This is a genomic window from Streptomyces sp. NBC_01750, assembly GCF_035918095.1.
Taxonomy (GTDB): Bacteria; Actinomycetota; Actinomycetes; order Streptomycetales; family Streptomycetaceae; genus Streptomyces.
The window spans coordinates 5,429,136-5,486,469 of record NZ_CP109137.1 but is presented as its reverse complement, the minus strand read 5'-3'; the positions used below and the strand labels follow the sequence as shown (position 1 = coordinate 5,486,469).

Sequence of the window (57,334 nt, the reverse complement as noted above, 5' to 3'; positions counted from 1 at the left end):
GCGGCGCCGCGCTTGGCGACGGTCGGGATGAAGGTGTCGGCGAGCCACTGCTCGTCGTTCACGACCTCGGCGGCGTTCTTGCCCGCCACCTCGGCGTGGAAGATGTCCGGGTACTGGGTCGCGGAGTGGTTGCCCCAGATGGTGAGGCGGCGGATCTCGGAGACCGGGGCGCCGGTCTTCTTCGCGAGCTGGGAGATCGCGCGGTTGTGGTCGAGGCGGGTCATCGCGGTGAAGCGCTCGGCCGGTACGTCCGGGGCTGCGGCCTGCGCGATGAGCGCGTTGGTGTTGGCCGGGTTGCCGACGACGAGGACCTTGATGTCGTCCGCGGCGTTGTCGTTGATGGCCTTGCCCTGCGGCTTGAAGATGCCGCCGTTGGCGGAGAGGAGGTCGCCGCGCTCCATGCCCTTCGTACGCGGACGGGCGCCGACCAGCAGGGCCACGTTGGCTCCGTCGAAGGCGACGTTCGGGTCGTCCGTGATCTCAATGCCGCTCAACAGCGGGAAGGCGCAGTCCTCAAGCTCCATCGCGGTGCCCTCGGCGGCCTTCAGGCCCTGCGGGATCTCGAGGAGCCGAAGGGCGACCGGCACATCCGCGCCGAGCAGGTGGCCGGAGGCGATGCGGAAGAGCAGCGCGTAGCCGATCTGGCCGGCCGCGCCGGTCACGGTGACATTCACGGGAGTGCGGGTCATGGCGATCTCCGTAAGACAGCTGGCGGTGGGGCCCTGCCCCTGGTGCTGGACACCCCTTCGCCCGTCTTCTGAATCTTGACGTGAAGAGACATCCAGCGTCAGGCTATCGGACCCGCGACCCCGCGATCCCCCGCCCCCTTGTGGCGCGGCTCACGCACGGCTCACAGCCGCTCACACGCAGGCTCAGGCGCCGCTGAAGCGCCCGCAGTCGCTGTGCAGTCCCGCGCGGCTCACCCCAGCGCTCACTGCTGCCCGGTGCAGCCCGTCGTCCCCGTCTTCAGCGTCGCGCACGCCTTCACCTCGGCCGGCGCCGCGGCCGCGGTCATGGGCGTGTAGGCGTCCTTGTCCCCGTTCACCAGGCCGTTCTGCGCGCCTTTGCCGCCCACGGTTATCTGCACCGTGTCGCCGGGGGCCGCCTGAGTGATGCGGGCCCAGGCCGCCTGGCAGGTCTTGCTGTACCGGACCTCGACCAGCGCCTTGCCGACGGTCGCGCTGGAGACGGTCTTGGCGAACTCTCCACCGCAGCCCATGGCCTCCGGGTCCTGGCCCGTGCAGTCGTCGCCGCTGCACTTCACACCGGCCGGCAGCGGCGGGCTGCTGGTAGTCGGCGTGGCCGACGGCGTCTTGGCCGCGCTCTTGCCGTCGCCGTCGCCGCCGAGGTCGGTCAGGAGCACGGCCGCGGCTATCACCAGCAGCGCGCCGACCACGCCGGCCAGGAACATGGTCACCCTGCGCTTTCCGCGTCCCTGGTCGGGGGATGCGGTGGGGCCGGAAGGTGCGCTCGGCGGTGACATCGGCGGGCCCTGGTGGCCGGGCGGTCCCTGGTGGCCGGGCGAGCCGTGATGGTCGGGGCCGGGCTGAACCGGTACCCGCGGACGGCGCTGCTCATCGGTCCTGAACGCCCCGGCCTCCGGGCCGGCCGGATCCGCCGGCGCGGCCGTCCGGCCGCCCGAGCGGCCGTTCGCGGTGCCCGCCGGGGCCGGGCCGAACTCCCCGAGCGCAGCCCGCGCCTGAGAGATCCGTATCGCTTCCATGGTCATGTCGTGGCGCATCTCGGAGCGGCTCCAGGCACGCTCCGCCAGCTCCCACATCGTGGTCAGATGGAGCGTGTTCGTACCGGTCACCTCCGCCAGCGCGACGATCGCCCCCTTGGGCGCGAGCAGCCGGCCGTTCAGATACCGCTCCCACGACGTCTTGCTGTACCCGGTGCGGTCCGCGACCGCGGCAAGGTTCAGCCCACTGCGGTCGACGAGCCGACGGAGCTGGCTGGTGAACTCCCGGACCTGCGGGTCCAGCTCCTCCGGTAGTGCCTTCCAACGAGGCATTGCCTCCCCCTTGTCCCCCGAACGTGCCTGATATGCCCCGCGCTGTCCCGGCCCCCCGCCGTGCCCTTCGGGCGTCCGTGTTCCGGACTACCCAGTGGGATGCGCAGAGCCAGGATGTCAGTTCCTGTTTTTGGTGTGCACGGGAGCACTCGGTGCGGTTGGCGCGCCCCCCTGCACGCCCCGCCCCGGATGCCGCTTCAGTCTCGCATCCGTAGCCCAACGATCGCACCGTGGCGGAATGGTCACTTCCATGCCACAGGCGCCAGGCGTCCCTTGAAACGCGGTTGGCGCGTCCATGACTCTTGACGCACGACGGCGCCCGTCCTCCCTCGGGGGAGAGGACGGGCGCCGTCGGTGTTCGGTGCCGGCTGCCCGGGGCTCGGCCGGACCTGAGGGCTCAGCCGGACGTCATCCTCTTCCGCAGGTTGGCGTCGAGAGCGTCCAGGAACTGCTCCGTGGTCAGCCACGGGGTGTCCTTGGAGATGAGCAGCGCCAGGTCCTTGGTCATCTGGCCGCTCTCGACCGTGTCGACACAGACCTGCTCGAGCGTCTCGGCGAACCTGATGACCTCGGGGGTGCCGTCCAGCTTGCCGCGGTGGGCGAGACCACGGGTCCAGGCGAAGATCGAGGCGATCGGGTTGGTCGAGGTCGCCTTGCCCTGCTGGTGCCGGCGGTAGTGGCGGGTGACCGTGCCGTGCGCCGCCTCGGCCTCGATGGTCCTGCCGTCGGGCGACATCAGAACCGAGGTCATCAGGCCGAGCGAGCCGAAGCCCTGCGCGACGATGTCGGACTGGACGTCGCCGTCGTAGTTCTTGCAGGCCCAGACATAGCCGCCCTCCCACTTGAGCGCCGCGGCGACCATGTCGTCGATCAGGCGGTGCTCGTAGGTGAGGCCCTTGGCGTCGAACTCGGCCTTGAACTCGGCGTCGAAGATCTCCTGGAAGATGTCCTTGAAACGGCCGTCGTACTTCTTGAGGATCGTGTTCTTCGTGGACATGTAGACCGGGTACTCACGGGCCAGGCCGTACCGGAACGAGGCGCGCGCGAAGTCGCGGATCGACTCGTCGTGGTTGTACATGCCGAGGGCGACACCGGGGCCCGGGAACTCGTGGACCTCCAGCTCGATCGGCTCGGAGCCGTCCTTCGGAGTGAACGTCATGGTGAGGGTGCCCGGGCCCGGAACCTTCAGGTCGGTGGCACGGTACTGGTCGCCGAAGGCGTGACGGCCGACGACGATCGGCTTGGTCCAGCCAGGGACGAGCCGCGGCACGTTCTCCATGATGATCGGCTCACGGAAGATGACGCCGCCGAGGATGTTGCGGATGGTGCCGTTCGGCGAGCGGTACATCGCCTTGAGGTTGAACTCCTCGACCCGCTGCTCGTCCGGCGTGATCGTGGCGCACTTGACGCCGACGCCGTACTTCTCGATGGCGTTGGCGGCGTCGACGGTCACCTGGTCGTTGGTGGCGTCGCGGTGCTCGATGCCCAGGTCGAAGTACTTCAGCTCGACATCGAGGTACGGCAGGATCAGCTTGTCCTTGATGAAGGACCAGATGATGCGGGTCATCTCGTCGCCGTCGAGCTCGACGACGGGGTTGGCTACCTTGATCTTGGCCATGAGGTGGAACGTCCCTCTCACGCGCATCGGCTGGGGTCGGCGATGCCCGCGATGTCGCGTCTGGGGCCCCGCCGATTTATCTCGTCATCAAGATACTCGAACGTCGCGACTAACGGACGGTGAAGTGGACGGCGTCCTCGAGGAACGGGACGTCGAGCCACGGCTTCGGCTGGGCCACGAGCGCGAGCAGCACGATCAGGGTGCCGAGCAGTCCGTACGTGACCATGTCCGTGAAGCGCGAGCGCACCGCGAGCATGCCGACGGAGGGCAGGGTGCGGCGCATCACGGCGCCGGTGATCAGCGCCACGCCGATCAGGATGGTCCCCACCCGGAAGGCGTCGGCGAAGCCGTCGCTGCCGACGATCACCAGGCCGAGACCGGCGAGGGCCAGGACGGTGAGCAGGGGCCACTGCCGGGCGGGCGCGGAAGCGTCCCCGGGCGCCGCCCGTCCGCCGCCCTCGGGCCGTGCGGTGTCGCGGGTGAGGGAGGGGGGCCGGCGGGAGGGCTTCTTGCCGGCGTCGGGGCGGACCCCCTGGTCGGCGGCCCCTGTCGCGGACGCGGTGTCGGCGACCGGGCCGGTGGTGTCAGGGCCGGAGGTGTCAGGGCCGCTCGACTCCGGGCCGCTCGTGTCCGGGCCGGCATGGCGGGGGTGGACGGCATTGGCGATCACGGCGGCGGCAGCGGCGTCCGGGGCCTCCGGCTTCGGGGAGGCGGCGTCGATGTCCGGACGGGGTCCGCTGTCCGCGGCGGCAGCGTCGGCCGCCGGCTGTGGGCCGGCGCCGTCGGCGTCCGGCCGGGACGTCCCGTCCTCTGCTGAGGACGCCCTCCTGAGGGCGGCCGCCGTATCCACCTCGTCCCCACGCATCCCTGCCCCGTTCGGGTTCGCGCCGGCGCCCCACGGCTCCGCCGCGTCGGCTCCGTCGTTCGTGCGTACGCCCATGGGCTCAGCCTTCCCGGTCAGCCCGCGACGGCGACCGCGGCGCGCTCCGCCGCCTCGACAACGTTGACCAGCAGCTGCGCGCGGGTCATCGGGCCGACGCCGCCCGGGTTCGGGGCGACCCAGCCGGCCACCTCGGCGACGCCCGGGTGGACGTCTCCGACGATCTTGCCGTTCTCGTCGCGGCTGACACCGACGTCGAGTACCGCCGCACCCGGCTTGACGTCTTCCGGCTTGACCAGGTGCGGGACGCCGGCCGCGGCCACGATGATGTCCGCCTGCCGCAGATGCGCGGACAGATCGCGCGTACCGGTGTGGCACTGCGTCACCGTCGCGTTCTCGGACTTACGGGTCAGCACCAGCGGCATCGGCCGCCCGATGGTGATCCCGCGGCCCACGACCACCACATTCGCGCCGTTGATCTCGACGCCGTGATGCCGGAGCAACTGGACGATGCCGTACGGAGTGCACGGCAGCGGGCCCTCCACACCGAGCACCAGCTTGCCGAGGCTCATCGGGTGCAGCCCGTCCGCGTCCTTGGCCGGGTCCATCAGCTCCAGGACGCGGTTGGCGTCGATGCCCTTGGGAAGCGGCAGCTGGACGATGTAGCCCGTGCACTCGGGGTTGTCGTTGAGTTCCCGGACGACCGCCTCGATCTCTTCCTGCGTGGCGGTGTCGGGCAGTTCGCGCTGGATCGAGGCGATGCCGACCTGCGCGCAGTCGCGGTGCTTGCCGTTGACGTACCAGCGGCTGCCCGGGTCGTCCCCGACAAGCAGGGTCCCGAGACCGGGGGTGATGCCCCTCTCCTTGAGCGCCGCCACGCGGGCGGTCAGGTCGGACTTGATCGCGGCTGCGGTGGCCTTGCCATCGAGAATCTGGGCGGTCATGGACCCATCCTCGCGGATGGACCCGCCACTGTTCCAATTCGGTCCTGATCGCTCCGCCGCTGCGGCCCGCATCACACCGGCGCCCCACCCCCCGGCCGACGCGACCGGGAGATTGCACTTGCACAACACATACGAATACCGACTGGACAAAAAGTCGATGTTAAGACCACGATGTGCCGCGCAGTACCGCGGCAGTGTTGGGGGGCAAACCGCATATTTCGTTACGTTCCTCCGCTCGGACCGCATCGTCCCCGCACTTTTCAACGGAGGAATCCCGTAATGAGCTTCGGCGACCCGAACAATCCCTACGGCCAGCAGCAGGGCGGTCAGCCGGGCTACGGCTATCCCCAGGGTCAGCAGCCTCAGGGCCAGCCCGGTTACGGCTACCCCCAGGCACCGCCGGTCCAGCCGTACGGCGCCGGCGGCTTCGCGGCCGGTCCGACGGAGATGCCGGGCGGCGTGAAGGCGGCCCGCGTGATGCTCTTCATCATCGCCGGCTTCCAGGTGATCGGCGCGATCTTCGCGGCGATGGGCGCCGTCGGCCTCAACAAGGCGAAGGACGACCCCGCGCTGCGGGACGACGTCCAGTTCCAGCAGATCGCCGACATGTCGGTCGGTGCGGTGTGGGCCATCGCCTTCCTCATCCTGGCGTGGGGAATCCTCGCGATCGTGCTCGGCGTCAAGTTCAGCAGCGGCGGCAACGGCATCCGTATCACCGCACTGGTCTTCGGCGTCATCACGGCGATCCTGGGCATCTACCCGTTCGTCCTCGTCGGTCTGGTGCACACCGTCCTCGCCATCCTGATCGCCGTCTTCGTCGGCAAGTCCGATGGCAGCGCCTGGTTCACCCGTCAGCGCGCCTGAGCCACCTGCTGACCAGCTGTACGGCAAAGGCCGCGTCCCCACTTCGGGACGCGGCCTTTTACGTCGGCTGCTCAGTGGACGTCGGCTGCTCAGTGGAAGAAGTGCCGCGTCCCCGTGAAGTACATCGTCACTCCCGCCTTCTTCGCGGCCTCGACGACCTGCTCGTCACGGACCGAACCGCCCGGCTGCACCACTGCCTTGATGCCCGCGGCGGTCAGGATCTCCAGGCCGTCCGGGAACGGGAAGAACGCGTCGGACGCGGCGTACGAACCCTCCGCGCGCTCGGCGCCGGCCCGTTCCACCGCGAGCTTCGCGGAGTCGACTCGGTTGACCTGGCCCATGCCGACACCGACCGACGCGCGGTCCTTGGCCAGCAGGATCGCGTTGGACTTGACCGCGCGGCAGGCCCGCCACGCGAAGGAGAGCTCGGCCAGCTCGTCCGCCGACAGCGCCTCACCCGTCGCCAGCGTCCAGTTCGCCGGGTCGTCGCCGTCCGCCTGCAGGCGGTCCTTGATCTGCAGCAGCGCGCCGCCCTCGATGGGCCGGAGTTCGACGGGGGCCGCCGGGGAGCCCGTGCAACGCAGCACGCGAATGTTCTTCTTGCGGGCCAGCACCTCGACGGCGCCGTCCTCGTACGCCGGAGCCACGATGACCTCGGTGAAGATCTCGGCGACCTGCTCGGCAAGCGCGACGGTGACCGGCCGGTTGACGGCGATGACCCCGCCGAACGCCGACAGCGGGTCGCAGGCGTGCGCCTTGCGGTGCGCTTCGGCGACATCCACGCCGACCGCGATGCCGCACGGGTTGGCGTGCTTGATGATCGCGACACAGGGCTCGTCGTGGTCGTACGCCGCGCGCCGGGCCGCCTCCGTGTCGACGTAGTTGTTGTACGACATCTCCTTGCCGTGCAGCTGTTCCGCGTCGGCGAGGCCACCATTGCCGTTGGAGTACAGCGCCGCGGCCTGGTGCGGGTTCTCGCCGTAGCGAAGCACGTTCGTGCGCTCGAAGGTCGCGCCCAGGAAGTCGGGGAGGACCGAATCGTCGGCGGGCGCGTAGGAGGAGGCGAACCAGGAGGCGACGGCCACGTCGTACGCGGCGGTGTGCTGGAAGGCCTCGGCGGCGAGCCGCTTGCGGGCGGTCAGATCGAAGCCGCCCTCCTTGACCGCATCGAGGACATCCGCGTACCGCGCGGGGCTGGTCACGACCGCGACGGAGGGGTGGTTCTTGGCGGCGGCGCGGACCATCGACGGGCCGCCGATGTCGATCTGCTCGACACACTCGTCGGGAGAGGCGCCCGAGGCGACGGTCTCCCGGAACGGGTAGAGGTTGACGACCACGAGGCCGAATGGCTCCACGCCGAGCTCGGCAAGCTGTTCGCGGTGCGACTCGAGCCGCAGGTCGGCGAGGATCCCGGCGTGCACGCGCGGGTGCAGGGTCTTGACCCGGCCGTCCAGGCACTCGGGGAAGCCGGTGAGCTCCTCGACCTTGGTGACCGGCACTCCGGCCGCGGCGATCTTCGCGGCGGTCGAGCCGGTGGAAACCAGCTCCACACCCGCCTCGTGCAGCCCACGGGCGAGCTCCTCCAGACCCGTCTTGTCATAAACACTGACCAGCGCTCGCCGGATGGCCCGCTTCGCAGCCTCAACAGTCACGGGAAAACTACCTTTCGTCCCTCAATGCGGTAGCCGTTACGGGCCAGACGCCCCACGACCTCGACGAGCAGCCGTCGCTCGATTTCCTTGATCCGCTCATGGAGAGCGGCTTCATCGTCCTCGTCCCGCACCTCGACCACGCCCTGCGCGATGATCGGGCCGGTGTCGACGCCGTCGTCGACGAAGTGGACGGTGCACCCGGTGACCTTCGAGCCGTACGCGAGCGCGTCGCGCACTCCGTGGGCTCCGGGAAAGCTGGGCAGCAGGGCGGGATGCGTATTGACACAGCGGCCACCGAAGCGGGCGAGGAATTCCTTCCCCACGATCTTCATGAAGCCGGCCGAGATGACGAGATCCGGTTCGAACGCCGCGGTTGCCTCGGTGAGTGCGGTGTCCCACGCGTCGCGCGTCCCGTAGTCCTTGACCCGGCACACAAAGGTCGGCAGCCCGGCGCGCTCGGCGCGCTCCAGACCGGCGATCCCGCCCCGGTCGGCACCGACGGCGACGATGCGGGCGCCGAAGCCCTGCGGATCGTCGGCGATCGCATCGAGCAGGGCCTGGAGATTCGTTCCGGAGCCGGAGACCAGGACCACGAGGCGGGCCGGTCGGGCGGAGGGGGGCGGGGAGGCCACGGCGGGTCTCTTTCTCGCGTTGCTGTACGTCTTTGTGTGGTCGTACAAACGAATCGCGCTCCCGGATACGGGGAACTCTACGAAGGGGCCGACCGTCAGCAACGATACCGGCACACAGAACGGCCCCCACGGGACGGGGGCGTGGCCGGGAGGTAGCGTCAGGGGACAGGCCCCGTCCCTTGACGGGGAAGACGACACAAGACCCCATGTGCGCTGGGTCTGAGGGGAAGACATTCACCAGATGCCGGACCGACGCCGCCGTAAGGACCTCCTGTTGCCGCGGGAGCGCCAGTCCACGGATGACAACAATCCCTTCGCGCCGCCGCCGGAGGGCAGGCCGGACCAGCCCTGGCAGCCGCGGCGGCCGGCGAACGACGGCTCGTCCGACGGCTCGTCCGACGATTCCTCCTCGTCCTCCTCCGATTCGCCGGACGACCGTGGCGACGATTCCGACCGTTCCGGCTGGGGCAGCCGGTGGAGCAGCCGCCAGCCCGGCCGCTCTTCGGGCGGCGGCTTCGGCGGCCGCCCGAGCGGCCAGAACGGCCAGAACGGCCAGGGCGGCGGCCAGCAGGGCCCTGACGGCGGCTCCCCCGGCGGCCTGAAGTGGGACCCGACGGACCCGGCCCAGCGCCGCGCGCGCTATGCCCTGCTGTCCGGCATGTGGGCGTTCTTCTTCGCGCTGTTCGACCTCCCGGAGATCGCGCTGCTGCTCGGCGCGCTGGCGCTGTACTGGAGCATCAGCTCCCTGCGCGCCAAGCCCCAGCGCCGCGCGCCGGACGCCATGACATCTCCTGGACCTTCTGCGCCGGCACCATCCGCGACTCCGGGCAAACCGCAGATCACGGCGGCGGTGAGCGGTCTGGTGATGGCGAGCATCGCGCTGGTGCTCGTCGCGGCGTCGTTCACGGCACAGCTGGTCTACCGCGACTACTACACCTGCGTGAACGACGCGCTGACCAAGTCGGGCCAACTGGCCTGCAACGATCTCCTTCCGGACCCGCTCCGCGGAGTGATCGGCATCCAGGAGTAGCGGCCGCCGACCGCGCGGTTTCTTTGGCCCCTGCCCCCTGTCGGGGGTGGGGGCCACGCGTGTGCCCGCCTTGTCGCGCTGCGGCGCCAATGCCGCCGCGGCCGGGCACTCCTGCCCCCAGCCTCCGGAAGGGGGCAGGGCTGGGGACGCCGTGCTACGGCTCCCCGGGCTTCTCAGACTCCCCCGGTTCCCCCGGCTTCTCCGTTGCGCCCGGCTTCTCCGGCTTCTCGGGCTGCTCCGGCTGCTCCGTTGCACCCCGCTCCGGCTGCTCCGTTGCACCCCGCTCCGGCTTATCCGGCGGCTCCGTTGCGGCTGGTGGCACATCCCCCGGTGCGGCCGGCGGCTCCGGCATCCGCATCGGCGGGAACTCCGCCAGCAGACCCCCCGACGCCTCCTTCAGCGCCGCCCGCCGCGCCTCCCGCTCGCCCCTCTCACTCCACGAGCCCGTCGGCAGGACGTCGTACGCCTCCAAGGCCGGGTCCTCGGGCTCCGTCGGCTCGAGGACCTCCGCGGCAGGCATCACCTCCGCCGGAACCGCAACCGAGACCGGAGCGGAAGCGGGAGCGGGAACCGAAACCGGCGCATCCGCCTCGCCCCGTCGCCCCCGCAACCGCCACGCCCGCAGCCCCAGCGCCACCGGCACTCCGATCCCCGCCGACCAGAGCAGCGCCGCCGGGCCCGTGAGCCACCACACCGGGCCGAACTCCACCAGTGCCCGCGTACCCATCGAGCCGCCCGACGCCGCCGTCAGGATCGCTGTGCAGGCCGCGCATCCAGTCGCCCCGAGCAGTGCCGTCAGCGCGGTCTCGCGGCAGCCCCACACCTCCTCCCGTTCCGCGTACCGCAGCGCCGCCGCCCTCCCCGTGAACCACGCGATGACCGCCCCCGCGGCGACCGGCACCACCACCGCCGCCCAGTTCAGCGGCGTGCCAGGCCCCTTCGACGGGACCGCGGCGAGCAGCGGGAAGTACGGCAGCGCGGGATCCCCGGCCAGCGCCAGTGGCATCGCCGTCGCGCCCGTACCGAGTGCGAAACCGGGACCGAGGCCGTATGCCGCGCCCCAGACCGCCGCGTTCGGGACCAGCGCGAGCCCCAGCAGCAGCACCGCCAGTCGGCCCGACCACTCCTCCGCGAGGCGCAGATACGAGTCCTGCGTGGCGTCCGCGTGCCACACCAGCGATGCCGCGACCAGCAGCGCGCCGCCGCCCAGCAAGGTCAGCGATCCGGCCGCCGCGGACCGCAGCGCGACGGCCACCCGGGGGCGGGCGAGTTCCAGCCGTACCCGTTCCGGCAGCCCTGCGGGCAGCGGCCGGAGCGGCCGTCCGCTCGCCGTCCACACGCCGGCCACCGCCGACAGCACAGTCACCACAGGCAGATGGAACAGCGCGCTCAGCGGGTCAGCCGCCAGCGGACCGCCCGCCGCGTACAGCACCGCCCCCGCGCCGACCAGCAGATATCCCGCGGTCACCGCGCACAGCGCACCCCGCGCGGACGGTCGCGGGCGTCCCCTGTCCTGGTCGAGCGCGTCCCGAGCCGCCCGGTGTGTGAGCCAGACCGGCAGCACGACCAGGAACAGCGGCACCACACCCACCGGCGCCGGGCTCCCGGACAGCGTGCCGGACCGTACGAGCTCCGTGCCATGTGCCAGCAGCCACAGCCCGGCCGCGACATGCAGCGCCCCTGCCGGACCGCTGTCCGGGTACGGGGAGCTGACCCACAGCACCATCACGAGAACGGCGAGCGCGCCGAGCCCGAGCCCCGCCGCGGTCGCGCCGCGCACGAAGGACGCGGCGAGCGCTTCCAGCCGGCCGCCTTGCACGGCAGCGGGGGTCTGCGGCAGCGACGGGCTGTGATCGGTCATCGGGGTCACGCGGCCATGCTGCCAACGACACGCGCTTCAACCGCGTAACAGGCGAATAGCCGCTGTGTCGCTCAATATACGTTTATGTACTTTTTCCGCCGAGTGCAGCACTGCGGAGAGCCCCTGATGACTGAGCGCACCCCACGTTCCACTTCCGCCGCCCCACTGCCCACCCCCGAGGAACGGCGCACGCTGCGCGAGGCGAAGTCCCTGAGCGAGGAGCAGGTCGCCGTGGCCGTCGGCGTGAGAAGCGCGACGATCAGGTCCTGGGAGGCCGGCCGCACCAGCCCGCGGGGGCGCAGGCGCGAGGTGTACGCAGAGCTGCTGGCACCCCCTGGCGCGGAGCCCGAGGAATGGTCCGCCACGACGACGGCCCCCGGGGCAGAACCCGCCTCTCAGGCCCCGGACCTCACCGAGCGGACCGGCGCCGGCACCCGGCCGGTGCCCGTCGGCCATCGCGCGGCCGAGGCGCAGCCGGTGCTGCCGCCCCGCCCCGAGGCGCACATCCCGGTACCGGCGCTCACCGCCGAAGCCCTGTCCTGGGACCCGGCCCGGGACGGCGGCGACGGAGCCGGCACCACCCTCAGCTCGGCACCCGCCGCGGGCGACGCCCCCCAGCAGGGCCCGCCGCCGCCCCCGCCACCGCCGCGCGTCGAGCTCACCCCCGCCGAAGCATTCGACGCGCTGTACTCGTACGTCGCCCCCGCTCTCGTACGCCAGACCTACCTGCTCACCGGTCGGCGCCGGCTCTCCCACGAGTCGGTCGAGCGCGCGTTCCACCTCGCCTGGCAGCACTGGCCCGAGGTCGCGTGCGACGGGGACCCCGCGGGCTGGGTGCGGGCCGTCGCGTACGAGTACGCCATGTCGCCCTGGCACCGGCTCCTGCGCACCCACAGCCGACCCGATTGCCGGCCGCCCACCGAGCCGGGCCGTCGCGCCCTGCTCGACGCGCTGCTGGAGCTGCCGCCGCCGTACCGCCGCACGCTGCTGCTCTACGACGGACTGGGCCTCGGCCTGCCGGAAACCGCGGCCGAGACCGAGGCCAGCACCCCGGCCACGGCAAGCCGGGTGCTTCACGCACGGGCGGCCATCGCCGAGCTGCTCCCGGAGCTCAGCAAGGGGTCGGTGCTTCACGAGCGGCTCACCGATCTCGCCCGCGAAGGGCTGGTACCGCAGATGCCTCCCGCCGATACCGTGCGGACGGGCAGTGAGCGCCGGGCCCGGTTCTGGACGCGGGCGGCCATCGCCGTGACCACGCTGATCGTGAGCGCCACGGCTTTCACCCTGGTCACCGCGCCGACACGGTACGAGCCGCCGATCGCTCCCGGCCGGCAGGTCGACGGCGTACCGGGGCGCGGCGGACCGCAGCCGCTGTCCCACCTGGACACGGAGCTGCGCAAGAAGCTCCGCTCCGCGCTCGCGAACGGTCCCGGTCGACTCGCACCCCAGACCCGATAGCCGCCGGTACGCGAGTGGGCCCGCACCTCACCAGGAGGAGCGGGCCCACTCGTACGTACTGCGCACTGCTGTGCGTACTGCGTTGTCGCGAAGGTCAGCCGGCGAGGATCGCGCGTGCCAGCTTGGCCGTCTCGGTCGGCGTCTTGCCGACCTTGACGCCCGCGGCCTCGAGGGCCTCCTTCTTCGCCTGCGCGGTGCCGGAGGAGCCGGAGACGATGGCGCCGGCGTGGCCCATGGTCTTGCCCTCGGGCGCCGTGAAGCCCGCGACGTAGCCGACGACCGGCTTGGTCACGTTCTTGGCGATGTAGTCGGCCGCACGCTCCTCGGCGTCGCCGCCGATCTCGCCGATCATGACGATCAGGTCGGTCTCGGGGTCGGCCTCGAACGCCGCGAGGGCGTCGATGTGCGTCGTGCCGATGACCGGGTCGCCACCGATGCCGACGGCCGAGGAGAAGCCGATGTCACGGAGCTCGTACATCATCTGGTAGGTCAGCGTGCCCGACTTGGACACGAGACCGATGCGGCCCGGCTTGGTGATGTCGCCCGGGATGATGCCGGCGTTGGACTGGCCGGGGGTGATCAGGCCGGGGCAGTTCGGACCGATGATCCGGGTCTTGTTGCCCTTCGAGCCGGCGTACGCCCAGAAGGCGGCCGAGTCGTGGACAGCGATGCCCTCGGTGATGACGACCGCGAGACCGATCTCCGCGTCGATCGCCTCGACGACGGCGGCCTTGGCGAAGGCCGGCGGCACGAAGACGACGGAGACGTTTGCGCCGGTCTTCTCCATCGCCTCGGCGACGGAGCCGAAGACGGGCACATCGGTGCCGTCGAAGTCGACGGACGTGCCGGCCTTGCGCGGGTTCACACCGCCGACAATGTTGGTGCCGTCAGCGAGCATGAGCTTGGTGTGCTTCATGCCGGTGGCGCCGGTCATGCCCTGGACGATGACCTTGCTGTCCTTGGTGAGGAAGATAGCCATGGTGTTGGAGTCCCTCGTCCCTTACTTCGCAGCCGCGAGCTCAGCGGCCTTGTCGGCCGCGCCGTCCATGGTGTCCACGCGCTGCACGAGCGGGTGGTTGGCGTCGGACAGGATCTTGCGACCCAGCTCCGCGTTGTTGCCGTCGAGGCGCACGACCAGCGGCTTGTTGACTTCCTCGCCCTTGGACTTGAGCAGTGCCAGGGCCTGGACGATGCCATTGGCGACCTCGTCGCACGCGGTGATGCCACCGAAGACGTTGACGAAGACGGACTTCACGTCCGGGTCGCCGAGAATGATCTCGAGGCCGTTCGCCATGACCTCGGCCGAGGCACCGCCACCGATGTCGAGGAAGTTGGCGGGCTTCACACCGCCGTGCGCCTCACCGGCGTACGCGACGACGTCGAGGGTCGACATGACCAGGCCCGCGCCGTTGCCGATGATGCCGACCTCGCCGTCGAGCTTGACGTAGTTGAGGTTCTTGGCCTTGGCCGCAGCCTCGAGCGGGTTGGCTGCGTCCTTGTCCTCGAGCGCCTCGTGATCGGGCTGGCGGAAGTCGGCGTTCTCGTCGAGAGACACCTTGCCGTCCAGCGCGATGATGCGGCCGTCGGCGACCTTCGCGAGCGGGTTGACCTCGACGAGGAGCGCGTCCTCGGCGACGAAGGTGTCCCACAGCGTCACCAGAACCTCGGCGACCTGCTCGGCAACCTCGGCCGGGAACTGCGCCTGGGCGACGATCTCGCGGGCCTTCTCGATCGTCACGCCGTCCACGGCGTTGACCGGAACCTTCGCGAGGGCCTCGGGGGTCTTCTCCGCGACCTCCTCGATGTCCATGCCGCCCTGGACGGACGCCATGGCGAGGAAGGTGCGGTTGGTACGGTCGAGGAGGTACGAAACGTAGTACTCCTCGGCAATCTCGGGGGCAGTCTCGGCGATCATCACCTTGTGGACCGTGTGGTCCTTGATGTCCATGCCGAGAATGTCCGTCGCACGGGCGACAGCCTCGTCCGGGGTGGCCGCCAGCTTCACGCCGCCGGCCTTGCCGCGGCCGCCGACCTTCACCTGCGCCTTGACGACCGACTTGCCACCCAGCTTCTCGGTGGCCTCGCGCGCCGCCTCAGGCGTGTCAATGACTTCACCGGCCAGCACCGGTACACCGTGCTTGGCGAAGAGGTCCCTCGCCTGGTACTCGAACAGGTCCACGCGCGTCCGTCCCTTTTCAGTGGTCTCGCGGTTCGTTTTCTGCGTGGGCGTGCCGCGAAGGGCAACGTGACTGCGCTGTCACTGAGGGAGGCGTACACGGTGTCCGAGTACGCGGCATGTCCGTCTCGCAGGTTATCCCCGTGGGCCCGAGGTCCCTAAATCGCAGATCACACCTGAGCGGTGATACCTGTCACAGAGCGCACGCGCGGCCGCGTCGGACGTGGACACGGGGGCGGACACGGGTCATCTTGCCGCTGGGTACGGGCGGCAGGATTGCGGCTGCGAACGGGACCGGGCGGCCCCCACCCCAATGAGGACCGCCCGGGAACATCGGACCCGCCTGTCAGATGCCCTTCGTCACACGTGTCGCTTGTCTGTGTCGCCCGGCTTGGGTCAGATGCCCTGCGTCAGGTGCGACACATAGCCCGGGGTGGTCGAGGAAGCCACGCCCCGGACGCCGGAGACGGCGTTGCCGGCGAGCGGCGTCGAGCCGACCGTGCCGTACACGTGCTGCGCGAACGGCTGGACCTCGGAGGCGACTCCACCGGCGAACGGCGTGGCATCGGCCACGACGCCCTGCGCCAGGGTGCCGGTGCTGCCGCCGATGCCGTGCACGACCGGCTGGGCGTGGTCGACGACGGTTTCGACGAGCGGCCGGACCGCACCGACGACCCCGCCCGCGAAGGGCTGGACCTCGGAGGCGACACCACCGGCGAGGGGCTGGACCTCGCCCACGACGCCACCTGCGAACGGCGTCACGTCACCGACCACGCCCTGGGCGAAACCGTCGACGTCGCCGACCGCCTGACCGGCGACCGGGAGCACACCGCTCACGGCACGGTAGGCGATGGGCGGCAGGGTGTCCTGCGCGGCGGCGGCGGCGAGCGGAGTGGCGGCGGCGACGGCGCCCTGGGCCTCGTAGTGGACCTGGGACGGGGCCTGCTCGGCGAGCTGCGGCGCGAAGTCGGCGAGCGGACCGAAGAGGTAGTCGATCTCGCCCTGGACGTCGGCCGCGTCGGGTGTGGCCGGGACCTGGTACGCCGGGAGCCCGGCCTCGGCGTAGTGGCGGGCCTGGGCAGCGGTGCCGGTAGCCGTGCCCCTGGCCTGAGCGGTCCTGCCGGCTGCGGTGCCCTTGGCGTCGGCGGCGGCGTCCTTGGCGCCCTGGACGGTGGCGGCGTCCTTGGCATCCTTGACCACGTCGACGGCCTTGACGTCCTCGACGGCGTCGGCCGCCTCGTCGGGCGTGGAGTGCGGAACGGAGACGTGCACCTCGTCGGCGCTGGCCGCGGCGGTCCCGAGAGCCCACATGCCGGTGGCCGTGGCAGCGACGGCTATGGATCGGCGGATGTTCTTATGCATGCTTACGTCAAATCCTTCGAATTCGTTCGGCTGTCCGGAACTATCCGGTTGGCGGGCAGACCTGTCCCGCCCCCGCGCGGCAGGTCTTGAGCGGGGGAAAGGACTGCCCTAGCCGGGGAATTCGAGGATGTCGCGCGGTCGTTCGCGGGTCGGCGTTTCGGCTGCGACCCAGCCCGCGCCCGGTACGAGCGCGAACGGCGTGCCGTAGACGCTCGTGGCCGCGTGCTGGTCTCCCGTACGCGGTGTGTGACTCTCGCCGGACTGCTGCAGGACGCCGTGGGTGGAGTCGCAGGGCTTGCCGGGGACTTGAGCCGGCGCGGGTGCCGTTGCGGGCCCCTCGTACCGGACTTCGGCCTGTCTGAGACCAGAGGCACCGTCGTACCCGCCGACCGGACCGGCCGTGGTGGCTGTTGCGCCGGACCACCGGGCAGGGACGGCGAACTCCGCGAGGTTGTCGGCCGTGAAGCGGTCCGCGGAGTCTCCCACGGGCCTGTCGGCGGGGTACTGCGGCGTGAGGCCCTGGTCCGCGTCGTCGCCCGGAGGCGGCAGCGGCACAGGGAGGAACCCGTTCAGTGTCTCGCTGAGAGCCCCGGTCAGCGGCCGGGCCACCGGCAGTACGACGCCCCGCACAGTGTCCGCGACCGGCTTCACCACTCGGCGAACGGTCTGGACGGGCTGCGCGGCCCGGCCGGGTCGGCCCGGACGCACGGATTGCACGGACTTCGCGGCGTCGACCGTGTCGGCGGGGCGGGCGTCGGCGGAGTCCGCCGCCACGCGCCGCAGTTCCCGCGCCGGGGCCGGCCGGGTCGGCGGCGCGACGCTCACCTTGGTCTCGGCCGACACCGTCGATTCCGGCATACCCGCCGACTCCGACGCGTGCGCCTGGCCGCCGTAGAGACACCCGAGGGCCATAAGTCCCCCGAGGAACAGCACCACTTGCAGCGCACGCCGCTCGCCCGCCGCCCGGCGCAGTGCGCACAGGACGGCAGCGGAACGAGCGGCTGCGACGGTCACAGTGAGAGGAACCTTCTCGGTCGGCGGAAGTGGACCTTCCGCGGGGGATCGGGACGATGCTCGCACGAGCCTCCCGGGGGGACGCAAGCCCCCTGTTACTGATGAGTCACCATGTCCGATATGGGCAATGGTCTCTTCTCGATCGCGGCGGCCATCACATCCGGGAAAAGATCCGGCGTACAGGCGAACGCCGGTGCGCCCAGGGCCGCCAGCGCCGCCGCGTGCTCGTGGTCGTACGCCGGCGTCCCCTCGTCCGAGAGCGCCAGCAGTGCGACGAATTGCACACCGGACGCCTTCATCGCCGCGACCCGCTTCAGCATCTCGTCCCGTATACCGCCCTCGTAGAGGTCGCTGATGAGCACGACAACGGTGTCGGCGGGGCGGGTGATCTGCGACTGACAGTACGCGAGCGCTCTGTTGATGTCGGTGCCGCCGCCGAGTTGAGTGCCGAAGAGGACGTCCACCGGGTCGTCGAGCTGGTCGGTGAGGTCGACGACGGCGGTGTCGAAGACGACGAGACGCGTGGCGATGGAGCGCATGGATGCGAGGACCGCGCCGAAGACGGAGGCATAGACGACGGACGCCGCCATGGAGCCCGACTGGTCGATGCAGAGCACCACGTCCTTCTTGACCGACTGGGACGCGCGTCCGTATCCGATGAGCCGCTCGGGGACGACGGTGTTGAACTCCGGAAGGTAGTTCTTGAGATTGGCCCGGATGGTCCGGTCCCAGTCGATGTCCCGGTGGCGCGGGCGGCTGATCCTCGCGGACCGGTCGAGTGCGCCGGTGAGGGTGGACCTGGTGCGCGTCGCGAGCCGCTTCTCGAGATCGTCGACGACCTTGCGTACGACGGCCCTGGCCGTCTCCTTGGTCGTCTCGGGCATCGCCTTGTTGAGGGAGAGCAGGGTGCCGACGAGATGGACGTCCGCCTCCACGGCCTCCAGCATCTCCGGCTCAAGCAGCAGCGTGGACAGCCCGAGCCGGTCGATCGCGTCACGCTGCATGACCTGGACGACGGAGCTCGGGAAGTAGGTGCGGATGTCGCCGAGCCAGCGCGCGACGGACGGTGCGGACGCCCCGAGCCCGGCCGAGCGGTTGCCGGTGCGGTTGCCGGCCTTGTCCTTGCCGGTGCCGTAGAGGGCGTTCAGGGCGCCGTCCATCGCCGCGTCGGTGCCGCTGAGCGCGCAGCCGGTTCCGTCGGCGGCGTCGCCGCCCAGCACGAGCCGCCACCGCCGCAGCCGCTCGCCCCCGGTTCCACTCGCGCTCGCGGCAGCGCTCTCGCCGGCGGTCTCGTTCTCTGTCGCCGTGCTCATCGGGCCACCCCCGCGAGGTCGTTGTCGTCGATTCCGAGGAGCAGGTGCAGCACCGGCAGCACCGCGTCCGCCCGCTGCCCGTCGAGGCCGGCGCCGAAACCGGGCATCGTGGACTCGGCGTGTGCGGGACCGGACGCCGCCGCGGGTCCGCGCCGGACCAGCTCGCCCAGGGTGCGGCGCACGCCCGGTTCGTAGGCGGAGAAGGTGCGGCGCAGCAGCGGCAGCACGTCGGTGAACGCGTCCGCGGGCACGCCGCTCAGCCAGGCGTCCACGAGTGCGAGCAGGCGCTCGTCGTGGACCAGGAGCATTCCGCCGCCGGAAGCACCGCCGACGAAACCCTCGATCCAGGCGGCCGCGTCGGCGGGCGGTGTGCCGACCGACAGCGCGAGGCCCATGAGCCGTGCGGCCTCGTCCTCCTCGAGCCGTCCGTCGTCCAGCAGCAGCCGTGCCGCCCTGCCGCGTATGACTCCGGGCACGGTGTCGCGGGCCGCGAGCCGATGCAGGACCGATCCCCAGCGTTCGATCAGCTCACGGCCCTTCGGCAGCAGCCCGATCGCGGTGTGCACGCCGTCCAGATGGCCCCGCATCCCGGCCGCGCCGTCCGCGTCGAGTCCGGTGCAAGCGGGGGGCAGGCCGACGCAGATCCGCTCGGCAATACCGGCCGCGACCTCACCGAGCGCGACCGTGTCGGTCGACCGCACGTCCCCGTACCGCAGCGAGCGGGCAAGGGCCGGCAGTGCCTGGGCGAGATGACCGACGTCCGCGTCGAGTGCGGCGCGGTCGGCCAGCGCCCGCATCACCACGGGCAGCGCGTCGGGCAGTTCGGCCAGCAGGCACTGTTCGGCGAGCGCGGTGACCTCGGCGAGGGCGGTGGCGGACACCGCCCTCGACTCGGCCTTGGCCGTGGCGGCGGAGAGCACGGTCGTGCCCCACACTCCGGCCTCCGCCACCTTGACGAAGAGCTCCGGCTCCCAGCGCAGCCGCCAGCTCTCCCGGAATGTGCCGGTGCTCCCCCGCCCTGTGACGGGCTCGCCCCAGCCGATGGAGAGCAGCCGAAGCCGGTGCAGCAGCCGGCTCTTCGCCGCGTCTGTCTCCTTGCGCAGGTCCAGCTCCAGCTCCCGCTCGAGCGCCTCCGGTTTGATCCGCAGGCTTCGCTGAAGCCGGGTCAGGTCACGCTGCAGCGGCACGGCGGGCGCGGCGTCCGGCACCTCGCCGAGCACATCCCCGACGACGAGCCGGTCCCGGATGAGGTCGAGCGGCACGTCGGAGCCCTCGCACATCACGGCCCGTATCGCGTCGGTCGTCTCGGTAAGCCCGGCGAGGGGCCGGCCTCGCATGGCGGCGAGAGTCTCGGCGAGCCGTACGGCCTCGATGACATGGGCGGAGGAGACCAGCCTGTCCTCGTCACGCAGCAGCCCGGCGACCTTGGTCATCCAGCGCTCGATGGGCCGGTCGGCCACGCCGAAGAGATGCCCGTACCAACCGGGCGAGTCGATGCCGGCGCCGTATCCGCTGTGCCGGGCGAGCCTGCGGTAGGTCCAGGGCACCCAGGTCATCTCGGTCTTGACCTTGGGCAGCCCCTTGAGAAGGGCCTTGTCGGCCGCGAGGGTGGTCTTCTCCTCGAGCGCGGGCACATGCCAGGCGCCGCAGACGACGGCGACCTCGTCTCCGAACTCCTTCCGCGCGGCCCGGAGTTGGATCCGCATATGTGCCTCGCGGGCGAGATCACGGTCGTGTCCGCCGTGCCCGTACGTCTCGCGCAGCGCGGCCATGGCGTCCCCGAGTGCGGCGAAGGGCGCGCGGGCGTCCGCCGCGTGGGCTGCCGTACCGCGATGCTCGATGACGTCTTCCCACCACCGCTCGGGATCGTCGTATCCGGCCGTCTCGGCAAGCACGGCGATGGGATCGATCCGCAGCCCACTGGGGTCGGGCGCACCGCGCTCGTGCTCGGGCCCGACCGTGTGCGGCCCCGCGCCGTCGCCACCCTGCGCACCGGGCGTCCCCCCGTCGGGCGCCAGGGTTCCTGCGGGCCCGGCCGCTCCCGGTGTTGCCTCCGGACCCCCGGCGGCCCCCGCACCGCCGCCCTCGGGCGGCTGGCCCGAAAGCGGTGCGACCCCGCTCGGTCCGACCGGCCCCGGGCCTCCGGGGTCGACGCTGTCCGCCCCCGCTCCGGGTGCACCAGCCCCGGCACCGCCACCCTCGGGCGGCTCGGCCCCGGCAGGTGGACCTGGCTCGCCGTCGGCGGTTTCCGGGCTCGCCGACTCCTCCTCCGCCGCCGGCGCCAGCGAATGCGCCGCGGGGAGGTCGATGAACCGGACCGGAACCCCGCGTCCGAGCGCCCAGCGGAGCGCCACCCACTCCGGGGAGAACTCGGCCAGCGGCCAGAACGCCGCCCGCCCCGGGTCGTCCACCGCGTGCGCGAGAAGGGCGACCGGCGGGCGCATCTGCTCGTCCGCGGCGAGCGCCAGCAGCGCGTCGCCCTCCGGCGGTCCCTCGATCAGCACGACCGCGGGCGACGCCGCCTCCAGCGCGGCCCGCACCGCCCGTGCCGAGCCCGGCCCGTGGTGGCGGACGCCAAGCAGCAGGGGGCCGGTCATACGCTCACCTCGCGGCAGGCGCGGTAGAAGTCCTTCCACCCGTCGCGCTCTCGGACCACCGTCTCCAGGTACTCCTGCCAGATGACCCGGTCCGCCGCCGGGTCGCGTACGACCGCGCCGAGGATGCCGGCCGCCACATCACCAGGGCGCAGCACGCCGTCCCCGAAGTGCGCGGCGAGCGCGAGACCGCCCGTGACCACGGAGATCGCCTCAGCCGTGGAGAGCGTCCCCGAGGGCGACTTGAGCTTGGTGCGACCGTCTGCCGAGACCCCGTCCCGCAACTCCCGGAAGACGGTGACCACACGGCGGATCTCCTCCAGTCCCTCCGGCGCGGCCGGCAGATCGAGCGAGCGCCCCAGCTGGTCGACGCGGCGCGACACGATGTCGACCTCGGCCTCCGGTGTGGCGGGCAGCGGCAGCACGACGGTGTTGAACCGGCGGCGCAGCGCGCTGGAGAGGTCGTTGACCCCGCGGTCGCGGTCATTGGCGGTGGCGATGAGATTGAACCCGCGGACCGCCTGCACCTCCTGCCCCAGCTCAGGGATGGGCAGCGTCTTCTCGGAAAGGATCGTGATCAGAGTGTCCTGCACGTCCGCGGGGATACGGGTGAGCTCCTCGACCCGAGCGGTCATGCCCTCTGACATCGCGCGCATGACGGGGCTCGGCACCAGCGCGTCCCGGCTTGGGCCGTGGGCGAGCAGCTGCGCGTAGTTCCAGCCGTAGCGAATCGCCTCTTCCGGCGTGCCCGCCGTGCCCTGCACGAGCAGGGTCGAGTCGCCGCTGACGGCCGCGGCGAGATGTTCGGAGACCCAGGTCTTGGCGGTGCCCGGCACGCCGAGGAGCAGCAGTGCCCGGTCGGTGGCCAGAGTGGTGACGGCCACCTCGACGATCCGGCGCGGCCCCACGTACTTGGGTGTGATCACCGTGCCGTCGGGCAGCGTGCCGCCGAGCAGATAGGTGGCTACGGCCCACGGCGACAGCCGCCATCTGGCCGGCCGCGGCCGGTCGTCGGCCGCGGCGAGCGTCTTGAGCTCGTCGGCGAAAGCATCCTCGGCGTGCGGCCGCAGGGCCTCGGCGCCGGTGGCTGCGCCGGTTTCGGACACGGTCATGGATCCCCCTCCAGATCGGTTCCAGATCGTTCGACCCGATGTGAGTTCCACCGTGCACCATGCCACTGACAATCGACCGTTTCCGCAGGTCGGAGCCGATTGTCAGTGGTGGCCCGTAGCGTCGTTCCCATGAATCAGCAGGGGGTGCGCTGGACGTCGGAACAGGTGCTGGCTCTGGCTCCTGACGACGCGTCACGCAGAGCGGGAAACAAACTCGGCGCGGCCGGGCCGTGGTCCGGTGCGGGGAGCAGCGGCTCGGGGGGCGTCTGGGGCCTGTGCAAGGGCAGCGGCAGCAAGCCGTACCAGACGGTTGTCGACACCACGGGCCCCGCCTACAAGTGCAGTTGCCCGAGCCGGAAGTTCCCGTGCAAGCACGCGCTGGGGCTGCTGCTGCTCTGGGCGGCGGACGAGGAGGCGGTACGGGACTCCACGACCCCGGACTGGGCCGAGGAGTGGCTGGAAGGGCGCCGAAAACGCGCCACGGACAAGGAACAGAGCGAAGCGGGCACGGGACAGTCCGCGAAGTCCGCCGACCCGGAGGCGGCCAGGCGCCGGGCCGAACGCCGGGCGGGGCGGATCACCGCGGGAGCGACGGAGCTGGAGCGGCGGCTGGCGGATCTGCTGCGCGGCGGCCTGGCCGCGGCCGAGCAGTCGGGGTACGGGCTGTGGGAGGAGACCGCGGCCCGCATGGTCGACGCGCAGGCACCGGGCCTGGCCGCGCGGGTGCGGGAGTTGGGCACGATCCCGGGCTCCGGGCCGGGCTGGCCGGTGCGGCTGCTGGAGGAGTGCGCGCTGATCCATCTGCTGGACGCGGCCTGGCTGGGCATCGAGCGGCTGCCGGAGCCGCTGGCAGCAACGGTCCGCACCCGGGTCGGCCTCACCTCGCCGGCCGCGGGCCCGCCGGTCCGGGACCGCTGGCTGATCCTGGCCCAGTACGACTCCTCGGACGGCAAAATCACCACCCGCCGCATCTGGCTGTACGGGTGGGAATCCGGGCGCGCGGCGCTGCTGCTCTCCTTCGGCGCGGCAGGCCGGTCCCCGCAGCAGGCGCTTCCGGTGGGGCTGACGATCGACGCGGAGCTCACTCCGTACGCGGGCGCGGGGCAGCTGCGGGCGGACCTGGGCGAGCAGTTCGGCGCCCCCGTCGCGATCGCGTCACCTCCGCCGGGAGGGTGTACCGCGGCGGCCCTCGATGCGTACGGGCGGGCGCTGCGGGACGATCCCTGGCTGGACTCCTGGCCGGTGACTCTGAGCGGAGTCATACCCGTCCCCACGAGCCCAGGGTGGCAACTGGCGGACGGCGACGGCGGGACCGCGCTGCCCATCGCGCCCGCCGCGCTCGCCCGCTCCGGGCTGCTGAAGCTCGTGGCGCTCTCCGGCGGCGGGCCGGTCACCGTCTTCGGCGAGTGCGGCCACCAGGGCTTCTCGCCGCTCGCCGCCTGGTCCGAGGACGGGTCGGAGACGGTCCCGCTCATCTGAACGTACGGAGGACCCATGACTGGCACCACCAGCACCTCACTCTGGGAAGAGCTCGTCACCTCGGCTCTTCTCGGCACCGACCGCCGTACGCCGCCGGCCGAAGTCCTGACACCGGGCAAGCACGCGCCAGCCGGGCTGCTGGACGCCGCGGCCGTGCAGACCGTACGGCGCAGGGCGGGACTGCTGCCCGCACCCGCCGCCGCTCTACCTGAGCCCGCGCCGCACGACGCGCGGCCGCGGCTGCCCCCGCCCGCCCGGCGCCGGCTCGCCCAGCTGCTGGCAGACCGGTCCGCCCCGTCCGCCGGGGGGCGGCGCGGTACGGCGCCGGATCTGACCGAACTGCTCCCCCAGTGGCTGGCCGCGGCCAACGATCACAAGTACCAGGCGCCGGCGTCCGTGCTGCCCGCACTGCTGGACGCGGCCCGTGCGCGTACGGATCTGCGCCCGCAGGCTCTCACCTTCGCCGGGCCGCGCGGGCTGTGGCTCGCCCGGCTCAACCCGGAGTGGAAGTTCGCGCTGCGCGGCGCGTCCGGCGGCCCCACGCTGGACACGGATGACGCGGAGGCCGTCCGACGCCTCTGGGAGGAAGGGCTGTTCGCCGAGCGGGTCGCGCTGCTGGCCGCCGTACGGGCGCACGACGCGGACAAGGCGCTGGCGCTGCTGGCGGCGACCTGGTCCACGGAGCGTGCCGAGGACCGGCTGATGTTCCTGGACTCATTGCGTACGGGACTGTCCGACGCGGACGAGGCGTTCCTGGAAAAGGCCCTCTCCGACCGCAGCCGCAATGTCCGCGCCACGGCGGCCGAGTTGCTCTCGGCACTGCCGCATTCCGCGCTCGCCGGGCGGATGGCGGCGCGGGCGGCTTCGTGCATAAGCCTGGACCGCAGTGGTGACGGAGCCGACGCGGCGATCGTGGTGGAGGCGCCGCACGAGTGCGATGCCGATATGCAGCGCGACGGCGTGGTGCCGAATCCGCCGTCGGGACGGGGCGAACGATCCTGGTGGCTGGGCCAGTTGGTCGAGGCGGCGCCCATGGCGACCTGGCCGGTGCGGCTCGGCGGGCGCACGGCCGACGAGCTCGTCGCGCTGCCCGTCGCCGACGACTGGGGGGACGAGCTGCACGCGGCGTGGTGCAGGGCGGCGGTGCGGCAGCGGGACGCGGAGTGGTCCCGGGCCCTCCTCGGCCCACCGGGCACCCCACCGGAGACCGGGCCCGGCACGACGTCGCTCGCCGAGCGGGCGAAGCTGCTCGCGGCGCTGCCGGCCGGTGAACGGGCGGGCTGGGTCGCGGAATTCATCGCTGCGCACGGGCTGTCGGAGGCGTTCCAGCTGCTGGGGGTCTGCCAGGTGCCGTGGTCGGAGCCGCTGGGCCGTTCGGTGGTCGATGCGCTCGACATCGCGCGGGACGCGGGGAGCTACCCGTGGAGCTTCAGCGGAGTGATGGGCCTGGCCGAGCGCTGCCTGGCGCCGGAGGAGGCCGGCCGCCTGGAGATCCTCACGGCCACGCCCGACGAGCCGGAGGGAGCGTCACCGGGCGCGGGCGGTTACTGGTCGGAGGCGTTCCAGCGCCTGGTCTCGACGCTGCGGCTGCGCGCGACGATGGGGGCGGAGCTGCGGGGTCCGGCGGAATAGGGGCCGGGGCAGGGATACGGGACCAGCGGGGCGCGGGCCGGGCCACGGGCACCTGGGCCGCTGGGCCGCTGGGCCGCTGGGCATGCTCGGAGGTGCGGGGCCATGGGCACGGGCCGGAGGTAGCTGCGCCAGACCGCGCGGCTGACACCCCGTGCCCCGCCATGCGGCAGCTTTACGCCGCTCCGGTGAGGCGGTCGCTGGCCAAGCAGGCCTCGGGCGCCGGAGACCGCACCCGGCAAGACCCGGCCCGGGCAACACGCCTCGCCTTCACCTGCAAGGAGCCGGATGACCCGGGCCCGGGCAATAGGGGTCCGCACCCGGCAACAGTCACCCGCGTCGGTCACGCTTCCGCAGGCTGGCGGACATTCGCGTTGACCCAGTCGACGATCGACGCCGTCGTCGCTCCCGGCGTGAAGATCTCCGCGACGCCCTTCTCCTTCAGCGGAGCAATGTCCGCCTCCGGGATGATGCCGCCGCCGAACACCTTGATGTCCTCCGCCTCGCGCTCCTTCAACAGCTCGATCACCTTCGCGAACAGCGTGTTGTGCGCCCCGGACAGGATGGACAGGCCGATCGCGTCGGCGTCCTCCTGGATCGCCGTGTCCACGATCTGCTCAGGGGTCTGGTGGAGCCCGGTGTAGATGACCTCCATACCGGCGTCGCGCAGGGCCCGCGCGATCACCTTGGCCCCGCGATCGTGGCCGTCGAGACCCGGCTTGGCCACCACCACGCGGATTGGACCAGTCACACCCATCACTGCCTCCACATACCGACTGCGCCGCCACGGGCACGGGTCCCGTACCGACCAAGGTCCGGGCAAGTGAACGAACGTTATCTCCAGCATCCCGCAACCCGCCGTTTCACGGTGGATAGCGAGGGGGAAATCACACATGGGACATGTTCGCTATGCGTCGTACCCGCATCACGCGGCACACAAGCCGCGCGGGGAGGTCGCACGGGGAGCCGCTACAGGGTCGTCGCAGCACCGCGCCGTCAGCCGCACGGCGCGGTGCTGCGACCCCTTCGACACCGGCCCGGCACGGGCACAGAGCCGTACAAGAGCCTGAGCGGCGCCCCATGAGGGCACAACGGGGGACGGAGCCGTCTCCAGCGTGCCATTCGGGAGGTCGGCCATGAAGGTCTTGCCCTTTCCGCTGTGTCTGCGCTCCGTGCGACACCTAAGGATCTCGGCCGCGCTGCTGCGGGCCACCGCCCTCGAGCTGGCGATCCTCGCCGGGCATCTGCTCCTCTACCCTTCCGGCCTCACCCCGGAGCGCCGCACCCCCGACCGCCCCGCCTCCGACCACCCCGGACCGAGTAGCGCCGAGCTTCCGCCCCACACCGCGACCCTGCCGACCGGCACGGGCCTGTCGCACCCGCCCGCCGTCCTGCTCCACGGTTTCGTCGACAACCGCTCCGTCTTCGTCCTGCTCCGCCGCTCCCTCGCCCGGCACGGCTGGCGCCATCTCGAGTGCCTCAACTACTCCCCTCTGACGTGCGACATCCGCGCCGCCGCCGATCTGCTCGGCCGGCACATAGAGGAGATCTGCGCACGTACGGGACACCGCGAGGTCGATATCGTCGGGCACAGCCTCGGCGGCCTGATCGCCCGCTACTACGTGCAGTGCCTCGGCGGTGACCAGCGGGTACGCACCCTGGTCACGCTCGGCACTCCGCACTCGGGCACCACCGTCGCCCCGCTCGCGAGCGCGCATCCCATAGTTCGCCAGATGCGTCCGGGATCCGCCGTGCTCGAGGAGCTGCGCGCGCCCGCACCAGGTTGCCGTACCCGGTTCGTCAGCTTCTGGAGCGACCTCGACCAGGTGATGGTCCCGGTCGAGACGGCCTGCATCGACCACCCGGACCTCATCGCGCAGAACGTGCGCGTCAGCGGAATCGGGCATCTCGCCCTTCCCGTCCACTCCGCCGTCGCGACCGGAATCCGCCAGGCGCTCGAATCGAGCGAGTCGGCGGCAGGCACTTCGGGAGCCGCCTCCGTCGCCTGATTCGGCGCCCGATTCAGCGTCCGGCCGGACAGCCAATGTCGAACACTTTTCGAACGTAGGGCCAAAGCTGTGCCCGCAGTCCCCCGAAAGACGGCCGAATGCCCGTTTCCTGATTGCCTAAAACCTGCCGAAGATTGTCGCCGTCGCATACCGCCGGGTACAGTCGCGCCACTGCTTTCCCTCTGGGGCTCCCCCGCTCTCCCGGGCCCCGGAAACCAGGTCCTGCTGCCGAGGCGAGAGAGAAGTTGGTGAACGACCAGCACGCCCACGCCGGGTACGTCGGATACGACGAGTACTCCACTGGCAGCTTCGACGCCGATCCCCTCTTCGGCGCCCTTCCGGGCAGTTACGAGGCGGGCCACAGCGGTCAGCACGACAGCAGCCAATGGAACACCGGGTCTCATCAGACCGCCGGCTACGACGTCTACGCCACGCAGCAGGCACAACAGCCTCAGCAGACGCAGCAATTCCCGCAGTACGACATGACGGGTCAGTACGACACCACCGGCCAGTACGACACCACGGGCCAATGGGGTACGGCCGGGCAGCACGACACCACCGGCCAGTACGAAACCACCGGTCAGTACGACACGGCGGGTGAGTACGACGCCACCGGCCAGTGGGACGCCGGCGCCTGGAACCAGACCGCGCAGACCGGTCAGTACGAGACCGCCGCGGCCACCTTCGCTTACGACGCGACCGGACAGTGGGCGGCGCCCGCCTTCGATACCGGCTCGTACGACGCCACCGCCTGGAACACGGGCGCGGAGGCCCACGTACCACAACAGTTCACGCCGGAGCAGGAGTTCAGCCCGGCGCCCGAGTTCACGGTCGACGCCGGATACGAGACCGGCTACGACAGCCCGGCCGAGTACCAGCCGGACCTCCAGGCCGAGTACCAGCCGGACCTCCAGGCCGAGGCCCACTTCCAGCCGGAGCCTCAGCACGGCACCGCCGACGAGGCCGACACCGGCATCGACGCCGAGTTCGAGTTCGAGACGGAGTTCGACACCGAGGCCGAGCCCGCAGCCGAACTCGACCCCGAGGGCGAGTTCGAGCCGGAAGCCCTCACCCCCGTCGCACCCGTCACGCCCCGCCCGGTCCGCCGTTCCGGCGGAAGCCGAGGCCGCCGCCGTACCCCCGCCAAGCGCTCGGCGCTCCTCACTGTCGCCGTGCCCTCCGCCTGCGTCATGGGCGTCGCCGGTATCGCTGCCGCCTCCGTCGGCGGCCTCGCCGGCAGCGACAGCGACACCAAGGACACGACCAGTCTGGCGGCCGCCGATCCGGCCTCAGTGAAGCCCGTCGCCGCCAACAACAAGATGGACACGCAGCTCGCCGCTCTCAGCGCCGACGCCCGCGACTTCGGCGACCGTGCGTCGCGCACCCAGGAACGCCTCGATCTCAAGGCGCGCCAGGAGGCGGAGAAGAAGAAGCGCGAGGACGAGGCCAAGCGCCGCGAGGCCATGCGCCCCAAGTTCGTACTGCCGGTGGAACGTCAGGGCCTGAGCGCGTACTACGGCCAGGCCGGCGTCAACTGGATGTCCGTGCACACCGGCATCGACTTCCCGGTGTCGTACGGCACCGAGGTGATGGCCGCGACCGACGGCACCGTTCGTACGCAGTGGAACAGCGCCTACGGCAACATGGCCATCGTCACCGCACCCGACGGCACCGAGACCTGGTACTGCCACCTCAGCAGCACCAAGATCCGCTCCGGATCAGTCAAGGCCGGTGACGTCATCGCATACTCGGGCAACTCCGGCAACTCCACCGGACCGCACCTCCACTTCGAGGTCCGGCCGGGCGGCGGCTCGGCGATCGACCCGCTGCCGTGGCTTCGCAGCCACGGCCTCGACCCGACGTAACAACAGCGCGACGTAGCAAAAGCGCGGCGTAACGAGGGAGCGACGCAACAACAGCGCGGCGTAACGCCAGTGCGTCGTAACGGCGACTCAGCCGAAGCGACCACCGACGTAACGCCGAAGCCGGCTACAGCTTCTCGACCGGCGCGTACCGCAGAAGCAGCCGCTTCGGCTTGGTGTCCCCGAAGTCGATCGTCGCCTGTGCGTCCGCGCCCGAGCCCCTCACCTCCACCACGGTCCCCAGACCGAACTGGTCGTGCGTGACCCTGTCGCCGACCACCAGCGCGATCACCGGCTTGTCGCTCGTACGCCGCGTGGCGAATCCCGAAGCACCGCCGCCCGACCGCGAGCGCGACGACGACAGCGACGAGGCGATGCCGGACGTCGGACCGGCGGCCGCGGCCATCGGGCCCGTCCGCTTCCACTCCAGGTGGCGGCCCGGGATCTCCTCCAGGAACCGCGACGGCGGGTTGTACGAGGGCTGACCCCACGCACTGCGCATCGACGACCGTGTCAGATAGAGACGCTCGCGGGCGCGCGTAATTCCGACGTACGCCAGCCGCCGCTCCTCCTCCAGCTCCTTCGCCTGGCCGAGGGCGCGCATGTGCGGGAAGACGCCGTCCTCCATGCCGGTCAGGAACACCACCGGGAATTCGAGGCCCTTGGCAGTGTGCAGCGTCATCAGCGTGATGACACCGGCCCCCTCCTCGTCCTCGTCCGGGATCTGGTCGGAGTCGGCGACGAGAGCCACCTTCTCCAAGAACTCGGCGAGTGTGCCCGCGCCGTCCTCCTCGCCGCGCTCCTGCTCGAACTCGAGCGCCACGGCGGCCAGTTCCTGAAGGTTCTCGATACGGGTCTCGTCCTGCGGGTCGGTGGACGCCTGCAGTTCGGCGAGATATCCGGTCCGCTCGAGGACCGCCTCCAGCACCACCGCCGGACCCGCGCCCGAGTCGACAACCGTACGCAGCTCCTCCATGAGCACGTTGAAGCGCTTGACGGCGTTGGCGGAGCGGGCCGCCATGCCGTACGCCTCGTCCACGCGGCGCAGCGCCTGCGGGAAAGTGATCTTCTCGCGCAGCGCGAGCGCGTCGATCATCGCCTCCGCGCGGTCGCCGATACCCCGCTTGGGGACATTGATGATCCGGCGCAGCGGAACATTGTCCTCGGGGTTGGCGAGGACCCGCAGATACGCGAGGACGTCCCGGACCTCCTTGCGCTCGTAGAAGCGCACTCCGCCGACGACCTTGTACGGCAGCCCGACCCGGATGAAGATCTCCTCGAAGACACGGGACTGGGCGTTCGTACGGTAGAAGACGGCGACGTCGCCGGCCTTCGCGTCGCCCGCGTCCGTCAGCCTGTCGATCTCGTCGGCAACGAACTGCGCCTCGTCGTGCTCGGTGTCCGCGACATAGCCGGTGATCTGCGCGCCGGCGCCGGCGTTCGTCCACAGGTTCTTGGGCCGGCGGCTTTCGTTCCGCTCGATGACGGCGTTGGCGGCGGAGAGGATCGTCTGCGTCGAGCGGTAGTTCTGTTCGAGCAGGATCGTCGTCGCGTCGGGGTAGTCCTCCTCGAACTGGAGGATGTTACGGATGGTCGCGCCGCGGAAGGCGTAGATCGACTGGTCGGCGTCGCCGACGACGCAGAGCTCGGCCGGCGGCAGGTCCTCGTGACCCGTCCCCACCAGCTCGCGTACGAGCGTGTACTGAGCGTGATTGGTGTCCTGGTACTCGTCCACCATCACGTGCCGGAAGCGCCGCTGGTAGTGCTCGGCGACATCAGGGAAGGCCTGGAGGAGGTGGACGGTGGTCATGATGATGTCGTCGAAGTCCAGGGCATTGGCCTCGCGCAGCCTTGCCTGGTACATGCGGTAGGCCTCGGCGAGCGTCTTCTCAAAACCTCCCCCAGCGCCTCCGTCCTGGGAGGTACCCCCAGCAGCCTGGTCGGCGAAGGTCTCCTCGTCGATCAGCTCGTTCTTCAGGTTCGAGATCTTCGCGCTGAAGGACTTCGGCGGGAACTTCTTCGGGTCGAGGTCCAGATCGCGGCAGACCAGTGCCATCAGGCGCTTGGAGTCGGCGGCGTCGTAGATCGAGAACGACGAGGTGAAGCCGAGCCTCTTGGACTCCCGGCGCAGGATGCGGACGCACGCGCTGTGGAAGGTCATGACCCACATGGCGTTGGCGCGCGGGCCGACGAGCTGCTCGACGCGTTCCTTCATCTCGCCGGCGGCCTTGTTGGTGAAGGTGATCGCCAGTATCTGGCCGGGGTGCACACTGCGGGTCCCCAGCAGATGTGCGATCCGGTGGGTCAGCACCCGGGTCTTGCCGGACCCCGCCCCTGCCACGATGAGCAGCGGCGACCCGGTGTGCACGACGGCGGCACGCTGCTGCTCGTTCAGCCCCTCGAGCAGGGCGGCAGGATCCACGACGGTGCGCGGGGCGCCGTCGCGGTAGTACGGGTCCCGGGCCGGAGGCACGTCGAACGCACCCTGGAAGAGATCGTCCGGGATCTCCTCCGGGGCCGAGTCCTCGGGCGGTGGCGGGTGCTGCTCCGCGCTGGGCTGGAGGTCCGCCAGGAAGCTGTCGTCAAAGAGGCTGCTCATCGCTCTACGAGTCTAGGCCGCCGCAGTGACAGCCCGCGGCCGCATCGGGATACGACTCCGGCGGCGATCTGGGCAGCGACTTCGCGGCAACACCGGCGACACAGCGCGACCGGGCCACTCCGCTGCGATGTCGCACGGCGCCGGCCCCTGGGCGACTCCCCACTCAGTCGCCAAGGTCACGAAAATGTATCGGACATATCGAACATCAACCTTCACAGCAGCCACACGAGTTGGCTACCGTGCTCGATCAGGCGGCCCGTACCCCCCTGGCGACTCACGCCGAATCGGGCGGCCTGCGCCGAATTCGGACTTCCTTCACGGGAGTTCGGAACCGGGGACCCACCATGCACAACCGGGGTGAATCGGACCTGTCTTTCTCGGTCCGTAGGGCGATCTTCCGTTCCGCCCGAACCCGACAGCTAACCCGGTAGGCGGTCCACGGAAGAAGGAGATGCCGGCCTTGGCGTCGCATCGCAAACCGCGTGCCCGTACCGGAATTGCCGGAATGGCAGGTCTACGCGCCAACTCCCCCGCCGTCGGGTTCACGACGGCTGCCCTCGCCTCCGTCACCCTGTTGTCGACGCAGAGCGCCAACGCCGCGCCCGCCGAGCCGAAGCCCTCCGTCGAAGAGGTGCAGAAGAAGGTCGACGACCTGTACCGGCAGGCCGGAAGCGCGACCGAGAAGTACAACAAGGCCAAGGAATCCACCGACGAGAAGCGGCGCGAGGTCGACCAGCTGCTCGACGACGCCGCGAAGCGCACCGACAAGCTGAACGAGTCCCGGCGCACCCTGGGCAACTACGCGGCCGCGCAGTACCGGACGGGCGCGGTCACCCCGACCGCGGCGCTGCTGCTCGCGGACAGCCCCCAGGCGTACTTCGACCAGACCCAGCTGATGGACCGGATGACCGACCGTCAGCGCACCGTCATCGACGACTACGAGACCCAGCGGGCCGCGGCGGCCAAGCAGCGGGCGGAGGCGACGAAGAGCCTCGAGTCGCTCACGGACTCCCAGCAGGCGCTGCGCACCAGCAAGCGGGAAGTCCAGGCGAAGCTGAGCGAGGCGCGTTCGCTGCTGTCGAAGCTCACCGCCGAGGAGAAGGCGCGGCTCGCGGCGATCGAGCGCGAGAAGGAGGAAGCGGCCCGCCGCAAGGCCGAGGCCAAGGCCAAGGAGGAGGCGCAGGCCCGCGCCGACGCGGAGGCGGAACGAAAGCGCCAGGAGCAGGAGCAGCAGCCGGGCACGGGTACGGGCGCAAGCGCGGGCACGGGATCCGGCACCGCCGACAGCAGGTACGCGGCCAAGGCCGACAAGGTCCTGTCGTTCGCCCGTTCGCAGCTGGGCAAGCCGTATGTCTGGGGCGCGACGGGCCCGAGCTCGTACGACTGCTCGGGACTGACCCAGGCCGCCTGGAAGGCGGCCGGCGTGGATCTGCCGCGCACCACCTGGGACCAGGTGAAGGTCGGCACGCGGGTCGCGACGAAGGATCTGCTCCCGGGTGACCTGGTCTTCTTCTACGACGACATCAGCCACGTCGGCATCTACATCGGCGACGGCAAGATGATCCACGCGCCCAAGCCCGGCGCGAACGTCCGCGAGGAGTCGATCTACTACATGCCGATCTACGGCAGCGTGCGTCCGGCATAGCGGACCAAGTGGAACGCCCGGGCCCGACCGCGCCCGGGCGTTGTCACGTACGGAAAGCGCCGCTCTCACATCGGGAGCGATGCTCTCACATCAGAAGCGGCGCTCTCACGTCCAGAGCGTGGCGATGAAGATGTTCACGACCGTCAGTCCGCCCACCGCCCCGAACATCGCCTTGTCCACCCTCTCCTCGTCCCGCTTCACATACACCAGGCCCAGGATCACGATCAGCACCGCCATCTTGATGCCGATCTTGAGGTTGTTCACCGGCTGGTCGTCGGCCTGGTTCAGGCCCACCAGCACCACGCCCGTGACCAGCATCGTCAGCGCGCCGTGCAGCATCGCCGGGATGAAGCGCGCCTCTCCCGCGCCCATCGCCTTCATCTGAGTGAGGAAGCCGCCGAGCAGCGACGCGATGCCGATGATGTGAAGGGCGACAAAGACATTGATGAGTACGTCCATGAGGCGGAGCCTAACCGTCCCCATACCACCACCCGCCGGGCAGGTAGGCCTCGTTCGCCTCATCGGTCACACCGGTAGGGGAATGCGGTCCGGCACCATGAGCAGGGCTCTCACAAGGCGCACGCTCGTGTCCACCTTTGGCCAATATCGGTCCTTACGCCTCTTCGCCGTGACCGCCACGTTTAGCGTCCTCCCTCAGGTGACCGACTTTCCACCGCTGCCGAGCTCCCGGGCGGCCGCCGGTCACCACCGCCGAGGGATCCGGCGGCGGGCCGCTCCCCCTGTGCGGTCCGCCGTCGGACTCCGACTCGGACCGGCAGGGAACGGAAGGACGTGGACGCCGTCGTGGCAGCGCACCGGAAACCCAGGCAGCATCCCCTCACCGGGCCCGCCGCCCGTACCGCCGCCACCCTCGCGCTCGCCGGCGCAGCGACCGCCACCGCACTGGAAGGCACCGGGCAGGCCGAGCCCCAGTTGAGCCCCGCACAGGTCAAGGCCAAGGTCGACAGGCTGTACCAGGAGGCGGAGGCAGCCACCGAGAAGTACAACGGGGCCAAGGAGCGTGCTGCCGAGGCGCGCGGGTCACTCGACGCGCTGCGCGACGAGGCAGTGCGCAGGACCGAGCGGCTCAACACCTCGCGGAATGCACTCGGTTCGATCGCCACCGCCCAGTACCGCGCCGGCGGTATCGACCCCGGTCTGCAGCTCGCGCTCACTTCCGACCCCGACCAGTATCTGGAGCGCGCCGCCCTCGCCGAGCGGGTCGGCGAGCGGCATGCGGACGCGATCTCCGGCGTACACCGACAGCTGGTGGAGATCGCACAGTTGAAGGCACGGGCGGGCGAGCGGATGAGTGCCCTCAGGGCCCGGCAGACCGAGTTGGCGGAGCACAAGGCGACCGTCCAGGAGAAGCTGGCCGCCGCGGAGCGTCTGCTGAACCGGATGACAGCCGAGCAGCGCACGGCGTACGACTCCTCCTACGGCGGCGTGGATGGTGCGACGGATACCCGCGCCGACCGCTCCGCCGGCCCCCGCGGCTCGCTCCGGGCCCCCAATCCCCGTGCCGCGCAAGCCGTTGCGTACGCGTACGGAGCACTGGGCAAACCCTACGTCTGGGGTGCGACGGGCCCGAATGCGTACGACTGCTCCGGTCTGACGCAGTCCGCCTGGCGCTCCGCCGGCGTCTCGCTGCCCCGCACCACCTACACCCAGATCAGCACCGGCGAACGCGTGTCCCGCTCTCAACTAGCCCCTGGCGACCTGGTGTTCTTCTACTCCGGTGTCTCACATGTCGGCCTCTACATCGGCGGCGGACAGATGATCCACGCACCCCGTCCAGGCGCCCCCGTCCGTATCGCGCCCATCGACCAGATGCCCTTCGCGGGTGCGACCCGCCCCGCGTAGCCACCGCACGGCCCAGCCACCACACGGACCACGCCTCCACACACACCGCAATGCGCTCGAAATCCGCTTGCCCGGCCGCGCACGGGAGTGACACCATCCCCGGCGTCCCAAGATCCCGATCGCGGCAGGAGCCCTCGTGGACCTCGACGTCCAGAACTACGTACGCACGCTCACGCTCCGCTCGCCCGATCACGTCCGCGTCGGCCCCTTCACGGTGCGCTACAACCCCGACTGGGCCATCCCGCCGGCCAATTACGCCATCCCGGACCACGGCGCGGAGCCGACCACCGAAGAGGTCAACGCACTGATCGCCGTTTTCCGCGAGCGCGACCGACAGCCGCGCCTGGAGTTCCTGCCGTCGTGCGCGCCCGAGGTCGAGCCGGCCCTGCTCGCGGCCGGATTCAGGGTCGAGCACCGCGCGCCACTGCTGGCCTGCACGCCCGGAACCCTCATAGCTCCGCCGCCGGTCGACAGGATCAGCCTCTGCCAGCCCTCCGACGAAGCCGGGTACACCGCCGCGGCGGGCGTGCAGCATCTCGCGTACGGCGAGACGGGCGGCCCCACCGAGGGGGAAATCGCCTGGCTGCGCGGGGCCGCCGAGGGCGGCGGAGTCGCCGGCCTCGCCACGGACGACAAGGACGGCACACCGGTCGCCACGGGCGGCTGCTCCGTCCCGGTCGACGGGCTGAGCGAGCTGTGCGGCCTGGCGGTCGCCTCCTCGCACCGCCGCCGCGGCATCGGCGCGGCCCTGTCCGCGTATCTGACGGCCACCGCCTTCGACCGCGGCTGCAGCGTTGTGTGGCTGGAGCCGGGCGACGCGGACATCGAGCGGATCTATGCGGGGATCGGCTACCGGCGGGTCGGCAACAAGACCGACATGTCACTCCAGTAGGCGATCGCTGTCACTCCAGCAAGCCGCCACAGTCACTCCGGAGGTCGCTGCAGTCGCTCCGGAGGTCACCGTGCTCAGGAGGTCACCGCTGCCGCTCCAGAGGCCACACTGTCACTCCAGCAGCCCACCACCGGCGGCTGCCGCCTGGCCGTCGGCGGACCTCTGACCGTCCTGGGCCTCGTGGGACACCCCGCCAACGCTGGGCCCTCCCCCGTCCGCAGGCGTCCCGCCGTCCACGCCGCCCTGGTGCTGCGGCTGCATCTGCCGCGTCAGCCACTTGAACGCGTAAGGCAGCTCCCTGCTCCACACCTCCGGCAGATGCCCGCCCCACGTCTGCCGTACTTCCACCAGCGTCGGCGCCTTGGACGCACGCCTCAGGGCGAGCCCCGGCTCGTAGCCGTCCGCGCCCTCGCCCATCGCCAGCAGCGACACACGTGGCGGCGTCCTCGCCGACTTCAGGATGTTCAGGACGTCGTTCTCGCGCCGCAGCTTCGGGTCGGCGCCCGTCAGCGAGCCGCGCTCGACGGCCGGATCGTTGTACCCGGAGAAGCTGACGGCCGCGCTGAAGCGGTCGGGGTGGGCCAGGGCCAGCTTGGCCGCGCCGTGCCCGCCCGCCGAGTAGCCCGCGATGGCCCAGTTCTCCGGGTTCGGGGAGACCCGGAAATTGTCGGTGACCACCTTGCGTACGTCGACGCTCAGCCAGCTGTCCGCATTGACCTCACCCGGTATGTTCGCGTACCCGGCGTCGGACTTGCCGAGCAGCATGGTCCGCGGCGAGACCAGGATGAAGGGCGCGACCTTGCCCGACTCGATCAGCGGCTGGACCCTGCTCTGGAACTTCAGCGCCCTGAACCAGCTCTTCGACGAGCCGGGGAAGCCGGAGAGCACCTCGACGGCCGGGAACTTCTTGTTGCGGTACGCGGGATCGTTGTACTGCGGCGGCAGCCAGACGTAGACCTCGCCCTGCACACCCGATATGGAGCCCTTGAGCGAGGTGCGCAGCAAGCCGCTGCCGAGCTGAGGGTCGTTGACCTTCGCGAACTTCAGAGGAACCTTGGGCAGCGAAGAAATCTGTCTGCCGCCCGTGCCGCTCGGGCCGAGGTCGATCGCCGAGTCGACATGGTCGGTCGTGCCGAGCAGATCGTCCCAGCTGTCGTAGAGACCATTTGCGTTGTTCACCGCCACGAAGACCAAGAGCACGGCGGTGGCCTGCGCGAAGAGCACCATGAACAACCGACCGGCGCCCCGCACCAGAGCGGGGCCGCGCAGCCGGCTCCACAGCAGCAACGGCAGCAGGACGGCGATCACGACCAACACGATCGTGATCACGAAGAAGGTGTTCCCCGTCAAATTCATCACGCAAAACAAGAGGTGAACTCGGCACATCTGGTTGCCCGGCTATGTACCGGTTACCTCACAACGGACCTTAGACCAGGCGTCGGGCGGTCGCCCATCGGGTCAGTTCGTGCCGGTTGGAGAGCTGAAGTTTCCGCAGCACGGCCGATACATGCGACTCCACCGTCTTCACCGAGATGAACAGCTGCTTCGCGATTTCCTTGTACGCGTAACCCCGCGCGATCAGCCGCAGCACTTCCCGTTCCCGCTGAGTGAGCCGATCGAGGTCCTCGTCCACCGGCGGTGCGTCCGTCGAGGCGAACGCGTCGAGCACGAAGCCCGCGAGCCGCGGGGAGAAAACCGCGTCGCCCTCCTGCACCCGGAAGACCGAGTCGACCAGATCCGTGCCCGTGATCGTCTTGGTGACATAGCCGCGCGCTCCGCCCCGGATCACCCCGATCACATCCTCAGCCGCGTCGGACACGGACAGCGCCAGGAACCGGACGGGATTCTCCGTGGCCGCCATCAGCGAGGCGCAGCGGCGCAGCACCTCCACCCCGCCGCCGCCCGGCAGATGCACATCCAGCAGGACGACCTCGGGATGGGTCGCCGTGATCACGTTGACCGCCTGGTCGACATCGGCGGCCTCGCCGACCACCTCGACGCCGGTGCGGTCGGTCTGGCCGATCTCGGCCTGCACTCCGGTACGGAACATCCGGTGGTCGTCGACGAGCACGACCCGCACACGCCGCTCGGTGGTCTCTCCAGCAGCCTCGGTCTCGGTCATTCGCCCGCCCTCTCCATCTCCAGCTCGACCTCGGTGCCTCCGCCGGGAACCGAGCGCAGTCGCGCCGTTCCGCCGTGGCGCTGCATCCGGCCGATGATCGATTCTCTTACGCCCATCCGGTCCTGGGGCACCGAATCCGGATCGAATCCGGGTCCCCTGTCCCGCACGGACACGAAGACCGTCCGGCCCTCGACCTCCGCGTAGACCTGGACCGCGCCCCCCTCGCCACCGTACTTGGCCGCATTGACCATCGCCTCACGCGCGGCCTGCATCTGCGCGGACAGTTTCTCGTCGAGCGGGCAGTCGCCGACGACCACGACCTCCAGCGGGACACCGTGCTTGTCCTCCACCTCGGCGGCGGCCTTCTTCACCGCCTCGGCGAGCGTGTCCGGCTCCTCGCCCTCGTCCTTCCCGGTGCCCCCCGGCTTGTAGAGCCAGTTCCGCAGCTCGCGCTCCTGGGCGCGGGCGAGACGGCGCACTTCGCCGCCGTCGTCGGCGTTCCGCTGGATCAGGGTGAGGGTGTGCAGTACGGAGTCATGGACGTGGGCCGCGACTTCGGCACGCTCCTGGGCCCGGATGCGCATGGTCCGTTCCTCCGAGAGGTCCTGTGTCATCCGCACCAGCCACGGCCCCGCGAGCAGAGCGACACCGGCGATGACGGCGATCGCGGCGGTCAGTACGTTGCCGAGCTGGGCCGCCGAGCCGCGGACCACCATGAAGACGGTCAGGCCCATACCGACCAGCGCCACACCGGCGAGCGCCCGGCCCAGCTGCAGCAGCCGGCGCCGCCGGCTGCCCGTCGACAGGGTGGCCCAGCGTGCCCGGCGGGCGTTGTCCGCCTGCCGCCACACCAGCACCACACCGGCACCGATCAGCAGTATCGGCCCGACATAACGGTTCGCGCTGCTGCCCATCTCGACATTGCCGACGAAGATCGCGGCGCCGACCATCAACGCGACTGTCGCGAAAACCTGGCCCTTGTCGGGCTTACGCAACCGTCGCCGGCCGTCGGGCGTGGTCTCGAAGACGGAGCGCGGCTCGGGGGTCCTGCCGCCGACGCCGAGCGGTACGACGATCCAGAAGACGGCGTACAGCAGCACGCCGAGGCCGTCGGCCATGAAGAGGCCGAGGAAGACCAGTCGTACCCAGATGACGGGCAGACCCAGATGCCCGGCCAGCCCGCGCGCCACGCCGCCGAGCATCCGGCCGTCGGCGCTGCGGTACAGCTTGCGCAGTGGCTGCTCCTCCGGCACGGGGGCGCGAGAGGGACCGACGGGTCGGGGCGTGGCGACTGGCATGCCCCGATCGTCACATGTAGGGACAGGCCGTGGTATCAGGGTCGTCCCTTAAACCGACCCTGAAAGCCGCCCGCGATATCAGGGAAGGGCCAGGGTCGGCCTGGGTGCCATCACAGCGCGGCGCCCGTCACCATGGACATATGAATCAGCCGACCCCACCACCGGCGGCGCATGACACGCAGCCGGAGGCGCAGCCCGCTGTGGCGCCGCCCGAGGCGCAGCAGTTGCGCCGCACGCCCCGCCAGAAAGTCGTGGCCGGCGTCTGCGGCGGGCTCGGCCGGTACTTCGACATCGACCCGGTGATATTCCGGATCGTCATCGGTGTGCTCTCCGTGACCGGCGGCGTCGGCCTGATCTTCTACGGCTTCGCCTGGCTGCTGATCCCGTCCGAGGACGAGGAGGAGAACGAGGTGCGCCGGCTGCTGTCCGGCCGGGTCGACGGCGCTTCCCTCACCGCCGTACTCCTCGCTCTCATCGGCTGCGGGCTGTTCCTCTCGATGCTGAGCAACGGCGGGACGCTCGCCTTCGCCGCGCTGCTCTCCCTCGCGGTGGCCGGCGCTGCCGTGTGGTCGCAGCGCCGCCGTCTCACCGCACCCGACGGCGTACCGCTGGATCCGGCGACGGCGCACGCGGTGGCCGAGGCGCCGCCCGAGACGAAGGCGCCGCCCGTGACCGACAGGCCCTCATGGTGGCGGGACCCGATCGTCAAGGACGGGACGACAGGGCCGGTGCCGACCGGCTATCTGTGGGGTCCGGAGAGCGCGGTGGCGGAGGCCGGCGCGACGCGTCGGCCCCGTAGGACCGCGGCTGCCTCCTATGCGCGCGGGCCGCGCGGAATCGGCGGCACCGTCTTCCTTCTCGCGCTCCTCGCGGGCGGCCTCGGCACCGGGAGCAGCTGGGACAGCCGGCCGCTGGGCACGAGCCTGCAGATCGGACTCGTCTGCGCGCTGGCGGTGTTCGGGCTGGGTCTGCTGGTGAGCTCGCTGTTCGGCCGAACCGGCTTCGGCACGATCATGATGACGGTGATCACGGCGGTGCTGCTGGCGGGAGCCGCCGCGCTGCCCAAGGACATCACCACCGAGTGGATACGTACGGAGTGGAAGCCGGCCTCGGTCGCCGCCGTCCAGCCGCGGTACGAGCTCGGCTCGGGAGACGCGACGCTCGACCTGTCCTCTCTCACCGTCCCGGCGGGCCGGACGGTGTCGACGAAGGCCGAGGTCGCGGCGGGTCGGCTCAAGGTGGTCGTACCGAAAAACGCGACGGTGAAGCTGCGGGCCGAGGCGGGCATCGGCGATGTCCGTCTGCCCGGCGACGCGCCGAACGACATCGACGTCTCGCCCGATCAGCAACGGCAGAAGACGCTGCCCGCGCCCGCCGGCGCGAAGCCGTCCGGCACGCTGGATCTACGTCTCGAAGTGGGCATCGGACAGGTGGAGGTAACCCGTGCCGCGTCGTGAACTCCGGCATGATTTCCGGCCGGGCAAACTGGTCGCGGGTCTCGCCGTGCTGGCCGCAGCGCTGCTGTACGCGGGCGATGCGGCCGGCTCCTGGCAGACACCCTTCTATGTGGTGTTCCCGGTCGTCTTCGGCGGTCTGTTCCTGGCCGGGGCGGTGAGCCTGACGTACTACGGCATCCGGCGCCGCCGTTTGGCCAGCAGTGCGTCGAGCGAGAACACCGAAGCGCCGGCGAGTACCAGCGGCAGCCAGGCCATCAGATAGGCGAGGTCACTGGCGTACAGCTGTTGTAGGGTCACCGCCCATGAAGCCTGTGCGTGTACTGATCGCCCTCAGGATCAGCAACGAGACGGACGCATCCACCTCACTGGAACGGCAGCTCCAGGACTGCATGGCCTACGTGGCCGAGAGGCAACACCTCGGGTGGCAGGTGGTGGGCGTAGCCAGAGACGCTCACATCTCCGCCACCAAGTCCCATCCCTTCGAGAGGCCGGAACTCGGGGAATGGCTGAACAACCGAGCACCGGAATTCGATCTGCTGCTCTTCTGGAAGATGGACAGGTTCGTCCGCAAAGTCGTCGACATGCAGGACATGATCAAATGGGCGACTGCTCACGGCGGCAAGTCCCTGGTTTCAGCCAAGGAACCTGTACTCGACATGGTCGGCCCTCTCCGGCACGTCATCATCGACCTGTTTGCGGCCATCGCGGAGACTGAAGCACAGAACATCTCCATGCGAGTCAAGTCGTTCCAGAGCTACGCCAAGTCCAAGAATGTATGGGCCAAGGGAAACCCTCCCTACGGTTACGAATCCTTCCGTGACACTGACGGAGCAATGAGGCTCCGGGTACGCGAGAACCAGAAGGATGTAATTCGGGAGATTTACAAGCGAGTAGTTGAGGACGGAGAGCCTTACTCGACCATCTGTGATGACTTCAACGCCAGAGGCGTACCGTCCCCTGGAGCCGAGAGGATGTCGAATCGCCGGAAGAACAACGGCGATTCTCCGCCGGTATGGCGGAGTCGCACTCTCACTTCCATTCTGAGGTCTGAAACCATCCTCGGCTGGAAGTGCGAGGAGGTGAAGGTACCCGGAAAGAAGTACGGAGCATCACAGCCGATTCTGAATTCCGAGGGAAAGATCCGTATGGCCGATCCGGTTCTTACAGACGACGAATGGGCCAAGCTCCAGGATGAAATGAATCGGCGCCCCGGAGTTGCCCGTCGCTCTACGAAGAACACGACTGCATATCGTGGAGTTGTACTGTGCGGCGGGTGCGGCAGGAACCTGTATCTCTTCAATCCGGAGAGGCAACAGGGTAAGCCGGTGTACCGCTGCAACAAGTCAGCCAATCGGGATTCCTGCGGTAAGGGCTACGCCTTCCGGGCCGAGAAGGTGAGGGAGATCGTAGGGAAAATGGTCCTTGGAGTCATCGGAGACTTTCCCATGCATGAGCGTCACTACGTCAAGGGCTCGAACAACACTCAGAGACTCCATGAGATTGAGCAGTACGTGACGGAACTCCAGAGGTCCATCCGCCCCGGCGGAAGGAACTCTTCTGGATTTGCCAGGCAGTCCACCGAGGAAGAGATTGCAGCCCTGTACGAGGAACACGACTCCCTCTCGGCCGAAGGCGATAGGCCCGACCGTTACGAGTACCGGGATACCGGGGAAACTTTCCGTCACATGTGGGAGAGGAACAAAGATAATGAAGACGAGAGGACACGTCACCTACTGAAGGCAGGAATCAGTATCCGGCTGCACCCTCACACCAAGGGGGTTTCAAATACCGTCGACTTCGGAGCCGAGGTTGACCTAGGAAATCTGTCTCAGCCCTTCACCATCCACTGACAAACGGGCCTCATTGAAGGCCAGGGCAAGAGGAAGGGAAGTACCCAACACTCACTCAGCGGGCACCCCTCTTGAGGGGGATGCCCACCAGTAGAAGCGACTACTAGAGACTCTTTTCGTGGGGGGTATATACAACCCCCCACATAAAATATGTACGTGTCCTCTGAGCGGTTCCGGGGCAGCATGTCGAGGGAGCGAGAGGCAAGTCACACGAGAGCGAAGTGCGTTCCCCTCGCCAAGGCGGATGTACCCACCAAGGCCGAAGCGACCCCTGGGCAGCTTCCTGGCGCTCCGAACGACATTGCCGGGCAGGGAAAGCCGCTCAGTCTCAACGAGTGGCACTGCAGGCCGTACAGCGCTTCCGATCACAGGCGGACTGCACACCAACGGCGTGATCGGTGCTTGCACACACCGCACCTGACGAACCGCCACACCCCACGGGGAGCCTCAACTCAAGATCCTTACCCGGCAACGCGAATATTTGTGTTGCCGCATGGACGACCATGGCCACCCTACGTATCGTCGCCTTCCAGGAGTCCCAACAGGGGCCACAGGCAAGGGGGTTTCCCATGGCACGTGAGGAACTGACCCGACTCACCGGAAACGGCAACGGGGAGTGCAATCAGAACGACTGCCCCAACGTATACCGGACAGCGAGCGGCTCCATCGTCGTCCAGGGCGACGTGTCCAACGCCTTCCAGCCTCCGCGGGGTGAGGCCCTGGTGGAGATCCCGGAATCGGTTCTCAGGGAGGCCGTTCGTGCTCTTGGATGGTGAAGTTTGGCAAGCCAAGTTCCGGGATTTCCAGAGTGAGGCGTGGCGGCTTGAAACGCTGCCCGAGTACAGGGTTCCTCAGGAAGAGGAAGAGATCCGGGCATATCTGGCTGGCGAGCGCATCGACCCTCACACGCACTCCAACGCGTACACCGAGGATCTGAAGAGGGTGCGTCGTGAAGGAAAGAGCAAAGGGCGCGTACACATCATCACCCGCCCTCTGACCACATACCTTCAGTACGAATTCATGTACTACCTGCCGCATGTGTGGGCCGGAGAAGACATCCGAATCATAGACGTGACGGGCCGGAACAACCCCCTGGCCGATGTCGAAGACTTCTGGGTGTTCGACAAAAGGGAAGTCGTCCTCATGCATTACGAGACGGACGGCACGCAGATCAGCCGGGAACTGTACGAGGGTGACGTGACAGCGTTCATCGAATACCAGCGCATCGCACTGGCCGAGTCGGTGCCCTTTGAGGAGTACGTGAAGGGTCTTGACGTTTGAGCCGGAAGAGCTAGGCCAGTCCAGGGCGGATCTGGCTGAAACTCTGAAGACGCTTCGCAAGCGGGCCGGGGTCACACAGACTCGGCTCGCCTCTCGCTGCAATATGTCACAGACAAAGATCAGCAATATCGAAGGAGCGAAGCTAACACCCAGCCTTGTTGATGTAGAACTGATCCTAAGGGCCCTTGATGCCCCACCGAATCTTGTCGCCCAGGTGGCCGCATTGGCGCGCACCGCCAATACCGAATGGCAAGACGTTTGGTCACAGCGCCGCACCGGCTTGGAGAAGAAGCAGAACGAGCTAGCCGGTTTCGAGCAGTCATCCACAGAATTCAGATATTTTCTGCTGTCTATGGTGACCGGGCTACTTGCCACACCAGAATACGTCAGGACAAGTCTTGCCCAGCTCCCCGGCGACCACAGTAAGGCCATTGCGAAGAAGATTGAACGGCAGTCCGTCCTTTACGACACCTCAAAACGCTTCACCTTTATCCTAACCGAGCAAGCCGTCAGGTGGCCGTTTCTCCCTGCCTCAGCCATGGCGATGCAGATCGACCGGCTGGCATCAATCAGTAGGGTCGGGGACTGGCGCGGTGGCTGATGCTCCGTTTCCAGTCCCCGCCGCTTCAAACCGTGCATGCGGTTCTCCCGCACACGGCTTTCCGACATCGTTCACCGACTGGCATGCGCCGTCGCCCAGCGTACGTTTCCGGTGAGGCGGTAGACCCCGAGCCGGGTGATCCATCCGTAGGTGTAACGGGTGGCCCAGTTCCGACCCGCTCGGCCGTGTTTCCGGCTGGTGAAGATCGCCAGCCGTTCGTGGATGTAGCCGTCGATCACGTTGAACTTCCGTCCGGAGTTCCCGTTACGGAAGTACGCCGCCCAGCCCCGCAGGACCGGGTTCAGATCGGCGACCACGGCGGACACCGGCCGCTCGGTCTTCGAGATCGCGGTAGCCGTGCGGACTTTCTCCCGCAGCACTCGCATCGCTCTGACCGAGGGCCAGCGACGCAGGTAGAACCTGCCCCGCCACTTCCACGATTCCGCTTTCCGGTGGTGGAATCCGAGGAAATCGAAGCCCTGTCCGCCCCGCGTGAGACAGACAATGCCGGTCTTCTCCGGATGCAGGCGCATCCCGAGCCGTCCGAGCACTCTCGCCGCCAATTCCCGGGCCTGCTGGGCCCGATGCTCGGTCGGCGACAGAACCACGAAGTCGTCGCAGTACCTCACCAGCACTCCCAGCCGACGGCCCTCGACCTGCCACGCCTCATCGAGGACATGCAGGGCGATATTTGCCAGCAGTGGGGAAATCGGTGAGCCCTGCGGAGTTCCCGCCCCGGTCGGGGAGGTCACCCCGCCCTCCAGAACTCCCATCCTCAGCCAGGCCCGGATCACCTTCAGGAACGGCCGGTCCACCACATGTCGGGCCACCTGGGCCATCAACGCGTCGTGGTCGATCGTCCCGAAGCAGTCCCGGATATCGGCCTCGAAAACCCACTCCCGCCGTTGGTTCGCCGCGACGCGCACTGTTTCGCACGCGCCGATCGCGGACCGCTTGGGCCGGAATCCGTAGCTCGCCTCGGTGAACTGGGCCTCGAAGACCGGTTCCAGAACCAGTTTCGCGGCCGTCATCACCACCCGGTCCGCCACGGTGGGAATCGACAGGGGCCGAAACTCCCCCGGCCGCCCCGGCTTGGGAATCCGGACCCGCCGCAGCACCGACGGACGATACGTATACGTCCGCAGGCGCTCGGCCAGGTCCTGGAGGAACGCATCCACCCCCGAGACCGCCACTGCGTCGACGGTCACGCCATCAACGCCCGGGGCTCCTCGGTTCGCACACACACCGACCCACGCCCGCCGAAGAACGTCCATGCGGTGGACATGGCTATACAGGGCGTGAAACCGGCGTTCGGGTTCTTGCTTGGCACAGCGGTAAAGCGTCCGTTGCAAGGCTCGGACCTTGTCCAAAGGACGGCCACCCGGTCCTGCGGCGCCTTCCTCCCGGCGGATGGAACTAGCCGAAACGGCACTCATCCGGGTCCCTCCCTGTTCGCGAATCGCATCGATGAAGCAGGAGTCCTTCGCTCCCGACGGGTTGTGTTGTCCCGCCGATCACCACTACTACGACCCCCTCCGACTGCCTCTCGACAACCCGCCATTTCCCGGTTCTGCCGGTTATAGGCAGGCCACGCTTCCCGGGCCGCAAACCCGGGGCCGAGGAGGCCCTCTCCAGTTCCCAGGACGACCTTCCGACCATTCCACGCCCCTTACGCCGGGAGGTTCTTCGGCGACCGCTCCAGGCCCGAGATCGCCTTCCATGGCCTTCGCCAAACAAGCACAGGCTCGGCTCCTCCTTGGCCCGCCCGGGGGCGGGGGTTAAATGACGACGCTGCAGGCTTCACTTCATGTTGCGGACTGGTCGGTTGCACGCCCCCGAAGGGCGCTTGTCACTCCACTTCGACGCCACCATTTCGAGTGACGCCGGGAGTCAGCTACCGGGGACCCTGGCGTCTCCCCGAACCGGACTTACACCGGCTGGCTATCCTGAGCTTGACGTCCGGATACATCACCCACACCCCTTCTGAACTGTGATGACGCCCGGACTGCTGGACGTACGCCTGCTGCCTAACATCAGACTCGGAATCATCCCCTTGGAGGGCCATATGCAGATTGGCCCGTTGAACACCTTCACTATCTATGACAGTCGAATAGCCACAGTGGAGACCCAGACAGGGGCAATGGTGTTCAGAGACCATCGAGATGTCTCGGCATACCTGAATGAGTTCGCGGTGCACGAGGGTCATGCCTTGTTCGGAGAGCAATGCAGAGAGCGACTGACTGAGTGGGCGGACCGCTTCCGCTCTTGATCGTTACCCGACAACGCCAATAAGGCTAGGTTCACACCCGGTGAGGCCCGATCATGGATAAGCCCACGAAGCCGGGGAGGACTGATGACGAACACACAGAAGCTCCAGGGATATGAACTCGCCGAACTACCGCAGGAACCCAAAGCGGTGCCAGGGTGCGGTCAATGTCTCGGAATCTGCGTACGTCGGGAGAACTCCCGCTCCAGAGGCGACTACAGCGCTGCCTCTGACGCGAACGTCGAACTGCGCCAGCATCACACCGGGGCGCACGGGGCATGAGCCACGAGAAGGAACCCGAACTCTTCGCCGACCGACCCTTGATGACCATGCGGGTCTCTCACGACTCCGGGAAAAGCTGGGAGCCCGAGCAGGCCGTGTTCATTTCAGACGACCTTCCGGTTCTGATGACGTCCGCATGGCCTCCGTGCCGGTGTTGGCACTGCACCGACCGGGACAAGTCCTGAAACCCGTACAGCGTCGAAGGAACGTCCCCCTGCGGTCCCTGCCAGGGATTCCCACCTGCATCACCCCGGCGTCCCATCTCAATTGATCATACCTGGGCTGATGTAATCAGCGGTGAGATTTACCCGGCGGACGGTCTCACTTGATGTTGCAGCTGGGACTACGTCCGTCACGCCGAGGAGGCGGGGGAGGTCGGCGAAGGTTGCCAGCATGCCGAACGAGTCGCTGTCGATCTCTGCTCGTCGGACTGGAGGCGTATGCCCCGGTCGCGCAGGTCGGTGCCCCGCGCCAACTACTTGACGCCAGTCGTGGGAGTTCCTGCCGGTGCTGACGCCACCGTGGCACCCCAAGCGCCCAGTGCGCGAATGGCGGGTTCGAGGCCGAGGCCCGTGTCGGTCAGCGTGTACTCCACGCGCGGGGGTACCTCGGCGTGGATGACGCGGCGGACCAGCCCGTGCTCCTCCAGCGAGCGCAGCCGGTCGGTGAGGGTCTTGGGGCTGATGCCGGCAAGCGAGTTGCGCAGCTCGGAGAAGCGCTTGGTGCCGCCGAGCAGGTCGCGGATCACGAGCATCGTCCACCTGCCGTCCAGGATCTCTACCGCCCGGGCCACGGGGCAGCCGTCGTCGGCACATTTCTCGTCCATGGCATCTCCCTGCTCACGTCCAATAGTTCAAGAACGGATACTAGTTCACTCTTTGACAATCAGCCTTGGTGCTCGCCTACTGTCACGGCATCGTCCACCGGCTGAACGGAGCACCACCCGTGCGGGCACTACGCGTCACCCTTGTCACTGTCGGACTCTTCCAGCTGGCCCTCGGGGCGCTGTTCCTGCTGGCACCGGTCGGGGGCGCTGCGGCGCTGGGTCTGCGACCGGCAGCGCCTCCGTGGGCGAACTGGCTGTTGGCGATGATGGCCGGCCGGTTCCTCGGCTACGCCTACGGCATGTTCGCCGCGGCGCGGGCGCCGCGCCGGCGGGTCGCCTGGATCGACACGATGATCGTCATCCAGGCCATCGACTGGACGGCCACACTCGCCTACCTGGCCGCAGGAGACCTGAGCCTGAGCCAGGTCAGCACTGCCGCGTTCGCACCGGCGCTCTTCATCGCCGCGCTCCTGTGGTTCCACCCGCGCCGGCTGCCGACCGACCACTGACCCACTGACCCGCCGACCGAGGAGTCTCCATGCGCCGCACATACCGCACGCTCTACCGCCTGGGCATTGTTCCCTGGGACCAGCCCGGGGTGCCATCCCCCCTCGTCGACCTCGTCGAGGGCCCTGCGCCGCAGTCACCCGCCCAGGCCGTCGACCTCGGCTGCGGCACCGGCCGGCAGGCACGCTACCTTGCCGAGCACGGGTGGTCGGTCACGGCCGTCGACTACACCCCCGAGGCCATCACCGCCGCCCGCCGCAGGGATCCAAGAGGCCATGTCGTGTGGCGTGTCGCGGACGTGACAGAGCCAGGCGCGGTCGACCCCGACAGTCGACTTGTCGGCGCCACCTCGCTTCTGCTCGACAACGGCTGCCTGCACGGGATCCCGGCGGGGCGTCGGCCGGGCTGGGCTACCACAGTCAGTACCCTTGCCGCTCCAGCAGCCACCCTCCTGGTGCGCGCCGCGCCGCGCAGACGCCGCGGTATTGGGCCCCGCGGCATCGACGAGGGCGAGGTCACCGCGCTCCTGGCCGACTGCTGGCAGCCGCTCGCAGCACTCGGGCCGACCTGGTTCTCCTACGTCTCGGTGCCGCCGGAGTGATCCAGCAGACTTGGTTGATCCGGACGAGATGCGGGGGATGAGGTGACGAGGACGACCGCCGGACGGCTTCGTAGGTGAGTCAGCCCAACTGGTGTCCCCTCTCATTCGATCTTGCCGCCAGGAGACGCCCCGGCATGCAAGGAGACAAAGCCAGCTGAGACGCCGCCTTGCCGTCTCACTTGACCGTGTCCCCGACACGGAGATCGGAGAACGTCAGGTGAGACAGAGGGACGATTCGCGAGACGGGACACCCGGGATGCGTGTCTCAGGGACACAGCGGAGGGCGTCTCAGAAACCTTGGTTTACGAGACGGTGGACGGCGGGACCCGCAGAGCCCCCTAGAGGTGTTCAAAACCCGTCTCACAACCACCTGAAGTGCCTTGATGTTCTGAGACGAGTTATGAGACGCTTGGGACATGACGACGAACACTGCCACCGGTCACCTCATCGGCTACGCCCGAGTCTCAACAGATGACCAGGAAGCACAGCTTCAACGGGATGCACTCACCGAAGCGGGATGCTCTCGGATCTTCGAAGACAAGGCATCCGGCAGGAACACCGATCGCCCTGAACTGACAGCCGTACTCGACTACCTGAGAGAGGGAGACGCCCTCGTTGCCTGGAAGCTCGACAGGCTTGGAAGGTCCCTCATCGACCTTGTGAGCATCGTTGACGGCCTGAGGGAGCGGGGTATCGGCTTCAAGGTGCTGACAGGGGCTCTCAGTGCCGTAGACACAACCTCCGCCGACGGCCGTCTCTTCTTCCAGATCATTGCCGCCATGGCGGAGTTTGAGCGCTCTCTCATCAAGGACAGGACCAAGGCCGGACTGGAAGCGGCCAAGGCGCAGGGGCGCACCGGGGGACGACCCACGGTCATCACTGATGATCTCCTCACCGTGGCCGAGGCGAGGAAGGCCAAGGGCGAGAGCGTCAGCGCCATAGCGAAGGCACTGGGAGTGTCCAGGGCGACGCTGTACCGGCACCTGTCCTAGTAGGCCGCCCGTTCATGACGTCGGCGCCTGATCAGGGCGTCCAGTGACCAGACGGACGCTCCGGCCAGCACGAGAGGCACCCAGCAAAACATGTACGGGAGGTCATTGCCGTAGTAGTACGGCTTCGTCTGCCAGCTCACGGTCAGCCACAGGCTCAGCGAGATGAGCGCCCCGCCGAACGCGGCCAGCCGGGTCAGCAGTCCGACGAGAGTGCCGATACCGACGGCGAGCTCACCGAAAGCGATGGCGTAACCGAAGCCCTCGGGGTTCTTGAGCGCCAGGTCGACAAGGGCGGGCACGGCGGAGGTGTCGCGCACGCTGCGCATGATGTCGCCGACGGAACCGGCTCCGCTCGCCGCCATGAACTGGCTGTCCGTGAGCTTGTCGATGCCCGCATAGATGAATGTCACGCCGAGGAAGAGCCTCAGCGGCAGGAGGGCGTAGTGGCTCGCCCGCTCCTTCCAGCCGCGCTGCCCTCCGTCGACCGTTCCGTAGGCCGCTGTCGTGCTGTACGTGTGTGTCATTCCTGGTCCCGCCTTCGGTTGACCCGTCAACTGACCATACGTACGACGAAGCCGCGCGGCTCACCAGGCATGCGGCGCACTCTGTGACAACACCCGGTCCGGCGGTAGGTCGTCACTTCAGCCGTCACTCCCGTCACGTGAGTCCCTGACGCGAGTCCTCGACGCGAGTCCCTGACGTCAGTCCGTCACGTCGATGACGCAGCGATTGCTCTCCGCGCCCGATGCCGTCACCACCTGCACATCCACCCGCCCGGGCTCGACCTCCGCCGGGACCGGCACGGTGAGCACGGTGTCGGTCGGGTTGGCGAAGCCGCCCGACACCGGGATCAGCGGGACATGGACATGGACGGCGCCGATACGGACGACCATCCGGGCCAACCGGTCAGGGGCCCCGGCACCCGGCGGTACGAAGCAGGCGCCGCGGATCTCGATGTCGTCGCCGGTACGGATCGGGCCGTCCAGGTCCCCGGCCTCGCGGGCCCGGACGACCGAGAACACAACAGGCCGTCCTCCTTCCGCGTGCTTCGCGGCGAAGTACGTCATCGCCGAGACCGCGACCAGCAGCGCGAGCCCCCACGGCAGATCGGGCAGCTGCTCGGGCCGGCGGGCCAGCCGAACCAGCGCGAAGACCGCCGCGGCGGCACTCACCAGCGTGTACTGCACATCCGCGAAGCTGCCGCGGCCGGCGTCGTCGCAGAGCAGATCGGCCGGCCTCGGGCGGTCGGCGCGCACCTTCTGGAGCCGCTTGCCGAGAACGCGTACGGCGACCACGCGGCGTACGGCGACGGCGATCGCGCACACGAGCGCGAGGACGGAGAGCGTGCCGGCGCCACGGGCGAGGCCGAGCCCTTCGATCAGCTTGTCCCGGTGGGCCGCGGTCGAGGCGAACGCCAGCTGGAGGGCCAGCACAAGGACCGCGAACACGACGAGCAGCACCCATGCCGTGGCGATGGCGCGCGAGGTCGACAGGCGGTTGTCCTCGCCGATCAGCGGCGCGAGAAGCCCGCCGCGCGAGCGGTGCAGGCGTGCCGCGCCGGTCAGCAGCCCGGCGACGGCGAGCGCGGCCAGCAGACCTGCCGTACGCGCAGCCGTCCAGCCCGCGCCGATCGCGGTCACCGTCTGCCCCAGCCCCAGGACCGCGAGGCCGCCCCACAGGACCAGCAGTGTGCGGCACCAGACCAGTCGGAGCCAGGCCTCGCCCACCTCACGGCTGCGATCGGCGACCGTGCGCGCCGACTGCGTCAGCTCGTCCGACACCCACTGGCGCGAGGCGACCGAAGAGTGCGAGAGAGCGACCGGCAGTCCCTGCCCGGTGGCCAGCTCGTCCCGTTTGGCGAGGAAGGCCGCCACTGCCCGCCGATGCCCTTCGCGCGCCCCGTGCGTACATTCGCCGCACTGTCCCGCTTCCTGCACCGCCACGACCGACGCCACCTTCCCCGCCCCGCACCGACTGAACTTCCCCTTGATTGCTGGGAATTGTGCCGTACGGAAGCGGAGCACGCCGCAGCGCCCGAGGCCACGGCGGGTGAATGCGCCACTGCCCGGTTGACCACGCCTATTCCACGAGGCCGGGTTCGGACCGGCTGATCTGCCGCCACATGGGCTGGTAGTTGATCCATGCGACCAGATCGGTGCCGAGCTGCTCGCGCGTCGCGACCGCGTCCCTGTGCTCGATCAGCACCGGCTTGCCCGCGGCCCGCGCCGCGAGCTGAACCTGCGCGCAGCGCTCCATGGAGATGAACCACCAGGCCGCCGCGTCCACCGAGTCGCCCACGGTCAGGAGCCCGTGGTTGCGCAGGATGACGGCCTTGTACGTACCGAGGGCGCCGGCGATCCGCCGCCCCTCCTCCTCGTCGACGACCACTCCGGTGTACCGGTCGACCAGGGCGTGGTCCTCGTAGAAACCACAGGCTTCCTGCGTGATCGGCTCGATGAGCTCACCGAGCACGGACAGGGCCCGCCCGTGCAGGGAGTGGGTGTGCGCGACGGCGACGATCTCGGGCCGGGCACGGTGCACCTGGGCGTGCACGGCGAAAGCGGCCTGGTTGACGTGGTACCGCCCCACGACGACCTGCCCATCCCCGTTCACGAGGATCAGATCACCGGCCGTGACATGCGCGAACGGCACGCCGAACGGATTCACCCAGAAGCAGTCGGTGAACTCCGGGTCCCGTGCGGTGATATGACCGGACACCCCGTCCTCGTACCCGAAGCGCCCGAACAGCCGCAGCGCCCCGGCGAGCCGCTCTTTCCGGTACGCCCGCTCGTCGACCACGGACTCATGCACGGGCGGCATGGCGAATCGCAGCTGCTCGACCGGGATGGGCGCGGGCGTCTCAGTCATGGCTGGGAAGCTACCTCCGGGTACCGCAACTGACCAGAGACTTCACGCGCCTCGCACGGCTTCCGCGAGAATGCGCCCATGACCGAACCGACATCCCCACTGGTTTCCCTTCTGGGCCTGGAAAAGCACATCGAGGGCGGCTGGTTCAAGGAGACCTGGAGGACGGCGGGATCGACGACCCCGCCGGGCTACCCCGGCCCGCGCCCGTACGCGACCGGTATCTACTTCCTGCTCCACCCCGGCGAGAGCTCGCGCTGGCACCGCGTACGTTCCGACGAACTCTGGCTCTGGCACCGCGGCGGCCCGCTGCGTCTGCACCTCGGCGGCACGGACGAGAAGCCCTCCGAGGCAACGACGCTGGCGCTGGGCCCCTCGCTGGAGTCCGGTGAACGGCCACAGCTCCTGGTCCCGGCCGGCACCTGGCAGGCCGCTGAACCGGCGGGCGAGGAACCGGTCCTGGTCACCTGCATCGTCGCGCCGGGCTTCCACTACGAGGACTTCGAGCTGGAGCCTTCCCAGGTCCGCAGCCGCCCCGGAAACGGCGACGCCGCCGCCCACACATGGTGAGCGGCGGCGTCGGCGTTGACCCTGCGGAGAGGGTTACTCCCACTCGATGGTGCCCGGCGGCTTGGAGGTCACGTCCAGCACCACGCGGTTGACGTCCGCGACCTCGTTGGTGATCCGCGTCGAGATCTTGGCCAGCACGTCGTACGGCATCCGCGTCCAGTCCGCCGTCATCGCGTCCTCCGACGAGACGGGACGGAGCACGATCGGGTGGCCGTAGGTGCGGCCGTCGCCCTGGACGCCCACGGAGCGCACATCCGCGAGCAGCACCACCGGGCACTGCCAGATGTCGCGGTCCAGGCCGGCCGCCGTGAGCTCCTCGCGAGCGATCGCGTCCGCGTCGCGCAGCAGGTCGAGGCGGTCCTTGGTGACCTCGCCGACGATACGGATGCCGAGGCCCGGGCCCGGGAAGGGCTGGCGCTGGACGATCTCGTCCGGCAGGCCGAGCTCCTGGCCGACCATCCGTACCTCGTCCTTGAACAGCTTGCGCAGGGGCTCGACGAGCTCGAACTCGAGGTCTTCCGGAAGCCCGCCGACGTTGTGGTGGGACTTGATGTTGGCGGTACCGGTGCCGCCGCCGGACTCGACCACGTCCGGGTAGAGCGTGCCCTGCACGAGGAAGGCGACGTCCTCGCCATGCGCGGCCTCGGCGATGATCTCGGCCTGCGCCTGCTCGAAGACCCGGATGAACTCGCGGCCGATGATCTTCCGCTTCTCCTCGGGGTCGGAGACCCCGGCGAGAGCGTCGAGGAAGCGGTCGGCGGCCTCGACGACCTTCAGCTGGACGCCGGTCGCCGCGACGAAGTCCTTCTCGACCTGCTCCGTCTCGCCCTTGCGCATCAGGCCGTGGTCGACGTACACGCAGGTCAGCTGGGAGCCGATGGCCTTCTGCACGAGTGCGGCGGCGACCGCGGAGTCCACGCCGCCGGACAGACCGCAGATGGCGCGCTTGGTGCCGACCTGCGCGCGGATCGCCGCGACCTGCTCCTCGATGACATTGCCGGTGGTCCAGTTCGGCTCGATGCCGGCGCCACGGTAGAGGAAGTGCTCCAGGACCTGCTGGCCGTACGTCGAGTGCATCACCTCGGGGTGGTGCTGGACGCCGTACAGCTTCTTCTCGTCGTCCTCGAAGGCCGCGACCGGCACCACGTCGGTGGACGCGGTGACCGTGAAGCCCTCGGGGGCGGCGGAGCAGGCGTCGCCGTGCGACATCCACACCGGCTGCTCGGCCGGGGTGCCCTCGAAGAGCGTCGAGCCGGTCTTGGAGACATGCAGCGGCGTACGGCCGTACTCACGCGCTCCCGTGTTGTCGACGGTCCCGCCGAGCGTCGTCGCCATCAGCTGGAAGCCGTAGCACATGCCGAAGACGGGCACACCGGCCTCGAAGAGCGCGCGGTCGAGCCGCGGGGCGCCTTCCGCGTACACGGAGGACGGGCCGCCGGAGAGGATGATCGCCTTCGGGTTCTTGGCCAGCATCTCGGCCACGGGCATCGTGGACGGGACGATCTCGCTGTAGACCCGGGCCTCACGGACGCGGCGGGCGATGAGCTGTGCGTACTGCGCGCCGAAGTCAACAACGAGGACGACGTCCGGAGCGTTGCTGTCGGGGGCGGCGGAGGGTGCTGCTGGCACGGGTGGCGGCCTTCCGGCGGTGGGAGGGGGTCGGTATTTGTCGATTCTACCGGCGCGGCCGGACCGCTTTTCGTCTCACCATCCGAACCCGGTTTTGGCGGTGGTCGGCGCGAGGTCCATAATCCACCCATGCACAAGCAGCTGACCTTCGTCTTTACCTATGGCACCGGCCCGTCCGGCTGCCATGGTCGTGCTGCTTGAGCCACTGACAAGCAACTTCCCAGGCGCCCCGGGCCGACAAAGCCCGGGGCGTTCTGTCATTTCCGGGCCTTGTCGCTCCGGGGCACCGACCCCGACAAGGAGCCCCGCATGACCGTCACGACCGACACCGGAGCCACGAGCGACACCGGAGCCCGTACCGACGAGGCCGCCTCCCTCATCGGCGACGCGCGCGGCCGCATCGACACGCTCGACGACCGGATCATCGGACTCATCCAGGAACGGATGGCCGTCTCGGCCGTCATTCAGGAGGCCCGGGTCTCCTCCGGCGGCCGCCGGGTGAATCTGTCGCGCGAAATGGAGGTTCTCGGCCATTTCCGCGACGCGCTCGGAAAGCCGGGAACGGCGCTCGCGATGACGCTGCTCGAGCTCTGCCGGGGCCGGATCTGAGGCCGTGCCCGAGCCTGCACAGGCATCCGGGTACGGACCTGAGTTCGGGCGCGTCCTCACCCGTACGGCGCGTGACCGCACGCACCGGGGCTTCGTTGGTACCGATGTCCGTGCCAGCCAGGGGCGGGCCAGGAAGGAAAAACCACGCGTGGCTCCGCTGGGGCGTGTGACGTACCGCTGGTACGTCGTGGGACCTCGCCCCGGCGCCCGTGACCGGTCGGCAGGGGACAGCAGCCCGGTCACCCCAAGGGCGGTCGGCTCCGGGGACGCCCGGGGCCGACCGCATCCGGTCGAAACGGTTGCGCAGGCCGCAGCCCGTCCAGCACGATGCAAGACAAGTCGTCCCCGCTCTGAGCAACCACATTGCCAAAGGTCGATACCACTCGTGCGCCCCAAGTGCGCCGGGTCGGCGACCCTCCCCACGCGGCGCTACCCCCCGGGCGCCGCACCTCGGCACCGGCGCTGCCCTGACGTCGGTGCTGACCGCCAGGGGCCCCGCGGATCATGCATCCGCGGGGCCTCTGCTCTGCGCGCACCGTGCTGCGCCTCAGCCTGCACCGTGCTGCGCCTCAGCCTCCGGGAACGACCACGACCGGATCGCCGGGCTTCCAGGTGCCGTCGCTCCACTCGGGCGTGGGGACGGAGAGAAGGCCGGGCGCGGGCGGGGGGCAGGAGCCCCGGTTGGGTTCTGCGGCCTGGACGGGGCGGGGCGCCCGGCACCGCTCTCCTTCGTACGCCGCGGCGTCGCTGTACGAATGCCAGGCCTCAGTCGGGATGAACGCCCTCACCGCCGGACGGGAGTTGCCTGTGACGGGGGCCACATAAAGTTTCTGTGAATCTCAGGGCAACCATTCCAGCCATTCGTAGGTCATGCATGCGAAACAACGGCCACACCCGTGTACCCCCACCTCGGTAGGCCCTCCAGACTCCGTACCGCGTCACGCGGTACGCCAGACTTCACTGAGGTCTTCATGAAGCTTCGCCGCGCTATGGCCGTCGCTGCAGCGACCGCTGTCATAGCCCCCGCCGCGCTCCTGTCGGCTCCGGCCGCGTTCGCGACGGAAACCCCGCTCACC

50 protein-coding genes, 1 pseudogene and 1 riboswitch (2 of these 52 only partly in view) are annotated in these 57,334 nt (G+C 69.4%); of the genes and pseudogenes, 23 read left to right on the top strand and 28 right to left on the bottom strand.

Annotation, left to right across the window (positions count from 1 at the left end; translation table 11 throughout):
• The 5 genes from OG966_RS24970 to OG966_RS24950 all read right to left on the bottom strand — a co-directional run.
• Positions 1–689, bottom strand: partial view of a malate dehydrogenase gene (locus OG966_RS24970; protein ID WP_326652069.1) — the 5' portion only. 301 nt of this gene lie to the left of the window's left edge; 689 of the gene's 990 nt are visible here — the first part of the coding sequence; it begins with the start codon at positions 687–689; its stop codon lies off the left edge, out of view.
• Between the two features lie 242 nt (positions 690–931).
• Positions 932–2,014 carry an XRE family transcriptional regulator gene (locus OG966_RS24965; protein WP_326652068.1) on the bottom strand — a complete coding sequence of 361 codons (1,083 nt, stop codon included), beginning with the start codon at positions 2,012–2,014 and terminating at the stop codon, positions 932–934.
• A gap of 397 nt (positions 2,015–2,411) precedes the next feature.
• On the bottom strand, positions 2,412–3,632 hold the full coding sequence (locus tag OG966_RS24960) for an NADP-dependent isocitrate dehydrogenase (protein ID WP_326652066.1): 1,221 nt from the start codon (positions 3,630–3,632) through the stop codon (positions 2,412–2,414).
• 109 nt (positions 3,633–3,741) lie between these two features.
• The gene (locus OG966_RS24955) at positions 3,742–4,572 is read right to left on the bottom strand and encodes a DUF3017 domain-containing protein (protein ID WP_326652065.1); all 831 of its coding nucleotides are present in this window, start codon (positions 4,570–4,572) and stop codon (positions 3,742–3,744) included.
• 17 nt (positions 4,573–4,589) lie between these two features.
• Positions 4,590–5,456 carry a bifunctional methylenetetrahydrofolate dehydrogenase/methenyltetrahydrofolate cyclohydrolase gene (locus OG966_RS24950; protein ID WP_326652064.1) on the bottom strand — a complete coding sequence of 289 codons (867 nt, stop codon included), beginning with the start codon at positions 5,454–5,456 and terminating at the stop codon, positions 4,590–4,592.
• Between the two features lie 279 nt (positions 5,457–5,735).
• On the opposite strand from OG966_RS24950, the gene OG966_RS24945 reads away from it, so the two are divergent.
• On the top strand, positions 5,736–6,320 hold the full coding sequence (locus OG966_RS24945; protein ID WP_326652063.1) for a hypothetical protein: 585 nt from the start codon (positions 5,736–5,738) through the stop codon (positions 6,318–6,320).
• 89 nt (positions 6,321–6,409) lie between these two features.
• Here OG966_RS24945 and purH read toward each other — a convergent pair whose 3' ends face one another.
• A complete protein-coding gene (gene purH / locus OG966_RS24940; RefSeq protein ID WP_326652062.1) occupies positions 6,410–7,972 on the bottom strand; it encodes a bifunctional phosphoribosylaminoimidazolecarboxamide formyltransferase/IMP cyclohydrolase in 1,563 nt (520 codons plus the stop codon).
• The gene (gene purN, locus OG966_RS24935; protein ID WP_326652061.1) at positions 7,969–8,604 is read right to left on the bottom strand and encodes a phosphoribosylglycinamide formyltransferase; all 636 of its coding nucleotides are present in this window, start codon (positions 8,602–8,604) and stop codon (positions 7,969–7,971) included. The genes purH and purN overlap by 4 nt, the downstream gene beginning before the upstream one ends.
• Positions 8,605–8,845: 241 nt before the next feature.
• Between purN and OG966_RS24930 the strand changes: the two genes are divergently transcribed.
• Positions 8,846–9,634 (top strand): hypothetical protein, encoded by a 789-nt coding sequence (locus OG966_RS24930; RefSeq protein ID WP_326652059.1) that lies wholly within the window; start codon positions 8,846–8,848, stop codon positions 9,632–9,634.
• Between the two features lie 154 nt (positions 9,635–9,788).
• Here OG966_RS24930 and OG966_RS24925 read toward each other — a convergent pair whose 3' ends face one another.
• Positions 9,789–11,495, bottom strand: coding sequence for a cell division protein PerM (locus OG966_RS24925; protein WP_326655353.1), 1,707 nt, complete (start codon positions 11,493–11,495; stop codon positions 9,789–9,791).
• 126 nt (positions 11,496–11,621) lie between these two features.
• Here OG966_RS24925 and OG966_RS24920 point away from each other — a divergent pair, with 126 nt between their 5' ends.
• A complete protein-coding gene (locus tag OG966_RS24920; RefSeq protein WP_326652058.1) occupies positions 11,622–12,953 on the top strand; it encodes a sigma factor-like helix-turn-helix DNA-binding protein in 1,332 nt (443 codons plus the stop codon).
• Between the two features lie 94 nt (positions 12,954–13,047).
• Here OG966_RS24920 and sucD read toward each other — a convergent pair whose 3' ends face one another.
• From sucD to OG966_RS24885, 7 genes are all read right to left on the bottom strand, one after another.
• A complete protein-coding gene (sucD, locus tag OG966_RS24915) occupies positions 13,048–13,932 on the bottom strand; it encodes a succinate--CoA ligase subunit alpha (RefSeq protein WP_326652057.1) in 885 nt (294 codons plus the stop codon).
• Positions 13,933–13,953: 21 nt separating this feature from the next.
• The gene (sucC, locus tag OG966_RS24910; RefSeq protein ID WP_326652056.1) at positions 13,954–15,132 is read right to left on the bottom strand and encodes an ADP-forming succinate--CoA ligase subunit beta; all 1,179 of its coding nucleotides are present in this window, start codon (positions 15,130–15,132) and stop codon (positions 13,954–13,956) included.
• 393 nt (positions 15,133–15,525) lie between these two features.
• On the bottom strand, positions 15,526–16,491 hold the full coding sequence (locus OG966_RS24905) for a hypothetical protein (protein WP_326652055.1): 966 nt from the start codon (positions 16,489–16,491) through the stop codon (positions 15,526–15,528).
• 108 nt (positions 16,492–16,599) lie between these two features.
• Complete coding sequence (locus OG966_RS24900) at positions 16,600–17,505, bottom strand: hypothetical protein (protein ID WP_326652054.1); 906 nt, start codon at positions 17,503–17,505, stop codon at positions 16,600–16,602.
• A gap of 95 nt (positions 17,506–17,600) precedes the next feature.
• A complete protein-coding gene (locus OG966_RS24895; RefSeq protein WP_326652053.1) occupies positions 17,601–18,818 on the bottom strand; it encodes a VWA domain-containing protein in 1,218 nt (405 codons plus the stop codon).
• Positions 18,815–21,415, bottom strand: coding sequence for a DUF5682 family protein (locus OG966_RS24890; protein WP_326652052.1), 2,601 nt, complete (start codon positions 21,413–21,415; stop codon positions 18,815–18,817). Before OG966_RS24890 ends, OG966_RS24895 begins: the two co-directional genes overlap by 4 nt.
• Positions 21,412–22,524 (bottom strand): ATP-binding protein, encoded by a 1,113-nt coding sequence (locus OG966_RS24885; protein WP_326652051.1) that lies wholly within the window; start codon positions 22,522–22,524, stop codon positions 21,412–21,414. Before OG966_RS24885 ends, OG966_RS24890 begins: the two co-directional genes overlap by 4 nt.
• 129 nt (positions 22,525–22,653) lie before the next feature.
• Here OG966_RS24885 and OG966_RS24880 point away from each other — a divergent pair, with 129 nt between their 5' ends.
• Entirely contained in the window at positions 22,654–24,003 is a 1,350-nt protein-coding gene (locus OG966_RS24880) for an SWIM zinc finger family protein (RefSeq protein ID WP_326652049.1), read from the top strand.
• A gap of 15 nt (positions 24,004–24,018) precedes the next feature.
• Positions 24,019–25,635, top strand: coding sequence for a DUF5691 domain-containing protein (locus OG966_RS24875; RefSeq protein ID WP_326652047.1), 1,617 nt, complete (start codon positions 24,019–24,021; stop codon positions 25,633–25,635).
• 340 nt (positions 25,636–25,975) lie between these two features.
• On the opposite strand, the gene OG966_RS24870 is transcribed toward OG966_RS24875, so the two are convergent.
• Complete coding sequence (locus OG966_RS24870) at positions 25,976–26,389, bottom strand: cobalamin B12-binding domain-containing protein (RefSeq protein WP_326652045.1); 414 nt, start codon at positions 26,387–26,389, stop codon at positions 25,976–25,978.
• A 379-nt stretch (positions 26,390–26,768) separates the two neighbouring features.
• Here OG966_RS24870 and OG966_RS24865 point away from each other — a divergent pair, with 379 nt between their 5' ends.
• Complete coding sequence (locus OG966_RS24865; RefSeq protein ID WP_326652044.1) at positions 26,769–27,641, top strand: alpha/beta fold hydrolase; 873 nt, start codon at positions 26,769–26,771, stop codon at positions 27,639–27,641.
• 248 nt (positions 27,642–27,889) lie between these two features.
• Positions 27,890–29,506 (top strand): peptidoglycan DD-metalloendopeptidase family protein, encoded by a 1,617-nt coding sequence (locus OG966_RS24860; RefSeq protein WP_326652043.1) that lies wholly within the window; start codon positions 27,890–27,892, stop codon positions 29,504–29,506.
• A gap of 124 nt (positions 29,507–29,630) precedes the next feature.
• Here OG966_RS24860 and pcrA read toward each other — a convergent pair whose 3' ends face one another.
• Complete coding sequence (gene pcrA / locus OG966_RS24855) at positions 29,631–32,102, bottom strand: DNA helicase PcrA (RefSeq protein ID WP_326652041.1); 2,472 nt, start codon at positions 32,100–32,102, stop codon at positions 29,631–29,633.
• 286 nt (positions 32,103–32,388) lie between these two features.
• Positions 32,389–32,551: riboswitch (cyclic di-AMP (ydaO/yuaA leader) on the top strand.
• A 2-nt stretch (positions 32,552–32,553) separates the two neighbouring features.
• Between pcrA and OG966_RS24850 the strand changes: the two genes are divergently transcribed.
• Positions 32,554–33,747 carry a C40 family peptidase gene (locus OG966_RS24850; protein WP_326652040.1) on the top strand — a complete coding sequence of 398 codons (1,194 nt, stop codon included), beginning with the start codon at positions 32,554–32,556 and terminating at the stop codon, positions 33,745–33,747.
• Between the two features lie 105 nt (positions 33,748–33,852).
• Here the strand turns inward: OG966_RS24850 and OG966_RS24845 are convergent, their stop codons facing one another.
• Positions 33,853–34,206: a hypothetical protein gene (locus OG966_RS24845; RefSeq protein WP_326652039.1), complete on the bottom strand. Its 354-nt coding sequence runs from the start codon at positions 34,204–34,206 to the stop codon at positions 33,853–33,855.
• A gap of 345 nt (positions 34,207–34,551) precedes the next feature.
• On the opposite strand from OG966_RS24845, the gene OG966_RS24840 reads away from it, so the two are divergent.
• Complete coding sequence (locus OG966_RS24840) at positions 34,552–35,610, top strand: C40 family peptidase (protein ID WP_326655352.1); 1,059 nt, start codon at positions 34,552–34,554, stop codon at positions 35,608–35,610.
• Between the two features lie 136 nt (positions 35,611–35,746).
• A complete protein-coding gene (locus tag OG966_RS24835; RefSeq protein ID WP_326652038.1) occupies positions 35,747–36,502 on the top strand; it encodes a GNAT family N-acetyltransferase in 756 nt (251 codons plus the stop codon).
• Between the two features lie 111 nt (positions 36,503–36,613).
• Here the strand turns inward: OG966_RS24835 and OG966_RS24830 are convergent, their stop codons facing one another.
• The 3 genes from OG966_RS24830 to OG966_RS24820 all read right to left on the bottom strand — a co-directional run bounded on the left by OG966_RS24830 (position 36,614) and on the right by OG966_RS24820 (position 39,922).
• Entirely contained in the window at positions 36,614–37,858 is a 1,245-nt protein-coding gene (locus OG966_RS24830) for an alpha/beta hydrolase (RefSeq protein ID WP_326652037.1), read from the bottom strand.
• A gap of 70 nt (positions 37,859–37,928) precedes the next feature.
• A complete protein-coding gene (locus OG966_RS24825) occupies positions 37,929–38,624 on the bottom strand; it encodes a response regulator transcription factor (protein WP_326652036.1) in 696 nt (231 codons plus the stop codon).
• The gene (locus tag OG966_RS24820; protein ID WP_326652035.1) at positions 38,621–39,922 is read right to left on the bottom strand and encodes a PspC domain-containing protein; all 1,302 of its coding nucleotides are present in this window, start codon (positions 39,920–39,922) and stop codon (positions 38,621–38,623) included. Before OG966_RS24820 ends, OG966_RS24825 begins: the two co-directional genes overlap by 4 nt.
• 140 nt (positions 39,923–40,062) lie before the next feature.
• Here OG966_RS24820 and OG966_RS24815 point away from each other — a divergent pair, with 140 nt between their 5' ends.
• The 6 genes and pseudogenes from OG966_RS24815 to OG966_RS24790 form a co-directional block, all read left to right on the top strand.
• A complete protein-coding gene (locus OG966_RS24815; protein ID WP_326652034.1) occupies positions 40,063–41,379 on the top strand; it encodes a PspC domain-containing protein in 1,317 nt (438 codons plus the stop codon).
• Positions 41,366–41,641, top strand: coding sequence for a hypothetical protein (locus OG966_RS24810; protein WP_326655577.1), 276 nt, complete (start codon positions 41,366–41,368; stop codon positions 41,639–41,641). The genes OG966_RS24815 and OG966_RS24810 overlap by 14 nt, the downstream gene beginning before the upstream one ends.
• A 40-nt stretch (positions 41,642–41,681) precedes the next feature.
• Positions 41,682–43,229, top strand: coding sequence for a recombinase family protein (locus tag OG966_RS24805; protein WP_326652032.1), 1,548 nt, complete (start codon positions 41,682–41,684; stop codon positions 43,227–43,229).
• Positions 43,230–43,798: 569 nt separating this feature from the next.
• On the top strand, positions 43,799–44,005 hold the full coding sequence (locus tag OG966_RS24800) for a hypothetical protein (protein ID WP_326652030.1): 207 nt from the start codon (positions 43,799–43,801) through the stop codon (positions 44,003–44,005).
• Positions 43,989–44,510 (top strand): DUF6879 family protein, encoded by a 522-nt coding sequence (locus OG966_RS24795; RefSeq protein WP_326652029.1) that lies wholly within the window; start codon positions 43,989–43,991, stop codon positions 44,508–44,510. The genes OG966_RS24800 and OG966_RS24795 overlap by 17 nt, the downstream gene beginning before the upstream one ends.
• Positions 44,500–45,108, top strand: a pseudogene (locus OG966_RS24790) (Scr1 family TA system antitoxin-like transcriptional regulator); the annotation flags it as partial. The gene OG966_RS24795 and the pseudogene OG966_RS24790, both read left to right, overlap by 11 nt.
• Before the next feature lie 74 nt (positions 45,109–45,182).
• Here the strand turns inward: OG966_RS24790 and ltrA are convergent.
• Complete coding sequence (gene ltrA, locus OG966_RS24785) at positions 45,183–46,385, bottom strand: group II intron reverse transcriptase/maturase (protein WP_326655351.1); 1,203 nt, start codon at positions 46,383–46,385, stop codon at positions 45,183–45,185.
• A gap of 719 nt (positions 46,386–47,104) precedes the next feature.
• Here ltrA and OG966_RS24780 point away from each other — a divergent pair.
• Positions 47,105–47,380, top strand: a complete 276-nt coding sequence (locus OG966_RS24780; protein WP_326652028.1) for a Scr1 family TA system antitoxin-like transcriptional regulator — start codon at positions 47,105–47,107, stop codon at positions 47,378–47,380.
• A 754-nt stretch (positions 47,381–48,134) separates the two neighbouring features.
• On the opposite strand, the gene OG966_RS24775 is transcribed toward OG966_RS24780, so the two are convergent.
• A complete protein-coding gene (locus tag OG966_RS24775) occupies positions 48,135–48,485 on the bottom strand; it encodes a winged helix-turn-helix transcriptional regulator (protein WP_326652027.1) in 351 nt (116 codons plus the stop codon).
• A 119-nt stretch (positions 48,486–48,604) separates the two neighbouring features.
• Between OG966_RS24775 and OG966_RS24770 the strand changes: the two genes are divergently transcribed.
• From OG966_RS24770 to OG966_RS24760, 3 genes are all read left to right on the top strand, one after another.
• A complete protein-coding gene (locus tag OG966_RS24770) occupies positions 48,605–48,994 on the top strand; it encodes a hypothetical protein (RefSeq protein WP_326652026.1) in 390 nt (129 codons plus the stop codon).
• Between the two features lie 29 nt (positions 48,995–49,023).
• Positions 49,024–49,593 (top strand): class I SAM-dependent methyltransferase, encoded by a 570-nt coding sequence (locus OG966_RS24765; protein ID WP_326652025.1) that lies wholly within the window; start codon positions 49,024–49,026, stop codon positions 49,591–49,593.
• A gap of 416 nt (positions 49,594–50,009) precedes the next feature.
• Positions 50,010–50,585 (top strand): recombinase family protein, encoded by a 576-nt coding sequence (locus OG966_RS24760; protein ID WP_326652024.1) that lies wholly within the window; start codon positions 50,010–50,012, stop codon positions 50,583–50,585.
• Here the strand turns inward: OG966_RS24760 and OG966_RS24755 are convergent.
• From OG966_RS24755 to OG966_RS24745, 3 genes are all read right to left on the bottom strand, one after another.
• Entirely contained in the window at positions 50,582–51,109 is a 528-nt protein-coding gene (locus OG966_RS24755; RefSeq protein ID WP_326652023.1) for a DoxX family protein, read from the bottom strand. The two genes, OG966_RS24760 and OG966_RS24755, sit on opposite strands and share 4 nt — an antisense overlap.
• 177 nt (positions 51,110–51,286) lie before the next feature.
• A complete protein-coding gene (locus OG966_RS24750) occupies positions 51,287–52,459 on the bottom strand; it encodes a hypothetical protein (protein ID WP_406733775.1) in 1,173 nt (390 codons plus the stop codon).
• Between the two features lie 205 nt (positions 52,460–52,664).
• Complete coding sequence (locus OG966_RS24745) at positions 52,665–53,453, bottom strand: class II aldolase/adducin family protein (RefSeq protein ID WP_326652021.1); 789 nt, start codon at positions 53,451–53,453, stop codon at positions 52,665–52,667.
• A 78-nt stretch (positions 53,454–53,531) separates the two neighbouring features.
• Here OG966_RS24745 and OG966_RS24740 point away from each other — a divergent pair, with 78 nt between their 5' ends.
• Entirely contained in the window at positions 53,532–54,020 is a 489-nt protein-coding gene (locus OG966_RS24740; RefSeq protein ID WP_326652020.1) for a cupin domain-containing protein, read from the top strand.
• A gap of 33 nt (positions 54,021–54,053) precedes the next feature.
• On the opposite strand, the gene guaA is transcribed toward OG966_RS24740, so the two are convergent.
• Positions 54,054–55,649: a glutamine-hydrolyzing GMP synthase gene (gene guaA, locus OG966_RS24735; RefSeq protein WP_326652019.1), complete on the bottom strand. Its 1,596-nt coding sequence runs from the start codon at positions 55,647–55,649 to the stop codon at positions 54,054–54,056.
• 309 nt (positions 55,650–55,958) lie between these two features.
• Here guaA and OG966_RS24730 point away from each other — a divergent pair, with 309 nt between their 5' ends.
• Positions 55,959–56,258, top strand: a complete 300-nt coding sequence (locus OG966_RS24730) for a chorismate mutase (protein WP_326652018.1) — start codon at positions 55,959–55,961, stop codon at positions 56,256–56,258.
• Positions 56,259–56,827: 569 nt separating this feature from the next.
• On the opposite strand, the gene OG966_RS24725 is transcribed toward OG966_RS24730, so the two are convergent.
• Positions 56,828–57,079: a hypothetical protein gene (locus OG966_RS24725; protein ID WP_326652017.1), complete on the bottom strand. Its 252-nt coding sequence runs from the start codon at positions 57,077–57,079 to the stop codon at positions 56,828–56,830.
• Between the two features lie 168 nt (positions 57,080–57,247).
• Between OG966_RS24725 and OG966_RS24720 the strand changes: the two genes are divergently transcribed.
• On the top strand, positions 57,248–57,334 hold the start of the coding sequence (locus OG966_RS24720) for an LPXTG cell wall anchor domain-containing protein (protein WP_326652016.1). It continues 873 nt past the right edge of the window; only the first 87 of its 960 coding nucleotides appear in the window; it begins with the start codon at positions 57,248–57,250; its stop codon lies off the right edge, out of view.

Bases quoted from the DNA above. Each gene is read 5' to 3' on its own strand.
- OG966_RS24965 (WP_326652068.1), bottom strand. From the start codon at position 2,014: ATGCCTCGTTGGAAGGCACTACCGGAGGAGCTGGACCCGCAGGTCCGG.
- OG966_RS24960 (WP_326652066.1), bottom strand. From the start codon at position 3,632: ATGGCCAAGATCAAGGTAGCCAACCCCGTCGTCGAGCTCGACGGCGAC.
- OG966_RS24955 (WP_326652065.1), bottom strand. From the start codon at position 4,572: ATGGGCGTACGCACGAACGACGGAGCCGACGCGGCGGAGCCGTGGGGC.
- OG966_RS24950 (WP_326652064.1), bottom strand. From the start codon at position 5,456: ATGACCGCCCAGATTCTCGATGGCAAGGCCACCGCAGCCGCGATCAAG.
- OG966_RS24945 (WP_326652063.1), top strand. From the start codon at position 5,736: ATGAGCTTCGGCGACCCGAACAATCCCTACGGCCAGCAGCAGGGCGGT.
- OG966_RS24930 (WP_326652059.1), top strand. From the start codon at position 8,846: ATGCCGGACCGACGCCGCCGTAAGGACCTCCTGTTGCCGCGGGAGCGC.
- OG966_RS24925 (WP_326655353.1), bottom strand. From the start codon at position 11,495: ATGACCGATCACAGCCCGTCGCTGCCGCAGACCCCCGCTGCCGTGCAA.
- OG966_RS24920 (WP_326652058.1), top strand. From the start codon at position 11,622: ATGACTGAGCGCACCCCACGTTCCACTTCCGCCGCCCCACTGCCCACC.
- sucD (WP_326652057.1), bottom strand. From the start codon at position 13,932: ATGGCTATCTTCCTCACCAAGGACAGCAAGGTCATCGTCCAGGGCATG.
- OG966_RS24905 (WP_326652055.1), bottom strand. From the start codon at position 16,491: ATGCATAAGAACATCCGCCGATCCATAGCCGTCGCTGCCACGGCCACC.
- OG966_RS24895 (WP_326652053.1), bottom strand. From the start codon at position 18,818: ATGAGCACGGCGACAGAGAACGAGACCGCCGGCGAGAGCGCTGCCGCG.
- OG966_RS24890 (WP_326652052.1), bottom strand. From the start codon at position 21,415: ATGACCGGCCCCCTGCTGCTTGGCGTCCGCCACCACGGGCCGGGCTCG.
- OG966_RS24885 (WP_326652051.1), bottom strand. From the start codon at position 22,524: ATGACCGTGTCCGAAACCGGCGCAGCCACCGGCGCCGAGGCCCTGCGG.
- OG966_RS24880 (WP_326652049.1), top strand. From the start codon at position 22,654: ATGAATCAGCAGGGGGTGCGCTGGACGTCGGAACAGGTGCTGGCTCTG.
- OG966_RS24875 (WP_326652047.1), top strand. From the start codon at position 24,019: ATGACTGGCACCACCAGCACCTCACTCTGGGAAGAGCTCGTCACCTCG.
- OG966_RS24870 (WP_326652045.1), bottom strand. From the start codon at position 26,389: ATGGGTGTGACTGGTCCAATCCGCGTGGTGGTGGCCAAGCCGGGTCTC.
- OG966_RS24865 (WP_326652044.1), top strand. From the start codon at position 26,769: ATGAAGGTCTTGCCCTTTCCGCTGTGTCTGCGCTCCGTGCGACACCTA.
- pcrA (WP_326652041.1), bottom strand. From the start codon at position 32,102: ATGAGCAGCCTCTTTGACGACAGCTTCCTGGCGGACCTCCAGCCCAGC.
- OG966_RS24850 (WP_326652040.1), top strand. From the start codon at position 32,554: ATGCCGGCCTTGGCGTCGCATCGCAAACCGCGTGCCCGTACCGGAATT.
- OG966_RS24845 (WP_326652039.1), bottom strand. From the start codon at position 34,206: ATGGACGTACTCATCAATGTCTTTGTCGCCCTTCACATCATCGGCATC.
- OG966_RS24830 (WP_326652037.1), bottom strand. From the start codon at position 37,858: ATGAATTTGACGGGGAACACCTTCTTCGTGATCACGATCGTGTTGGTC.
- OG966_RS24825 (WP_326652036.1), bottom strand. From the start codon at position 38,624: ATGACCGAGACCGAGGCTGCTGGAGAGACCACCGAGCGGCGTGTGCGG.
- OG966_RS24820 (WP_326652035.1), bottom strand. From the start codon at position 39,922: ATGCCAGTCGCCACGCCCCGACCCGTCGGTCCCTCTCGCGCCCCCGTG.
- OG966_RS24815 (WP_326652034.1), top strand. From the start codon at position 40,063: ATGAATCAGCCGACCCCACCACCGGCGGCGCATGACACGCAGCCGGAG.
- OG966_RS24805 (WP_326652032.1), top strand. From the start codon at position 41,682: ATGAAGCCTGTGCGTGTACTGATCGCCCTCAGGATCAGCAACGAGACG.
- OG966_RS24800 (WP_326652030.1), top strand. From the start codon at position 43,799: ATGGCACGTGAGGAACTGACCCGACTCACCGGAAACGGCAACGGGGAG.
- ltrA (WP_326655351.1), bottom strand. From the start codon at position 46,385: ATGGACGTTCTTCGGCGGGCGTGGGTCGGTGTGTGTGCGAACCGAGGA.
- OG966_RS24780 (WP_326652028.1), top strand. From the start codon at position 47,105: ATGACGCCCGGACTGCTGGACGTACGCCTGCTGCCTAACATCAGACTC.
- OG966_RS24775 (WP_326652027.1), bottom strand. From the start codon at position 48,485: ATGGACGAGAAATGTGCCGACGACGGCTGCCCCGTGGCCCGGGCGGTA.
- OG966_RS24765 (WP_326652025.1), top strand. From the start codon at position 49,024: ATGCGCCGCACATACCGCACGCTCTACCGCCTGGGCATTGTTCCCTGG.
- OG966_RS24760 (WP_326652024.1), top strand. From the start codon at position 50,010: ATGACGACGAACACTGCCACCGGTCACCTCATCGGCTACGCCCGAGTC.
- OG966_RS24755 (WP_326652023.1), bottom strand. From the start codon at position 51,109: ATGACACACACGTACAGCACGACAGCGGCCTACGGAACGGTCGACGGA.
- OG966_RS24745 (WP_326652021.1), bottom strand. From the start codon at position 53,453: ATGACTGAGACGCCCGCGCCCATCCCGGTCGAGCAGCTGCGATTCGCC.
- OG966_RS24740 (WP_326652020.1), top strand. From the start codon at position 53,532: ATGACCGAACCGACATCCCCACTGGTTTCCCTTCTGGGCCTGGAAAAG.
- OG966_RS24730 (WP_326652018.1), top strand. From the start codon at position 55,959: ATGACCGTCACGACCGACACCGGAGCCACGAGCGACACCGGAGCCCGT.